Below are 56,655 nucleotides of genomic sequence, written 5' to 3' on the forward strand. Positions count from 1 at the left end.
CCCGTCCGGGTACGGCGACAACGTGGCGCTGCGGATCGGGCGGCCGGAGGGCCCGTTCTCCAACCTGCGGGCGGCGCTGGGTGCCGGCGGCTACGACACCGCGCCGGTGACGATCGAGCCGAACCGTTCCTTCGCCACGGCACTGGGCGGTGTGGCGCCGGGTAGCGGCGAGTGGTGGGTCGTGGTGGAGTGCTTCAGCGCGACGCTCGGCCAGCATCCCGACCGCTTCGTCACCTCCATCACGGTCACCGGGTCCACATGGGAGCTCCCGCCGGCGCCGGTGGTGCACCTGGGCACGGTGACGCTGTCGCAGTCGACCGGCCTGGTGTCCGACACGCCGGTGTTCGCCAGTGGCACCACGTCGGCGGCGTGCCCGTCCGGGTACGGCGACAACGTGGCGCTGCGGGTCGGGCGGCCGGAGGGCCCGTTCTCCAACCTGCGGGCGGCGCTGGGTGCCGGCGGCTACGACACCGCGCCGGTGACGATCGAGCCGAACCGTTCGTTCACCACGGCGCTGGGCGGTGTGGCGCCCGGTGAAGGCGAGTGGTGGGTCGTCGTCGAGTGCTTCAGCGCGACCCAGGGCCAGCACCCGGACCGGTTCGTCACCCCGATCATCGTTGCCGGTGACACCTGGACCGTGTCCGCCTGACGTCTTCCGCGAGAGTGTCCACACTCTCCAGTCATTCCCAAGAGAGGAAACGCAATGACCAAGCGACTGCTCGCACGCGCCGGTGCCCTGGCGGGTGCGGTCGCGGTAGCGGCGAGTGTGCTGGTCGGCATCGCCGCACCGGCTCAGGCCGCGTCGCTGGGCGAGGTCGTCCTGTCGCAAGTGGAGGGAAGCGTCACCGACAACCCCATCTTCGCCAGCGCGACAAGTGCGCCGTGCCCGGCCGGGTACGGCGAGAACGCCGCACTGCGCATCGGCCAGCCGGGCGGCCAATACGTCAAACTGGCGCCGTCGCTGGGTGGCGGCGGATACGACACCGTGCCGTGACCGTCGAGCCCAACCGGTCATTCGCCACCGCGGTCGGCGCCGCTCCGGCCGCCGGTGAATGGTGGATCGTCGTGCAGTGCTTCAGCCTCACCGAGGGCAAGCACGTCGACGAGTTCGTCACGTTCACACCGGACTACACGGCCGCGTTCGATGCCTCGACGTCGGCCGCCGTGCCGTACACGGTGACCCGCCGATAGGCGTTTGTGGATACGTCGGGCGTGGTCCGAGAAATCGGCCCATGCCCGACCGTCCGAACGGGTCACCGACGACGACTTTTGCCTGATGAACGGACACCGAGAATTCGCCTCCCGCACGTTCGGCGGAGAGATTGGCCTGCCTGCCGGGTCACAGCCCGTGTACAGCCTGATTGCCGGTCGGGTCAACAGGATCCGGCCGGGCATCATCCTCAATGAGAGGAAGTGATTCATGAGCAAGCGTTGGTTCGCTCGCGCGGCCGCGCTGCTGGGCGCAGCCACCGTGTCGGCGGGCGTACTCGTGGCTGTCGCGTCCCCGGCTCAGGCTGCCTCACTCGGCACCGTCAACCTGTCGCAGACCAGCGGCACGGTGAGCGACAACCCGATGTTCGCCAGCGGCACCACCTCAGCGGCCTGCCCGGCGGGCTTCGGAGAGAACGCCGCACTGCGCATCGGGCGTCCGGGCGGGCCGTACAACAACCTGTCGCCGTCGCTCGGCGGTGGCGGGTTCGACACGGCGCCGGTCGAGGTCGGGGCGACCCGCTCGTTCACCACGGCGCTGGGCGGCACCGCGCCGGCCAGCGGTGAGTGGTGGATCGTGGTGGAGTGCTTCAGCCTGACCGCGGGCCGGCACGCCGACGAGTTCCGCGCCTCGGTCTTCGTCACCGGCGCGAACTGGTCGACCACGGCAGTCAACCCGGCCGTGGACACCACGACCGCCCTCACCGTCGCGCCGGCGGGCCCGGTCGACCTGGGCACCGAGGTCACCCTCACCGCCAACGTCAACCCGAACAACGCCGCCGGCACCGTGGACTTCAAGCGGGGCAGCACTGTCATCGGCTCGGCGCCGGTGTCGGGCGCGGAGGCGATCGCCACGCTGACCACCACGTCGCTCCCGGTCGGGACCCACTCGATCACCGCGACGTTCGTGCCGGCCGACGCGGCCGCGTTCAAGACCTCCACCTCCGCCGCGACCTCCATCACGGTCGAGGGCGAGGGCCCGGGCGCGACCCAGGAGATCGTCACCGACGTGACCCCGGGTGCGTTCTCCCTCGCGGTGGCGGGCAACACGACGCTGCTCGCGGGTGGCACGGTCGGTGGCTCGGCCACCGGTGACCTCCAGGCGGCCACGGTGACCGACCTCCGCGGCAGCAACGCGGGTTGGTCGCTGACCGGCCAGATGGAGGACTTCAACACCACCCCGGCCACGACGCCGATCCCGGCCGGCAACCTCACCTGGGACCCGTCCGCCGCGAAGACCAGCGGTTCGGGCACGGTCACCGAGGGCGCCACCAGCAACCTCGGCGACACCAAGACGCTGTGCTCGGCCGCCTCGGCGAGCAGCGCCGGTGTGTTCACCTGCGGTGCCGATCTGACCCTGTCGGTGCCGGACACCGCGGCGCCGGGTTCGTACGCCGCCACCCTGACCCTGACGCTGGCCTGACCTGACCACAGGTCGAGCCCGCCACGGGTGACATAGGCGGAGGTGTCGTGGGCGAGAGCCCCGGCACCTCCGCCGCATGCCCGTTTCCGGACCCCGTCGAGGAGCCACCGAGATGCCTTTCGTATCGATGCGCCGCGCCATGCTGGCGCCACTCGCCCTGCTGGCGCTCGTCGCCGCGCTCCCGGCCAGCCCGGCCGCCGCCGCGGCCAGAGCACCGGGGGACGACTTCAAGTGGAGCGTCGTCCCATCGAGCCCCAAGGGGCCGACCGTGCGCAGCCGGTTCGAGTACGGGCTCAAGCCCGGCGAGGAGGTGGCCGACTGGGTCGCGGTGAGCAACCTCGGCAAGAAGGCCCTCAAGGTCGCGGTGTACGCGACCGACGCGTTCAACGCCGACGACGGTGGCTTCGCGCTGCTGCCCGCCAACCAGCCGCCCAAGGACGTCGGCGCCTGGGTCACGCTGCCCCGCAAGGAGTACACCGTGCCGGTGGGCAAGCGGGTGGACATCCCGTTCAAGGTGAAGATCCCGGCGAACGCCGAACCCGGCGACCACATCGGCGGCCTGATCGCCTCGGCCACCGAGAGCACCACCAACGCGGAGGGCCAGCAGGTCAACGTCGAGCGCCGGGTGGCCTCCCGTATCTACCTGCGGGTCGACGGTCCGGTGCGGCCGGTGGCACAGATCACCAAGATCGACGTGGCGTACGCCAACCCGGCGATCCCGTTCGGCGGCGGCGACATGACCGTGACCTACCACGTGGCGAACACCGGCAACGTGCGCTTCTCCGGCAAGGCGCGGATCCAGGTGCGCGGCCCCCTCGGTGTGCGCGTGGCCAACAGCGACGTGATCGACGTGCCGGAGCTGCTGCCCGACTCCGAAGTGCGGATCACCCGCAAGCTGGAGGGTGTGTTTCCGGCTGGCCGGCTTTCCGCCGAGGTCACCGTCAACCCCCAGCTGGAAGGGCAGAACATGGCCTCGCTGAGCGAATCCCGGTCGATGTGGGCGATGCCGTGGCTGATCGTCGTCCTCGTCCTGCTGATCGTGGCCGCGCTCGTCCTCTGGCTGTGGCGGCGGCGCCGCTCCCGCCGGCTCGCGGCCGAGGCCGAGCTGATCGGCGCGACCGAGGCCGTGGGTGCCGGGTCACGCGCCCGGGGTGTGGTGCTGGCCGCCGTCGCCCTCGGCGCGCTGGCCGCGCCCGGAGCGATCGAGCCGAGCCCGACGGCCGAGGTGGAGATCCAGGTGTCGATCGCGCCGGCCGCGACACCTACGCCGACCGCTTCGCCGACCCCGACCACCTCTCCACCTCCCGGCGGTGGCGGGGGCGGCGGTGACCTGCCTCGCACCGGCCTGGCGATCGGCGCGTTCGTGGTCGCCGGCGCCGCGCTCGTGGGCGGCGGCGCCGGCCTGCGCGTACTCGGCCGTCGACGCCGCCCGGCCTGATCCATGCGGCCGCCGGGCCCGCGAGGGAGGTGCGGCGGCGGCCGCGACGGGTGAGGCAGGATGTAGGTCATGGCTGGCCGCATCCGGGACGAGGACATCGCGCTGGTTCGCGAGCGCACCGCGATCGCCGACGTCATCTCCGAGCACGTCACGCTGAAGGCGGCCGGCGGCGGCAACCTCAAGGGGCTGTGCCCGTTCCACGACGAGAAGACGGCGTCGTTCACCGTCGCGCCGGGCCGAAACGTGTATTTCTGCCACGGGTGTGGGCAGGGCGGCGACGCGATCAAGTTCCTCATGGACATCGACCACCTCTCGTTCGTCGAGTCGGTCGAGCGGCTGGCCGGCCGGGCCGGCATCCAGCTGCGCTACATCGAGGCCGGCCCGGCGCCGGTGCGGCAGCAGCAGGGGCAGCGGCAGCGCCTCGTCGCCGCGCACGCCGCCGCGGCCGAGTTCTACGCCGAGCAGCTCGGCACCGGGCCCGCGCAGAAGGCCCGCGAGTTCCTCGCCGAGCGCGGCTTCGACCGGGCCACCGCCCAGCAGTACGGCTGCGGCTTCGCGCCGGACGCCTGGGACCACCTCGCCAAGCACCTGCGGCAGAAGGGCTACAACGCGCAGGAGCTGATCACCGCGGGCTTGGTCCGGGAGGCACGCTCGGGCTCGCTCATCGACCGCTTCCGGGGCCGGCTGCTGTGGCCGATCAAAGACCTCACCGGCGACGTGATCGGCTTCGGCGCGCGCAGGCTCTTCGAGAAGGACGACGGCCCGAAGTACCTGAACACCCCCGAGACGCCCATCTACAAGAAGTCGCACGTGCTCTACGGCGTCGACCTGGCCAAGCGTGAGATCGCCAAGCAGGGCCGGGTGGTGATCGTCGAGGGGTACACCGACGTGATGGCCTGCCACCTCGCCGACGTGCCCACGGCGGTGGCGACCTGTGGCACATCGTTCGGCAGCGACCATATCGGCGTGCTGCGGCGCCTGCTGATGGACACCGACGGCTTCACCGGCGAGATCATCTTCACCTTCGACGGCGACGCGGCCGGGCAGAAGGCGGCGCTGCGCGCGTTCGAAGAAGACCAGAAGTTCGTCGGCCGCACGTTCATCGCGATCTCCCCGGACAACATGGACCCCTGCGAGCTGCGGCTGGCCAAGGGCGACCTCGCGGTGCGCGACCTCGTCGCCCGCCGCGAGCCGTTGGTCGACTTCGCGCTGCGGCAGGTCCTCTCCCGCCATGACCTGGACACCGTCGAGGGCCGGGTAGACGCGATGCGCCGGGCCGCGCCGCTGGTCGCCAAAATCAAAGACCGGGAAAAGCGCCCCGAGTACATCCGGAAGCTCGCCGGCGACCTCGGCATGGAGATCGAGCCGGTGCAGCGCGCGGTGTCGGCCGCCTCCGGCCGTGCCGAGCCCGCGACCGGCCGCCCCGCTCCGGTGGAGTCCGTTGTAGACAGTCCGCAGGCGATGGTGGAGCGGGAGTGCCTCAAGCTGGCCCTCCAGATGCCGGCGCTGGCCGGCCCGATGTTCGACGCGCTGGCCGCCGACGTCTACCGCCACCCGGTACACGTGGTGGTCCGTGAAGCCATCACCGCCGCGGGCGGCGCGGCCTCCGCGGTGGCCGGCGCCGTCTGGATCGAGGGGGTACGCGACGCCTGCGGCGACCTGGCCGCCAAGGCCCTGGTCGGCGAGCTCGCGGTGGAGCCGCTACGCCTCGACACCGAGCCCGACCCCCGCTACGTCTCGGTGGCGTTGGCCCGCCTCCAGCTCGGCTCGGTGGCCGCCCGCATCCGCGAGCTGAAGTCGAAGGTGCAGCGCGTCAACCCGGTGACCAACAAGGACGAGTACCTGGCGCTCGCCGGGGAACTCTTCTCGCTGGAGCAGCACGCCCGCGCGCTCCGCGAGCAGGCGGTCGGGGGTCTGTAGGTGGCACTCTTCAGGCGCAAGCCGAAGCTGCCGGCCGGCCAGCGCCCGGCCCTGGAGCAGGACGAGCGCGTCCTCGCCTGGGCCCCGGCGAGCGGCGACGGCGTGGTGGTGGCGACAAACCGCGGCCTCTGGCTCCCCGGCCTCCACCGCCTCGGCTGGCACGAAATCCACAAGGCCGTCTGGTCCGGCCGCGAGCTGGTGGTCACTCCGGCCTCGGTCGTCGACGAACGCGAGGGCTACACCGTGGTCGCCGACCAGCCCATCCTCTCCACGCTCCTGCTGGAGCCCGGCGACCTGCCCGACCAGGTCCGCACCCGGGTGACCCGCTCGGTCGCGTACACCGAGCACCACCCACTGCCCGAGGGCGGCGGCGTCCGCGTGGTGGCCCGCCGGGTCAGCGGCGTAGACGGCCTGACCTGGACCGTCCGCTACGACCCCGGCACCGCCCCCGACGAGGCGACGGTAGACGACCTGGTAGCCGCCGCCAGCGCCGCCTCCACCCCGGCCTGACCCTTGGGGCCCAACCCGACTGAAAGATCATCAGCGGGCCGGGCCTCGGTAGCAGTCACTTGGCACCCACCCGAGCGCACCGCGCTACTTCCGGCGTTGGCGGCGCTTGCGGGCACGCTCTGTGATCCGAGTCTGGTAGTCAACAACGCCCGAATGCGTCAGCCAGTAGACGTCCGGGCGGCGCGCCACGGCCAGTGCGCCGATGTCGGCCAGGTTGAAGGTAAGTAGGTCGAGGATCTGCTGCCTGGTCGCCTCACCCGGTAGCAAGAACAGGTGCACCTTTGCGTCGAGGTAGGCCTTGAGCTCGCGCTCGCGGACGAGGATGTGCTGATCCCGCCCAAAGACGACCCAACCGGCCGCTCCGACGACGGGCAGCCAGTCTTCGTCCTCAAGCCCGTCGTCGAGGCGCGTGCGGCCGAAGACAGAAGATGGTGTGTGGACGACGTAGCCGAGATCGCTGACGAACCGCCGTACCGTGCGGCCAGCCATGTTCTCGTCGATGTAGAACTCAGGCGGCGCGGCCCAGGAGGATGCGGGCGGCGGTGCGGACGTCGTTGATGGAGATCCCGAACTCCTCCGCGACGGTCTCAGCTTCCTCACCCGCCTTCAACATGCCGGCGACGTCTGCCACGCGGGCGCCGGTGCCGGCGAAGATCGGCTGACCGAACGAGCGGCGTATGTCAACGGCAACCTTCGATGGCTGCCAGTGGCGAAGTACTAGGTTGATCGGGAATCCGTCGTTGTCCCAGGCCACGTACTGGAGATAGTCCTGAACTATCTCCTTGAAGACGTGTTGCCCGGTGTCCCCGGCGATCAGGCCTTGACCGGCCCTGCTCTTCGAGAAATCCCAGAGCACATCGATGCCGTCCGTGGCCAGCTCAGGCGCCACGAGGACATAATCCCGACCGAACTCTTGCCGGAGCTTCTCCAGGGCGGGGCGGATCTTCTGCGTCCGAACACCTGCGTCGCGCAGGCCTTCGAGAACGTGGCCCTCGGCGAGCGCGATGAAGGTCACCGGCAGGGGTGTCGCATCTTGGTTTAGGACATGCAGCAAGGGCTTGCCCCGCACGTAGCCGCGCGCCCACCTGTGGAAGGTCTGCTGTGGCACGCGGAGGTACCTGCCGGCCTGCGCGAGGTTCAGTAGACCGTCAGTGAAGCGGGCATCGGTCGTTGGCACGCAAATCGCCCCCTCCTGTACTGCGCCACACGCTACCCGCTGCGGCATTGCCCGCCCGGGATTCAATTCAATACATTTCACAACGGTTCAAGGTCAAGTTGGTGGCCGGGCTGCGCCTCGGCTGGCATCACAAAAGTGCTGAGCTGCCGACATGCTCGCCCTGCCCGTCGTACGCCATCGACCGCGATTGCCACCGCATCGGTGCTTCGACAAGTACTCCCGCCCGCATGAGCGGGCCGGCGTACACCATCTCTGCGCTCAGGCGGGGCGGAGGGCGGGGCTGCCTTGGTCGTGGCAGATGTGGTCGCTGATCATGCGAGCCGCGCCGACCAGGCCGGCCTCGTCGCCCATCTCGGATAGGGCGATCGGCATGTCGCCGGTGGCCAGGGGTAGCGACGAGCGGTAGACGACCGAGCGGATCTCGGCGAGCAGCGCGTGGCCGATGCCCGCGACGCCGCCGCCGATCACGATCAGGCCGGGGTTGAAGAAGCTGACCAGGCCGGCCAGGACCTGGCCCACGCGGCGTGCGCCGTCGCGGACCATGCCCATCGCGAACGGGTCGCCGTCGGCGGCGGCCACCGAGACGTCGATCGGGGTGACCGCGCCGGCTTCGCGGAGGCGGTCGGCCAGATGGGGTGAGCGGCCGGAGCGGGCGGCGGCGAGTGCGTCGCGGGTCAGGGCGGCGCCGCCGAAGAAAGCTTCGAGGCAGCCGGTGTTGCCGCACACGCAGACCGGGCCGTGCGGGTCGACGGACGTGTGGCCGATGTCGCCGGCGCTGCCGGTCGCGCCGCGGTAGACCTCGCCGGCCGCGACGATGCCGCAGCCGATGCCGGCGCCGATCTTCACGAACAGGAAGTCTTCGAACGAGCGGGCGATCCCGGCGTGCATCTCGCCGAGCGCCATGATGTTGACGTCGTTGTCGACGAGCACCGGGCAGCTCAGCTCGGCGGCCAGCGTCTCGCGCACGGGGAAGCGGTGCCACCCGGGCATGAAGGGCGGCGACACCGGCATGCCCTCGCGGAAGCTCACCGGGCCGGGGATGCCCACGCCGGCGCCGGTGAACCGCTTGGTGCCGGTCTCCACGCGCAGCTTGTTGACCATCTCCAGCGCCTGACTGATCACGGCGGTCGGGCCCTTGCGCAGGTCGGTGCGCTCGGTGACCCGGCCGAGGACGCGCATCTCGCCGTCGGTCACCGCGAGGTCGAGTGTGGTGGCGCCGATGTCGATGCCGAGGAAGCGGGTGGCCGCGGCGATCCGTACGACCGACGAACGGCGGCCGCCCCGAGAGGCGGCCGGCCCGGCGGTGTCGACGAGACCGCGGTCGATGAGGCGGTCGATCTCCACGGCCAGCTTGGACCGGGACAGTCCGACCGCGTCGACGAGCTCGGCGCGGGAGCGGGGCCCGCCGTCGCGCAGGAGGCGGAGTACCGCCGCCTGGTGCCGATTGTCGGGCCACACTCCAACCATTCGGCCAAGATAGCGCAAAGTTTGGTCGCTCCCGAGAGAACTTTCTCCCGAGGCGTCAAAAGTCCTCAAAAAGTGGTTGGGGACGTGTCGGAGGGCGGGGTTAGGGTGCCCGTCGTGACTGCACTCCAACCACTCATCCAAGCGCGGGGGCTGGTGAAGCGGTTCGGCGACTTCACGGCCGTCGATGGCATCGACGTCGACGTGCGGCCGGGCGAGGCGTTCGGTTTCCTGGGTCCCAACGGCGCGGGCAAGAGCTCGACGATGCGCATGATCGGCTGCGTCTCGCCGCCCACCGGCGGCACGCTGCGCATCCTCGGCAAGGATCCGACCCGCGACGGGCCGGCCATCCGCGCGCGGCTCGGCGTCTGTCCCCAGCTGGACAACCTCGACCCCGAGCTGACGGTCCAGGAAAACCTCACGACCTACGCCCGCTACTTCGGCATACCGCGCCGGGTCGCCCGCGAGCGGGCCGCCGAGCTGCTCGACTTCGTGCAGCTTGCCGAGCGGGCCGGCAGCAAGGTCGAGCCGCTGTCCGGCGGCATGAAGCGGCGGCTCACGATCGCCCGCGCGCTGGTCAACGAGCCCGACATCGTGCTGCTCGACGAGCCCACCACCGGCCTCGACCCGCAGGCCCGCCACCTTGTGTGGGAGCGCCTGTTCCGGCTCAAGCGGCAGGGCGTGACGCTGGTGCTGACCACCCATTACATGGACGAGGCCGAGCAGCTGTGCGACCGGCTCGTGGTGATGGACGGCGGCCGCATCGTCGCCGAGGGCTCACCCCGCGAGCTGATCGAGCGCCACTCCACGCGCGAGGTGGTCGAGCTCCGTTTCGTCGCCGACTCGCAGGACGACTTCGCCGGCAAGCTGACCGGGCTCGGCGAGCGGATCGAGGTGCTGCCCGACCGCATCCTGCTGTACGTGGGCGACGGCGACACCGCGGTCGCCGACGTGCACGGCCGCGGGCTGACCCCGGCGAGCGTGCTGGTGCGCCGCAGCTCCCTGGAGGACGTCTTCCTCCACCTGACCGGCCGTACGCTGGTGGACTGACATGCTCGCCGTGTTCGAGTACCACCTGACGACGTACAAGCGGGTGTGGCGGGGCAGCGCGCTCTCCACGTTCGTGCTGCCGCTGCTCACCGTGCTCGGCTTCGGCCTCGGCGTGGGGGAGTACATCGACGGTGGCGTGGACGGCGTGCGCTACCTCGACTGGATCGTGCCCGGCCTGATCGCCTCGACCGTCATGCAGGTGGCCATCTTCGAGTCGACCTGGCCGGTGCTGAGCAGCTTCAACTGGGTTCGTTCGTACGAGGGGCAGGCCGCCACGCCCGTGCGCCTCGACGGCATTCTCGGCGGAAACCTGCTCTACGTGCTCTTCCGCGCGCTGACCGGCGCGGTCGCGTTCCTGGTGGTGGCGGCGGTGTTCGGTGCGCTGCACTCGTGGTGGGCGCTGGCCGTGCTGCCGATCTCGCTGCTGCTGGCGCTGGCGTTCGCGGCCCCCGCGTTCGCCTACAGCTCCTCGGTACCCAGCGACAGTTACCTCGCGCTGCTGTTCCGGTTCGCGGTGATCCCGATGTCGCTGTTCGCCGGCGTGTTCTTCCCGGTCGAGTCGCTGCCGGTGGGGCTGCGCTGGCTGGCGTACGCGTCGCCGCTGTGGCACGGCGTCGACCTGTCCCGCGCCGCCACGCTCGGCGGGCCGGCCGAGTGGTCGGTTACCGGGCACGTGCTCTATCTGGCCCTCTGGGCGGGCGGCGGCTACGCGATCGCCCGCGTCCGGTTCAAGAAGCGGTTGGTGGTCTGACGATGGTCACGCTGGTGCTGCCCCGGCTGGTCAGCTTCGAGGGCGCCGGCCGCCGCTCGGCCTCGGTCGCCGAGCGCAATGTCGCCGCGCTCAAGTCGGCGTACTGGATCGTGATGATCTCCGGCTTCTTCGAGCCGCTGCTGTATCTGCTGTCGATCGGCGTCGGCGTGGGCGGCCTGGTCGGCGACCTCACGCTGCCGAGCGGCCAGGTGGTCGAGTACGCGGCGTTCGTCGCGCCCGCGATGCTCGCCTCCGCCGCCATGTCCGGTGCGCTGTCGGAGACCACGTTCAACTTCTTCGGAAAGATGAAGTACATGAAGCTGTACGACGGGGTGCTCGCCACTCCCGTGCAGCCCTTCGAGATCGCGCTCGGTGAGCTCGGCTGGGCCATGGTGCGTGGCTCGCTCTACTCGGCCGCGTTCCTCGTCGTCATGTTCGCGCTCGACCTCACCACGGGCCTGCGGGCGTTGGCCGCGTTTCCGGCGGCGGTGCTCGTCGGGTTCGCGTTCGGAGCGCTGGGCATGGTGCTTTCCACGTTCATGCGCGGTTGGCAGGATTTCGACATTGTCGGTTCGGCGCAGTTCGCCCTGTTCCTCTTCTCCGGCACTTTTGTCCCGGCCGAGTCGTATCCGTCCGTGCTGCGGTGGGTGATCGAGGTGACCCCGCTCTACCGCGCGGTCGACCTGCTGCGCGGCATCACGACCGGCACGCTCGGCGCGACCGGTTGGCTCGATGTGGCGTACCTGCTGGCGGTGATGGTCGCCGGCCTCGCCATCGCTTCGCGCAGGATGGCCGCCTTGTTGTGCAAGTGAGTGGGTTGAGAGCGCTTTCTCAAACGCTAGCGCTATCTTTCGTCCGTCCGATCAAAAGTTTGTTGCTTTGGGGACTATCTTTCGGCGACAACGCGGGCTAGCGTCTGCTCTCAGGCGTAACACGTGAGACACAAACGGTTCTGAGTCCCCCTATTCATGCAGGTCCGGCGCGTCGGCGGCGCTTGGGCTGGGTCGTCCGCACCCGCTCTCCGTTCACACGTCCTAAACACCTCTGCTCTCGTCGTCGACGGCGGTCCCGGCCGCCGAAGAAAGGTGGAGAAGGCATATGACCGAGCCACAGTCCAAGAAAGCGCTGACCCGCCGGCGCCTGCTCCAGGCCTCGGCCGGCACCGCCGCGGCGATCGGCGCCGTCGGCCTTCCGGTGCTACAGACCAACACGCCGGCACTCGGCGACAAGAAGCTCACGGTGGAGCCGCTGATCCCGAGCCAGAACCGCGGCATCATCCTGTACAGCGTCCGCGACCGCATCGGCGCCGCGCCCGACGACAGTGGGATTCCGTACGGCTTCGAGCGGGTCCTCGCCCGGCTCGCCGAGATCGGATACAAGGAGATCGAGTTCGCCGGGTACAACCAGCACACCTCGATCCTGGGCCGGCAGATCACGCCCGCCGAGATCCGCAAGATCCTCGACGACAACGGCCTGGTCGCCAACGGCACGCACACCCAGATCCGCGCCGACACGTTCCAGGCGCAGCTGGACATCGCCGAGACGCTCGGCATGAAGCACATCGGCACCGGCTCCGACCCGACCAACAGCGCCTACCAGTCCGACTGGGACGCGGCCGCCGACACGTGGAACGAGCTCGGCCGGCAGGCCAAGGAGCGGGGCATCAAGCTCTACACGCACAACCACGACGCGGCGTACAGCTTCCTGCTCGACGCCGGCCCGCTGGACGCCAACGGCCGGCCCACGCGCTCCTCCGGCGTGCGGCGCCTGGAGTACTTCTTCGCCAAGACCGACCCGAAGTACGTCTTCTTCGAGATGGACATCTTCTGGGCGCACGTGGCGAAGTTCAAGCACAAGACGTACACGAACTCGGCCGGCCAGGTGAAGACGGACATCTTCGACCCGATCCTGACCGTGGCGCGGCGGACCAAGCGTTTCCCGCTCTTCCACGCCAAGGACGGCGACAAGGCGCCCGAGGTCCCCAACGGCTACAACATGGTGCCGTTCGGCGAGGGTGACATCCAGTTCCAGCAGTTCTTCGAGGTGATCGGGGAGCAGGAGTACCACCACGCCAACTGGGAGCAGGACACCGCGCCCGGCGGCACGGCCAACCCCGGTCAGTCCATGGCGTTCGCGGACATCAGCTACAAGAACATGTCCGAGTTGACCATCTACAGGCAGTAATGGGCGTCGCCGGGACGTCCCACGGGGCGTCCCGGTAACAAAAAACTTCTGCTGATTTTGAAAAAAGTTGTGTCACAGAACGAGTAAAGGTCTGGACATTGGGAGCGGAAGGCTCCTAGTGTGTCGGACACAACACCCCGACGTTGCATCGATGTGAACCCCTTGCGAGGGAGGGCTCCGTGCGTACGGCCGAACCTCTGCACCTGCGGCTTCTTCGCCTGTTGCGCGACCACGGCACGATCTCCCGCGCCGAGCTCGCCGACCGGCTGGAGATCCCGCGCCCGCGGCTGCTGGGCGAGCTCGACCGGCTGGTCACGCTCGGCTACGTGGCCGAGGCCGGCATGGCGGCTTCCCGCGGCGGCCGGCGCTCCACGCTGGTAGAGCTCAACCCTCGGCTGCGCTTCGCCGCGGTCGACCTGGGCGCGAGCTCGGTCGACGTCGAGGTGACCAACGGCCGGCTGGAGCCGGTCGCGGCATACACCGAGAGCGCCGACATCCGCTCCGGCCCCAAGGTGATCCTCCAGCGGGTCAACGAGCTGCTCGCCAAGGCCAAAGTGGACGGTGCGTACGAGAAGCTGGACGCGGTCGGCATCGGCGTGCCCGGTCCGGTGAGCTTCCGCGACGGCGTGCCGGTATCCCCGCCGATCATGCCGGGGTGGGACCGCTTTCCGGTGCGCGAGCTGCTCACCCGCGAGCACGGCTGCCCCGCCGTGGTGGACAACGACGTCAACATCATGGCGGTCGGCGAGCGGCACGGCGGTGTGGCCCACTCGGTCGACGACTTCCTGTTCGTGAAGATCGGCACCGGCATCGGCTGCGGCATCTACCTCAGCGGCGACGTCTACCGGGGCACCGACGGCTGCGCCGGCGACATCGGACACATCCAGGTCGACTCGCACGGTCCGATGTGCAGCTGTGGCAACGTCGGCTGCCTCGAGGCGCTCTTCAGCGGCGCGGCGCTCGCCAAGGACGCCACGCTCGCCGCGCGCAACGGCACTTCGCCCGCACTCGCCGAGCGTTTCGCCGCCAACGGCGCGGTGACCGCGCGCGACGTCGCCGAGGCCGCCAGCGAGGGCGACGTCACCTGTATCCGCCTCATCCGCGACGGGGGGAGGCGGGTCGGGGGCGTACTGGCCGGGCTGGTGAGCTTCGCCAACCCGTCGATGATCGTGATCGGCGGCGGCCTCGCCCACCTCGGGCACATCCTCCTCGCCGAGATTCGCAGCGTCGTCTACCGCCGCTCGCTGCCGCTGGCGACCGGCAACCTTCCCGTGGTCCTCTCCGAACTGGGACCCAGGGCAGGCGTCACCGGCGCCGCCGTCCTCGGTTCCGACGTGGCCTTCGAGCAGGCGTCATGACCGAGCCCACGACCCCTGAGGAGGCCGAGGTCGTCCTCCGCCTCACCGACGTCGTCAAGACGTTCCCGGGCGTGCGCGCGCTCGACGGCGTGCAGCTTGAGGTGCGCGCCGGCGAGGTGCACTGCCTGCTCGGGCAGAACGGCGCCGGCAAGTCGACCCTCATCAAGGTGCTCGCCGGCGTCCACCGCCCGGACGAGGGCCAGATCGAGTGGCTCGGCCAGGACTTCGCGCCGGCCAACCCGCAGGCCGCGATGAAGGCCGGCATCGCCACCATCTACCAGGAGCTCGACCTCGTCGAAGACCTCTCGGTCGGTGAAAACACCTTCCTCGGCCACGAGCCGAAGGTCCTCGGGTTCGTGCGGCGCGGTTACATGGCCCGCCACACCCGCGAGATCCTCGGCAAGCTCGGGCACGCCGAGATCCCGCCGCGCCGCCTGGTCCGCTCGCTGCCCGCGGCCGGCAAGCAGGTGGTCAGCATGGCGCGGGCGCTGTCGCACGACGCCCGCCTGATCATCATGGACGAGCCGAGCGCGGTGCTCGCGCACGACGAGGTGGCCAACCTCTTCCGGATCATCCGCGGCCTGACCGCGCAGGGCATCGCGGTCATCTACATCTCGCACCGCCTGGAGGAGATCCGCGAGATCGGCGACCGCGTGACGGTGCTCAAGGACGGCCGCACCACCGCGGCCAACCTGCCGGCCCGCACCACGCCGACCCGCGACCTGGTCAGCCGGATGACCGGCCGCACCATCGAGTACGTCTTCCCGGAGCCCGCGCCCGAGGTCACCGGCGCCGAGGAGCTGCTCAGGGTCGAGGGCCTGACCCGCACCAACGAGTTCGCCGACATCTCGCTGAGTGTCCACAGTGGTGAGATCGTGGGCATCGCGGGCCTGGTCGGTTCCGGCCGCTCGGAGCTGCTGGAGACCATCTTCGGCGCCCGGCGCGCCGAGGCCGGCTCGGTGCGGATGGGCGGCAAGGTGCTGCGGCCCGGCAATGTCGGCGCGGCGGTCCGCGCGGGTCTCGGCATGGCTCCCGAAGAGCGCAAGAGCCAGGCGCTGCTGCTCGGCGAGCCGATCTATCGAAACGTCACGCTCTCCACCTTCAGCGAGTACGCCCGGGTCGGTTTCACCAACGTCGGGCGGGAAGTGGCCGAGGCCAACCGGATCGCGGAGCGGCTCGACCTGCGTCCGCGCGAGGTGCGCCGGGCCGTCCGCACGCTCTCCGGTGGCAACCAGCAGAAGGTGGTCGTGGGCCGCTGGCTGCTCGGCGACACGAAGCTGCTCCTGCTCGACGAGCCCACGCGGGGCGTCGACGTGGGCGCCCGGGCCGAGCTCTACAAGGTGATCCGCGACCTCGCCGCCCAGGGGGTGGGTGTCCTCCTGGTCTCCAGCGAGGTGCCCGAGGTGCTGGGCCTGTCGGACCGCGTGCTTGTCATGCGGGAAGGCCGCGTGATCCGCGAGGCACCGGCCGGCGAGCTCGACGAAGAGACCGTACTTGACCTCGTGATGGCGGGATCGTTGCAAGTTGAGGAGGTCACCATATGACAGCGCAGACCACGGCCGCGCCGGTGAAGGAGCCGGAGAAGCCCGCTGCCGAGGAGCGGCGCTGGTGGCGAGTCGACTCGACGGACGGGCTGTGGCGCAACCTGGCCCTCGTCGGCGTGCTCGCCATCCTGATCATCGCGGGCATCGTCACCAAGCCAGATCTTTACAGTGACGGCACCTGGGTGCGCAACAACATCTTCACGATCCTCGAGCTCGCCTCCGTCATCGGCGTCGTCACCGTCGGCATGACCTTCGTGATCATCGGCGGCGGCATCGACCTCTCGGTCGGCGCGATCATCGCGCTCGCCGGGGTGTGGAGCACCACGCTCGCCACTCAGGAGTACGGCGCCGGCGGCATGATCTTCTGTGCGCTCGCGGTCGGCATCGGGGTCGGCGTCGTCAACGGCATCCTCATCTCGTACGGGCGATTGGTCGCCTTCATCGCCACGCTCGCCATGCTCGTGGCGGCCCGCGGCCTGGCGGCGCAGATCTCCAACAAGCAGACCCAGGTATCGACCAGCACATTCATCAACGACATCGCCGCCAACGACTTCCTCGGCGTGCCGCTGCTGGTCTACATCCTCGCCGCCGTCGTCGCGGCCGGCTGGGTGTTGCTCAACCGCACAACCTTCGGACGGCGTACCGTCGCGGTCGGCGGCAACCCCGAGGCGGCCCGGCTGGCCGGCATCAACGTCAAGCGGCACACCCTGCTGCTGTACGCGCTGTCCGGCCTCTGCTGCGGCATCGCGGCCGTCATGCTCACCTCGCAGGCCAACTCCGCCCAGGCGGCTATGGCCAACCTGTACGAACTCGACGCGATCGCCGCGGCGATCATCGGTGGCACGCTGCTCAGCGGCGGCCGCGGCACGATCATCGGCTCGCTCCTGGGCGTGCTGGTGTTCTCCACCATCACCAACCTGTTCGCCATCAACAACCTCTCCACCGAGGTCCAGAACATGGTCAAGGGCGGCATCATCGTCCTCGCCGTTCTGATCCAGCAGATCCAGTTCAAGTCGCTCACGCAGTTCTTCGCCAAAAACAGCAAGATCACCACCAGTTAGTACCCCAATAAACCCTTGGTGACCGTCCGATACCGGGACGGCCGCCGGATCCCTTGCACACCAATACCGGAGGTCGTCATGAAACACGCGTCCGACCTGACTCGTCGCCGGATGCTGCTCGGTGGGGCCGCGCTCGGCGCGGGAGCCCTGCTCACCGCATGCACCAGCAACGAGCCGGACGAGCCGAGCGGCGGCCCGCAGACGGCCGCCGCCGGCAACAACCAGAACGCCGCGCCCGGCCAGAAGGTGACCATCGGCTTCTCCGCGCCGGCGGCCGACCACGGCTGGATCGCCGCGATCACCAGCAACGCCAAGGCGCAGGCCGGTGCGTACTCGGACGTCGAGTTCAAGACCGTCGAGGCCGGCGCCGACGCGGCGGCCCAGCGGGCGGCGTTGCAGACGCTCGTCGCGCAGAAGCCGAACATCATCGTGCTGCTGCCGCACGACGGCAAGGAGCTCAACGCGTTCGGCCTGGAGGCGATGAAGGCCGGGATCCCGGTGGTCAACCTCGACCGCGCGTTCCCCGACCCGCTCGCCTACCGCCTCCAGATCAAGGGCGACAACTACGGCATGGGCGTCTCCGCGGCGCACTACATCATCGACCAGATGAAGGCGAAGAGCGTCGCCAGCCCGATCATCGGCGAGATCGCCGGCATGGACGAGCTGGAGCTGACCCAGGAGCGGTCGAAGGGCTTCACCGACACGCTGGCCCAGGCCGGTTTCAAGGTGGCCAACCGGCGTGCCGCCCGGTTCACCGCGGACTCCGGCCAGCAGGAGGCCGCCAGCCTGCTCCAGGCGCTGCCCAAGATGGACGCGCTGTGGAACCACGACGACGACCAGGGCATCGGTGTCCTGGCCGCCATCACGCAGGCCAACCGCAAGGAATTCATCATGGTCGGCGGCGCCGGCTCCAAGGCCGCGATCGAGGCGATCCAGGCCGACAGCGGCGTCCTCAAGGCAACCGTCACGTACAGCCCCTCGATGGCATCGTCGGCGATCTCGCTCGCCCGGCTCATCGCCCAGAACAAGGGCATGTCCGACCTGGTCGAGCTACAGGTCCCGAAGGAGATCATCCTCGCCTCCGAGACCATCACCAAGGAGAACGCGAGCAACTACCTCAAGCTCGGGTTCTGACGTAACGGGGGGAGACCCACCTTGTCCACCATGGATAAAGAGCTGCGGGTCGGCATGGTCGGCTACGCGTTCATGGGCGCCGCGCACTCGCAGGCGTGGCGCACCGTGAACCGCGTCTACGACCTACCGGCACGCGCCCGCATGTCCGTCATCTGTGGCCGTGACGAGTCGAAGGTGGCCGAGGCCGCCGAGCGGCTCGGCTGGGAGGCGTATACGACCGACTGGCGTGAGCTCATCACCCGCGACGACGTCGACGTGATCGACGTGTGCACGCCGGGCGACAGCCACGCCGAGATCGCGATCGCAGCGCTCGAGGCGGGCAAGCACGTCCTGTGCGAGAAACCCCTCGCCAACACGGTCGAGGAGGCGCGGGCCATGGTCGCCGCGGCGATCCAGGCCCAGTCGGCCGGCGTCCGGTCCATGTGCGGGTTCAACTACCGCCGGGTGCCGGCCGTGGCCCTCATGCGCCACCTCGTCGAGAGTGGACGGTTGGGCGTGGTTCGGCACGTCCGCGCGGCGTACCTCCAGGACTGGATCGTGGATCCGCAGTTTCCGCTCGTCTGGCGGTTGCAGCGGGACAAGGCGGGCTCCGGCGCGCTGGGCGACATCGGCGCGCACATCATCGACCTGACCCAGTTCGTCACGGGACAGCGGATCACCGGCGTCAGCGGGCTCACCGAGACGTTCATCAAGGAGCGCCCGCTGCCGTCGGCGGCCGCCGGTCTGGCCGCCTCGGCGGACGGCTCGGCGACCGGACTGGTCACAGTGGACGACGCGGCCCTCTTCCTGGCCCGGCTCGACGGCGGGGCGGTGGCCACGTACGAGGCCACCCGCTTCGCCACTGGGCGCAAGAACGCCGTGCGCGTGGAGATCAACGGGTCGCTCGGCTCGGTCGCGTTCGACTTCGAGCGAATGAACGAGCTGGAGTTCTACGACGCCAGCACGTCCAGCACCGAACAAGGCTTCACCAAGATCCTGGTGACCGAGTCCGACCACCCGTACCTGTCGGCCTGGTGGCCGCCGGGGCACATCATCGGGTACGAGCACACGTTCACCCACGAGATGCGCGACTTCCTGGAGGCCGTCGGCAACGGGGCGGACCCCACGCCCTCGTTCGTCGACGCCCTTCAGGTGCAGCTCGTGATGGACGCCGTGACCCGCTCGGCGGAGCAGGGTTCGGCGTGGACAGAGGTGGCGCCGGCGCTCGCCGAAGTCGCCGCCTGACCACACCCACCGTGGGCGCGGTGGCGCGCGCCCACCTTCGACACCTCGGGCCCGCCCGCGAGGGTCCGGACGCGGTTGCGCCCCGCGTCCGGATGGTCGGGCACCGGGGCGGCCGTACGGCGCGGTTGAGCCCAGAATCAGCCGCGCCGTACGACCAGCAAGCTGCGCGCTCGCACGACCTTGGCGGGCATGGCACCGCGCCAGGGGTAGGGAACCCACACCCAGACCCCGGAGGGTTACATGGCTCCATCCGATAGAGCACCCCACGAAAACGTGAGGCTTCGCGGAACGTTTTCGCGGGGGCCCCGCTTTCAGTGGCTGTCCGTGGCCGCTGTTACCGCGCTGTCCATCCCGCTGGTGGCCGCCGTGCCAGCGACCGCCGCACCTCCGCCTTCACCTGAGGTCCTCACGGCGGAGGAAAACGGCCCCGAGGCGCTGCGCTCCGACGCTCGCGCGCCCGAGTCGTACAAGGTGCTCGTCTTCACCAAGACCGACGGCAACCGCCGCGCGTCCATCCAGGACGGTGTACGGGTGATCCGCGCGCTGGGCCAGGAAAACGGGTTCACCGTTAACGTCACCCAGGACGGCGGCGCGTTCACCGCGGACAACCTCGCCAACTACCGCGCGGTGGTCTTCCTCAACACCACCGGCAACGTGCTCAACCCCACGCAGGAGGCCGCGTTCGAGGCCTACTTCCGGGCCGGTGGCGGCTACGTCGGCGTGCACGCCGCGGCCGAGACCGAGCAGGACTGGACGTTCTACCGCAACGTGCTCGGCACCGGCGTCTCCGGCGCCTCGGCGGTGGACAGCGCGACCGTGAAGGTCGCCGACCGGGCGCACCCGTCGACCGAGACGGTGCCGCGCGAGCTGTCGCTGAACGAGGAGTGGTACAACTACACCACCAACGTCCGCGGCACCTCACACGTACTGGCCACTGTGGACGAAAAGAGCTACGCCGGTGGCTCGATGGGCTTCGACCACCCGGTGGCCTGGTGCAAGGACTACCAGGGCGGCCGCTCGTGGTACACCGGGCTTGGCCACTCCATCGAGAGCTACCGCAATGGCAGCTTCAAGAAGCACCTGCTGGGCGGCATCCAGTGGTCCGCCGGCGTGGTCGAGGGCGACTGCGGCGCGACAGTGCTCGCCAACTACGAGAAGGTCACGCTCAACGACGAGCCGGGCGAGCCGATGTCGCTGTCGGTGCTGCCGGACGGCCGCGTGCTGCACAACACCCGCGGCGGCGAGATCCGCCTGTACGACCCGAAGAGCGGCGCCAGCCCGGTCATCACGACCGTCCCGGTCTACACGCACGACGAGGACGGCCTCCAGACGCTGACGATCGACCCCGACTTCGCCAACAACAAGTGGGTCTACGTCTACTACTCGCCCAAGCTCGACACGCCCGTCGACAACCCGGCCACGCCCGGTGTCAACGAGGGCGACGCGCCGGCCACGAGCACCGACCCGACGGTCTGGGACAAGTTCAAGGGGTACAACCAGCTGTCCCGGTTCAAGTTCGTGGAGGAGCCGACGCCGCACCTCGACCTCGCCAGCGAGCAGCAGATCATCCGGGTGAACGTGGACCGCGGCATCTGCTGCCACGTCGCCGGCAAGGTCAAGTTCGACGGCAAGGGCAACCTGTTCCTGATCACCGGTGACGACACCAACGCCGGCGGCTCGGACGGGTACGTGCCGATCAACGAGTCGCCCACCCAGGGCCCCGGCTACGACGCGCAGCGTTCCTCGGCCAACACCAACGACCTGCGTGGCAAGGTGCTCCGGATCAAGGTGAGGGCGAACGGGACGTACACGATCCCGAGCGGCAACCTGTTCCCGGAGACCGAGGACTACGACAACAAGACCCGTCCGGAGATCTTCCTGATGGGCCTGCGCAACCCGTTCCGCTTCGACGTCGACGCGAGCGGCATGGTGTACGTCGGTGACTACTCGCCGGACTCGCGGGTGCCGAGCGCGACGCGTGGCCCGGAGGGCACCGGCCGGTGGTTCGCCACCAAGACGGCGGGCAACTACGGCTGGCCGTACTGCTACTCGCCGAGCCTGCCGTACATCGACTTCGACTTCGTGACCCGCACCTCGGGCCAGCCGTTCAATTGCGGCGCGCCGGTGAACAACTCGCCGCGCAACACCGGCCGCGGCGTGCTGCCGGCGGTGCAGCAGCCGCAGTTCTGGTACACCTACAACGCCCTGACCCCGTGCGCGGGCGCGTACCTGTCCACCCCGCCGACCACGTGTGACTTCAAGTGGCCGGTGATCGGCACCGGCGGCGTCGGCCCGCACGGCGGCCCGATCTACAAGTACGACGCCGAGCTCGACTCGCAGACCAAGCTGCCGGAGTACTACGACAACGCGGTCTTCTTCGGCGAGTTCACCCGGGACAAGATGTTCGTGATGCAGACCGACGGTAAGGGCAACCTGACCGGCGTCGAGCAGTTCCTGCCCGGCTTCGTCTTCGACAACCTGATGGAGATGGAGATCGGTCCGGAGGGCAACATCTACTTCCTGGAGTACGGCGACGGCTTCTTCCGGGCCAACCCGGACGCGCAGCTCGCCATGATTCGGTACGTGAAGGGCACGCGGGCGCCGGTCGCCAAGCTGACCGCCACCCCGACGTCCGGCCAGGCGCCGCTCACGGTGCAGTTCAGCAGCGCGGGCACGCACGACCCGGACCCGGGCGAGTCCATCTCCTACGCCTGGGACTTCACGAGTGACGGCACGGTCGACTCGGCCGACCCCAATCCGTCGTACACGTACACCGCCAACGGGGTCTACACCGCGAAGTTCACGGTGACCGACTCCACCGGCAAGACCGCGGTGCTGACCCGCGAGATCGTGGTGGGCAACACGGCGCCGTCGGTGACGGTGACGTCGCCGGTCTCCGGCACGTTCTTCAACTGGGGCGACACGATCCCGTTCACGGTGTCGGTCACCGACCCCGAAGACGGCACCGTCGACTGCTCCCGGGTCAAGGTCTCCTTCGTGCTCGGCCACGACACGCACGGCCACGAGATGACCTCCACCACCGGGTGCACGGGTACGCTGCCCACCCCGGCCGACGGCGCCGACCACGCGGGCGGCTACCTGTACGGCGGGATCAGCGCCTCGTACACCGACCTGGGCGGCAACGGGCAGCCGGCGCTGACCACGATCGGCCAGGCGGTCATCCAGGTGCACCGGCAGCAGGCCGAGTTCGCCCAGGTCCAGCAGGGCGTGACGCTGGCCAACACGGGCGACACGGGCGGCGGCCAGCACGTGACCGGCGTCGACGCGGGTGACCACATCGCGTTCGACCCGATCAACCTGGGTGGCGTCAGCACGGTCACCTTCCGTTACGCCAGCGGTGCCACCGCTACCGCCGGCACGCCTCGAGCCACGGTCGAGCTCCGGTCGGGTTCGCCTACCGGCCCGGTCGTGGCCACGGCCACGCTCAACGCGACCAGCGGCACCAACTCCTGGGCGAGCCAGAGCCTCCCGGTCAGCTACCCGGCCGGCACGCAGCGGCTCTACCTGGTATTCGGTGCGGTGTCGGGCGGCCCGACCACCGCGCTGGTCAACCTCAACTGGGTGGAGTTCGGCGCGGCAGCGCCGTAACCCAAGACGTGGAGGGCGGGAACGGACGCCGACCGGTCCCGCTCACCACAGCCCCGTCCGCCCTGCCCGCCGGGCCGGGACAGCGTCGTTGCCGCCGACTCCGACGCCGTCGCGGTGGTGCCATCTCGGCAGGCGGGTGGGCGGGGCCCAAAAGCATCGCTACACGTTTCCCCAGACGACCTCTAGCACGCCCGGGTAGGGAATGATCGTCTGGTATCTAATCAAGGTTGGGAGGTCACTATGGCGACAGGTGTATGGCTCGCTGGCGGGCGCGGTTCAGTCGCCGTGACCAGCATCGTTGGCGCGACGGCGATCAAGGCCGGGCTGGCCGACCCCACCGGCTGCGTCACCGAGCTGGAGCAGCTGCGCAGCCCGGCGCTGCCAGCCCTCACCGACCTGGTCTTCGGCGGTCACGACCCGGCGTCCACCCGGCTGTGCAAGAAGGCCGAGGCGCTGGCCGACGCCGGCGTGGTGCCCGCGCGCCTCGTCGCCGCGCTCACCGACGAGCTGGCGGCCGTCGAGCCGGAGATCCGCCCGGTGCCGGCGGCCGCCACCCAGCTCGAGACCGCCGCGCTCATCGCGGAAGACATCGCCGCGTTTCGCTTCCGCCACGGCCTGGAACGCGTAGTGGTGGTCAATGTCTCGTCCACCGAGCCGGCTGCGGCCGCCCACCCCGCGCACGCCGACGCCGACGCGCTGCGGCAGGCGCTCGGCGAGCCCGGCACGGTGCTGCCGGCCAGCTCGCTCTACGCCTACGCGGCCTTCACCTCCGGCTGCTCGTACGTCGACTTCACCCCGTCGACCGGTGCCCGGCTGCCGGCACTCGACAGCCTCGCCCACCGCCACGCCGTCCCGTACGCCGGGCACGACGGCAAGACCGGCGAGACGCTCGTCAAGTCGGTGCTCGCGCCGATGTTCGCCATGCGCCACCTGCGGGTGCGCACCTGGTCCGGCACCAACCTGCTGGGCGGCGGCGACGGCGCCAACCTCGCCGACCCGGGCGCCAACGCGGCCAAGGCCACCAGCAAGCAGCGCGTGCTCGGCGAGACGCTCGGCTACGAGCCGCAGGGCAACACCCGCATCGAGTACGTGGACGACATCGGCGACTTCAAGACGGCGTGGGACCTCATCACGTTCAGCGGCTTCCTCGGCACGTCGATGCGGATGGAGTTCACCTGGCACGGATGCGACTCCGCGCTCGCCGCGCCGCTCGTGCTCGACCTGGCCCGGCTCACCGCCGCCGCGCACAAGTCCGGCCGCACCGGCCCGCTGACCGAGCTGGCGTTCTTCTTCAAAGACCCGCTGGGTGCGGTCCTGGGGCCGGCGACATCCGATCCGAGGAGCGAAGCGGCGAGGACGGACGAAGCCGGATCTGCCCAGGACCCAGCGCGAGCGGAGCGAGCGCCGGCTGGCACGGTGCCGCACGCGCTGGCCGAGCAGTGGGCGCTGCTGGCGTCGTTCGTCCGCGGGCTCGCCGATGCCTAGCTTCCGTGCGTTCGCCGAGCTGGTCCGGGCGCCGGCCGCGCTCTCCGTGCCCGGCGACGTCGTCGCGGGCGCCGCGGCGGGAGGCGTGCTCGGGCCGCGCACGGCGGGGCTCGCCGCCGCGTCGGTGTGCCTCTACTGGTCCGGCATGGCCGCCAACGACTGGGCCGACCGCGAGCTCGACGCGGTGGAGCGCCCGGAGCGGCCGATCCCGTCCGGCCGGGTCACGCCGCCGCAGGCGCTGGGTGTCGCGGCCGGCCTGACCGCCGCCGGCGTCGCGCTCGCCGCTCTCGCCGGCGGCCGCCGCGCGCTGTCCGTCGCACTCCCGCTGGCCGGCGCGGTGTGGGCGTACGACCTGCGGGCCAAGAACACCCCCGCCGGCCCTGCCGTCATGGCCGCCTGCCGGGGGCTCGACGTGCTGCTCGGCGCGTCGCGGGGCAACGTGGTCCGGGCGCTGCCGGCGGCGCTGACGGTCGCCGCGCACACGTACACGGTGACGGCGCTCTCCCGCCGTGAGGTCTCCGGCGCCGACCGCACGCTGCCCGCCGCCACCCTGGCCGGCACGGCCGCGGTGGCGCTGTCGGCCGGCCTGCCCGCCGCGCGCAACGGGCGGGGTGCGGCCGCCGCGGTGCCGGGCGCGCTCGCCGCCTGGTACGCGGCCGGCTACGGCGCCGCACAGGCCCGGGTCGCCGCAGACCCGTCCGCCGCCCGGGTACGCGCGGCCGTCGGCGCCGGCATCACCGGCCTGCCACCGCTCCAGGGCGCGCTCGCCGCCGGTGCCGGCGCACCGGCCGCCGGCGTGGTGGTCGCCGCCATCGCGCCGCTCGCCCGCCGTCTCGCCCGGATGGTGTCACCGACATGACGCTTCGATTCGGGTACGGCACCAACGGCTTCGCCAACCATCGGCTCACCGACGCGCTGGCGGTCATCGCCGACCTGGGCTACGAGGGCGTGGCGCTGACGCTCGACACCGACCACCTCGACCCGTTCGGGCCCGACCTGGCGCGCCGCACCGACGACGTGGCGTCCACACTGGACCGGCTCGGCCTGTCGACGGTCATCGAGACCGGTGCCCGGTACCTGCTCGACCCGTGGCACAAGCACGCGCCGACGCTGCTGCACGACGAGCCGGGCAAGCGCCTGGAGTTCCTGCGCCGGGCCGTACGCGTCGGTGCCGACCTGGGCGCCGAGGCGGTCTCGTTCTGGTCCGGCGTCACACCGGCCGGCGTCGTCGACCCGTGGAGCCGCCTGGTGCGCGGCTGCGCCGAGATCGTGGAGTTCGCCGCGGCGGCCGGCGTGACGCTCGGCTTCGAACCCGAGCCCGGCATGCTGGTCGACGACATCGCCGCGTGGCGCCGGCTGCACGCCGACCTCGGCGCCCCGCCCGGCTTCGGCATCACGCTCGACATCGGACACTGCCGGTGTCTGGAGCCGGTGTCCGTGCCGGAGTGCGTGACCGCGGTGGCCGACCACCTCGTCAACGTGCAGATCGACGACATGCGCCGGGGTGTGCACGAGCACCTGGAGTTCGGCACCGGCGAGATCGACTTCCCACCGGTACTGCGGGCGCTGACCGAGGCCGGCTACCGCGGCCTGGTCGCCGTCGAGCTGCCCCGCCACTCGCACGCCGCGCCCACGGTCGCCGCTCACTCCATCGAGTTCCTCCGCAAGGCAGAGCGGGATGGGGAGGCTTCGTGACCACTGTGACCGAGCTTCGGGCGGCCGTACCCGCGCAGGGCTGGCTCGGCGAGGCGCTGGAGCGCGTAGCGGCGGATCCAGGCGCGATCGGGCGGCTCTTTCCCGCCGCCGGGCGCCGGGTCGGGCGCGAGCCGCTCGCGGATCCATCCGGCTGGACCACCGACGAGGCGGCGCGGGCGCTGCTGCTCGCCGCGCTACCGAAGGATCGGGTCGTGGCCGAGGCGGAAGGGCTGTACCGCTACGGCGACGCGGCCGAAAAGCGGGCCGTGCTCAAGGCGCTGCCGCTGCTGCCCATCGCGGACGAGGGCGTGCCACTGCTGCGCGACGCGATCCGCACCAACGACACGCGTCTGGTGGCCGCCGCACTCGGGCCGTACGCCCGGCACCTCGACGACGCGGCCTGGCGGCAGGCGGTGCTCAAATGCGTCTTCATGGGCGTGCCGCTCTCCAGTGTGGACAGTCTTGACGAGCGCGCGGACGCCGAGCTCGCCACGATGCTCGCCGGCCTCGTCGAGGAGCGCCGGGCGGCCGGCCGCGACATGGCCCCCGACGCGCTCGCCCTGCTCGACCGGTTGAAGGGACTCTGATGCGCATCTTCGACCCGCACATCCACATGACCTCGCGGACCACCGACGACTACGAGCGGATGGCGGCCGCCGGCATCACCGTGATCGTCGAACCGGCGTTCTGGCTCGGGCAGCCGCGGACGAGCGCCGGCTCGTTCACCGACTACTTCGACTCGCTGGTCGGGTGGGAGCCGTTTCGGGCCAGCCAGTTCGGCGTGCGTCACCACGCCACGATCGCGCTCAACCCCAAGGAGGCCAACGACCCGCGCTGCCGCGAGGTGCTTGACCTCCTCCCGCGCTACCTGGAGAAGGACGGCGTGGTCGCGGTCGGCGAGGTGGGCTACGACTCGATGACGCCCGAGGAGGACGAGGTCTTCGCCGCGCAGCTCGCCCTCGCGGTGGAGCACGAGCTGCCCGCGCTGGTCCACACGCCGCACCGCGACAAGGCGCGGGGCACCGAGCGGAGCCTGGCGGTCGTGGCCGAGTCGGGCATCGACCCGGGGCGGGTCGTCATCGACCACCTCAACGAGGTCACCGTCGGGCTGGTCCGCGACAGCGGGTGCTGGCTGGCCTTCTCCATCTACCCGGATACCAAGATGTCGCCGCCGCGCATGGTGAAGATCCTGGAGGAGTACGGGCTGGAGCGGATGCTTGTCAACTCCGCCGCCGACTGGGGCCGCTCCGACCCGCTGCTGACCCGCACCACCGCCGACGCGATGCTCGCCGCCGGCTTCAGCGAAGACGACGTCGACCTCGTGCTGTGGCGCAACCCCGTTGCGTTCTACGGCCAGTCCGGCCGGCTCGACTTGTCCGATGTGGAGGAGAAGGAAGCGACCTTCGCCGGCAACTCCATCCTCCGGGGAGGCAGCTGATGCACCTGAGCTACTGCACCAACGTGCACCCGGCGGAAGACTTCGACGGGATCGTGCGGCAGTTCGACACGTACGCCGCCGCCATCCGCCGCCACCTCGACGCCGACGTGCTCGGGCTGGGGCTGTGGCTGGCCGCTCCGCTCGCCGCCGAGCTGGCCACCGACGCCGCGCTGCGGCAGCGCCTGCGCCGCGAGCTGGACACGCGCGGGCTGGAAGTGGTGACCCTCAACGGCTTCCCGTACGAGGCGTTTCAGGCGCCGGTGGTCAAGCTCGGCGTCTACTACCCGGACTGGACCGACCGCCGCCGGCTCGACTACACGTTGAACCTCGCTCGTGTGCTCGTCGACCTGCTACCGGACCGGGCGGCGCGCGGCTCGATCTCCACGCTGCCGCTGGCCTGGCGGGAGCCGTGGGACTCCGGCCGCGCGGACGCCGCCAACCGCACGCTCGACGAGCTGGCCGCCGGCCTCGCCGGGATCGCCGAGCGGTCCGGCCGGCCGGTGCGGGTCGCCTTCGAGCCCGAGCCGGGCTGCGTCGTGGAAAACACCGCGCAGGCCGCCGCCGCGCTGTCCGGTGTGGACACCGATCGGCTCGGCGTCTGCCTCGACCTGGCCCACCTGGCCTGCGCCTGGGAGGAGCCGGTCGAGGCGCTGGCTCGGCTCCGGGCCGCTGGCCTGCCGATCGTGAAGGTGCAGGTCTCCGCCGCGCTGGAGGCCGCGGACCCGGTCGCCGCGGCGGACGTGCTGCGGGGGTACGTCGAGCCGCGCTTCCTGCACCAGACCCGTTCCGCGCACGGAGACGCGGCCGACGACCTCGACGAGGCGCTGGAGCGGGAGTTCAAGGGCCCCTGGCGGGTGCACTACCACGTGCCGCTGCACGCCGAGCCGGCCGCGCCGCTCACCTCCACCGTCCCGGTCCTGCGCACCGCGATGCGTGAGCTCCTGGCGGGTGAATACTGCGACCACTTCGACGTGGAGACGTACACCTGGGGTGTACTACCGGAAGAACAGCGGCCGCGCACGGACGCCGACGTGGCCGCGGGCATCGCGGCGGAGCTGGCTTTCGCCCGTTCCCTGATGAATGAGGAGGCACGATGACCACGCCACTGGTCGTCATCGACGTGGTGGGGTTGACGCCCCGGCTGCTGGCACACATGCCGAAGCTCAAGGCCGTCGCCGACGCCGGCTTCCACGCCTCGCTCGGCACCGTGCTGCCGGCGGTCACGTGCAGCGTGCAGTCCACGTTTCTGACCGGGGAGACACCCGCCGGGCACGGCATCGTGGGCAACGGCTGGTACTTCCGGGACCTCGGCGAGGTGCTGCTGTGGCGCCAGCACAACGCACTCGTCGGCGGCGAGAAGCTGTGGCACGCGGCCCGCAAGGCCCAGCCCGGCTACACCGTGGCCAACGTCTGCTGGTGGTACGCGATGGGCGCGGACGTCAACTGGACGGTCACGCCGCGCCCCATCTACTACGCCGACGGGCGCAAGGAGCCCGACTGCTACACGGATCCGCCCGAGCTGCACGACGACCTCGTCGGCGCGCTGGGCGGCTTTCCGCTCTTCACCTACTGGGGCCCGACGGCCGGCCTGCCGTCGTCGGAGTGGATCTGCAAGGCCGCCGAGAAGATCATGGCGGACCACAACCCCGACCTGACCCTCGTGTACGTGCCGCACCTCGACTACGACCTCCAGCGCTTCGGGCCGTCGGCGCCGAAGGCGGCCGCCGCCGCGTCGGCACTCGACCGAGTGCTCGCGCCGCTGCTCGACGCGGCCGCCGCACGGGGCGCGACGGTGGTGGCCCTCTCCGAGTACGGCATCACCGACGCCCGGCGCCCCGTGGACATCAACCGGACGCTGCGTAGCGAGGGCTTCCTGCGGGTGTACACACAGGACGGTATGGAGTACCTGGACCCGTGGACCTCGCGGGCGTTCGCCGTCGCGGACCACCAGATCGCCCACGTGTACGTCAAGGACCCGGCCGACATCCCCGCCGTCGCGAAGCTCTGCTCCAATCTGGAGGGTGTCGACGAGGTGCTCGACGAGGCGGGCAAGGCGGCGCACGGGCTCGACCACGAGCGCTCCGGCGAGCTGGTGCTGGTGGCCGAGCCGGACGCCTGGTTCACGTACTACTACTGGCTCGACGACGACCGCGCTCCCGACTTCGCCCGCCTTGTCGAGATCCACCGCAAGCCCGGCTACGACCCCGCGGAGCTCTTCTTCGACCCGGCCAATCCGGGCGCGGCCAAGCGGCGGGCGGGCGCCGCTCTGGCCCGCAAAAAGCTCGGCATGCGATACCTGATGAGTGCGGTCGGCCTCGACGCCGGCGCGAAGGCGGTGCGCGGCACGCACGGCCGCCTCCCGGCCCACCCGAACGACGCGCCGGTGCTCATCTGCTCGGACCGCTCGGCCGCCCGCCCACACCTCGCGGCGACGGAGGTCAAGCGCTTCCTGCTCAGCCTGGCCGGGCTGAAGCCATGACGGTCGAGGTCGCCCGGGAGTCCGAACTGGACGATCTGCGCAGGCGTTTCGACGCCGAGCTCGCGGCGTTCATCGGCCGGCAGGACCCGGACTGGCCGGACGGCGCGCCGCGCGGGGTGCTGGCGACGCTGCGGCGGTTCGTGCTCGCGGGTGGCAAGCGGCTGCGGCCGATGTTCTGCTACTGGGGCTGGCGCGGCGCCGGCGGCCTCGACCGTCCCGAGGTGGTGGTCGCGGCCGCGGCGCTGGAGCTGTTCCACGCGTTCGCGCTCATCCACGACGACATCATGGACGGCAGCGACCGGCGCCGGGGCGAGCCGTCCGTGCACAAGGTCTTCGCGGAGCTGCATACCAAGTCGATGTGGCGCGGGGACTCGGCCTCCTTCGGGCGCAACACCGCGCTGCTCTGCGGCGACCTCTGCGCGGCGTGGGCCGACCAGATGTTCCACGAGTGCGGCCTGCCGCCCGAGCAGATCCACCGCGGATACGGCGTCTTCGCGCACATGCGCACCGAGGTGATCGCCGGCCAGTACCTCGATCTGGTCTCCGGGGTCGGCGACGGCTCGGTGGCGAGCGCGCTCACCGTGATCAGGATGAAGGCCGCGCGATACACGGTGACCCGGCCGCTCCAGATCGGCGCCGGGCTGGCCGGGGGAGGCCAGGAGCTGCACGCCGCGTACACCGCGTTCGGCGACCCGCTCGGCGACGCGTTCCAGCTCCGCGACGACGTGCTCGGCGTCTTCGGCGATCCCGCGCTCACCGGCAAGTCCATCCTGGACGATCTACGTGAGGGCAAGCCGACCGTGATGATGGCGCTGGCGCGCAGCGGCGCCGACCGGGCGCAGGCCGCCCGGCTGCGCGACCTCTTCGGCAACCCCGATCTCGACGCCGGCGGCGCCGAGGAGCTGCGCGCCATCATCGTCGACACCGGCGCCCTGGAGCGCATCGAGCAGATGATCCGGGTACGCGCCGACGCGGCCGTCGCCGCCCTCGCCGACGCCCCGATCCCCGTCGAGGCGCGCGAGGCGCTCGTGGGGCTGGCCGGATCGGCGATCAACAGGCAGCGCTGACGCCGTTGTATGGCAGACTCTGAGCCGTCCGTTCCGGGACGGTTCGGGAGGTGACCATGGCGCTACGGATGGTAGCGGCGTGGGTGTCATGAGCCGCCGCCCCACCGTCGACACCGTGCGGCGGGCCGTGCGCAGCACGCGGGCCTGGGCGCGCGCGGTCGCCCCCGGCGCGCTGCCCGACTTCCTCGTCATCGGCGGCCAGCGGTGCGGCACCACATCGCTGCACCGGTACCTCGCCGAGCACCCGCAGGTCCGTGCCGCGACCGGCAAGGAGATCCAGTTCTTCAGCATCCACTATGGACGCGGAGAGCGCTGGTACCGCGGGCACTTCCCGGCGCCGATGGCCGGGCGGCTGAGCTTCGAGGCGAGCCCGTACTACCTCTTCCACCCGCGCGCGGCCGAGCGGGCGGCGGCCACACTGCCGTACGGGAGGTACATCGCGCTGCTGCGCGACCCGGTCGAACGGGCGTATTCGCACTACCTGCAAACCCGTTCGTACGGCGCGGAGTCGCTCACGTTCGCCGAGGCGATCGCGGCCGAGCACGACCGGCTGGCGTGGGCCTTGCGCGCCGGTCCGGACAGCCGGGCCGCCCACACGGTGCTCCGCCGGTACTCGTACGCGGCCCGCGGGCGGTACGCCGAGCAGCTGGAGCGGTGGTTTCGCCACGTGCCGCGCGACCGCATCATGGTCGTGCGCAGCGAGGACTTCTACGCCGATCCCGCGACGACGTACGCGGAGCTGCTGGAGTTTCTCGACCTGGAGCCGTTCCTGCCGCCGCGGTTCGCCCAGCACACCCGGCGCGTGGAGCGGGGCGGGCCGCCGGAGGAGGTGGCTCGGGCGCTGCGTGACTACTTCGTGCCGTACAACGCGCGGCTGGCCGAGCTGCTGGGCTGGTCCGATCCATGGCCTGCTTCCGATTTGCCCGACTGATCCACACTGCAACCGCACGCGGCGGCGACCGCATCTCCGGAGTGAGGAGATGGGGAGGGTTCCGTGCGAGGTGAGGAAGAGCGCGAGTACGTCGAGTTCGTGACCACACGCCGACCCGTACTGCACCGCGCCGCGTACCTGATGTGCGGCGACCAGCATCGGGCCGACGACATCGTGCAGGCCACGATGACGGCGCTTTACCGAAAGTGGCGGCGTGCCCGAGAGGCGGACAACCTCGACGCGTACGTGCACCGGATGCTCGTCCGGGCCTACCTGGCCGAAAAGCGGCTCGGCTGGGCGCGGGTGCGGCTGATGTCCGAGCCACCGGAACGCGTCGCCGCCTCGCCGCCGGCCGGTGTCGAGGAGCGGGACTCGCTGCGCACCGCGCTCGCCCGGCTGCCCCGGGCGCAGCGCACGGTGCTCGTGCTCCGCTTCGCCTGCGACATGTCGGTCGACGACGTGGCGGCGGCGCTGCGCACTTCGCCCGGCAACGTCAAGAGCCACACGAGCAGAGGCCTGGCCGCCCTGCGGGATCTCCTCGACGTTCAGATTCACACACCGGGGAGGAAAGATGCAGTGGGATGAAGAGCGGGCCGGCGAGGCCCTGCGTACGTTGATGCGGGACACCGACGTCCCGCCGATCGGCTCCGACGTGGAGCGCGCCCGGCGCACCGGCCGTCGCCAGACGATCAGCCGCCGCGCGGCGGTGGCCGCGGCCGTGACGGTGATCGTCACCGGGACCTCCGCGGTGGCCGCCGCGACGCTGCGCCGGGATGACCCGGTGGAACTGGTCGCGGACGACCGCCCCGTGTCCTGCCGGTTGGTGGAGACGCTGGCGCTCCCGCCCGGGGCCACGACCGGTGGGGTGGCCGGCGCGGACGGTTCCGGCCGCTATGCCGTCGGATATGCCCGGGCCAGCCAGGAGGAGGTGGCGGCACAGGCGGTGCTCTGGAAGGACAAGGTTCCCACGGTGCTCAGTGGCGTGCCGGTCGGAGACTCGGCCGCCGTCGCGGTCAACAGCCGGGGCGATGTCCTCGGGAGCCCGTGGCTGATGCGGACCGGGGACCCGAAGCGGCCGGCGCAGGTGTGGCTGTATCGGGACGGCCGGTTCGTGAATTTGGCGGCACCGAAGGGCTTCCAGGATCCCTCGGCGAGCGCGCTCAACGATCGTGGGGATGTCGTCGGCACGGCGCGATCGGGCGACCGGTGGCACGCCGTCGTGTGGCCGGCTGGCGCACTGGACAGGCCACGCGTCCTCGCCGCTCCGGAAAACGCGCTCGCGCACGGGATAGGCGCCGACGGCACCGTGGTGGGCGAGACCCGGCCGGTGGTCGGGAAACTCAAGGGCGAGCACCAGCCCGGCCGGCCGTACCTCTGGACCAAGGAGGGCCGTGCCCGCGAGCTGAAGGTGCCGACCGGTTGGGACGGCGGCGGCGCGCTCACCGTTCACGACGGTTGGGTCCTGGGGTTCGTCGTCCGCGCCAAGATGGACAAGGGTTTCCAGACCCAGGAGATGGCACCGGTGCGCTGGAGGCTCAAGGGCGGCCCCGCCCAGATCCTGGGGGAGCCGACCGACACCCTGAACGCCGTCGGTAACACCGGCTGGTTCAGCGCCCTCACGGTGCCCACCGGGTGGTCGCCGACGGTGCTGACCTACGTCGACGGCCGGATCCGGCGAGGGCCGGTGCCGACGGCCGACCCCGACCGGAAAGGTCCGAAGGGCGAGGCGATCCCGGTGCCCGTCATCGGCGAGGGTGCGGTGTGGGCACAAGAGGTGGGGCACGAGCTGACCGTGCTCGCCAACGGGTCACCGGAGGAGAAGGCGCCGAAGCCCGGCATCTGGAAGTGCCAGCTCTGACGCACGGCGCGCACGAGGGTCTCCGTGGGCCCGCCGACGCTCACGGAGACCTTGGCGCGCTCCTACCGGTTGAGCAGGTCGGCGCAGCCGGCCTCGTCGGGAAGGAGCGGGCGGAGGATGACCGTCCACTTGCGACCGTCCGATGTCCACGGTGTGGCGGCGTTGGCCTTGCCGGCCGCGGCGAGCACCTTGGCGGTGTCGGCGCCGGTGACCGTGACGCAGCCGGTCTCCAGGCCCTTGCCGACCGAGGTGCCGGGCAGTGCCGGCCCGGGCCACGCGACCGCCGTCTGCTCCTTGCCGACGGTGGCCGGGTCGGGCGCGACGTACGGCGAGGCGATGGCCGCCAGCGTGACCGGCTCGTACGCCTGCTCCGAACCGGCCTTGATGCCCAGGGTGGTGGGCAGGTCGCTGACCGCCGTGAGTAGGTCACGCAGCTTGGTGCGGGCGGCCACCTGGTCGGCGGTCAGGCCGCTGGCGTTGTCGGCCTCGCTCAGCGCGTACACCTCGGTGATGGCCGGACCACCCTCGGCGCCGACGGTGAAGCGCGTCGAGGGCGCGTCGGCGATGGGCGGCTGTCCCAGGTCTTTGGCGGTGCCGACACCGGCGCCAGTGGCGCGGGCGACGAGCTTGTCCACGTCCGCGCTCGAGATCTTGATCACCTGGAGGTTGGGCAGCGCCGGACCGGGGTAGATCGCGGGCTGCGGGCCCTGGACGATCGCGCGCCCGTCGCCGTAGATCGTCACGATGGGTAACCGTGCGACGTTGTCGCCCGGAGTCGTGAAGCCGCCGGTGTGGTCGATCCGCAGCGCGACGGTGTCCGGGTCGCGCGGCTCCGGCGCGCCGGCCGGTAGCGTGCTGTTACCGCCATCCTGGGCGCACGCGACCAGCAAAAACAGGGATGCGGCGGCAGCCGCGCGAAAGCCGGGTGCGATGGTCATCTCCTTTTGACGGCGTTGTGGCGTGTCCGGTTCCCGACTGCGATAACGTGTATGGATGTCCGACGCCGCGCCCACCCGCCGCGAGCGGGGTCGCCTGCGCGGACGTCTGGCCGTGGGTCTCGCCCTCCTGGGCGTGCTGGCCATTCCGGGGTCCGCCCACGCGGCCACCCCGCCCGACGTGTCGACGCCGGTGAGCGTCTGCGTCGAGGTTGGAGTGTCCACAGAGATCGATGCGGCGGCCGTGGCCGAGGCTCCCGCCGCTGTCGCGCCCGAGGCCGAGCCGCGGGTCGCGCAGGCGCCGGTGCCCGCCGGGCAGGTCACGGCCACCAGTGCCGACCGGTCGGCGACGGGCCAGCGTGCCCCGCCGCGGCCGGCTCGCTGACCCCCGGCACACGACCCTCCTCCCGTTACCCCTCTATCCCGTGGGTGAGGTGTATTCCGTGAATATCGACTTCCATGGTTTCCTGATCGACGTCCGTGGCGCCGCCCTCATCTGGCTGGCGCTCATCGTGATCGGCGCGGCCCCGTTCGTGGCGATGGCGGTGTCCGCCCAGCGCCGCTGGCGGCGGACCCGGCCGCGACCTGAGCGGCGGGTCAGGGCGCGGCGCGAGTCACCCGCCGCGCGCGAGGCCGAGCTGCGCCGGTACGCGGAGGAGGTCGCCGTCGCGGCGAGCCGGGCCGCGGTCACGGCGGAGCGGCGGCGCGCCGAGTGGGCCGCGGTGTCACGCACCCAGCAGGCCGCGTGGCGGGCCTACGACGACGCGACCGAGGCGGCGCGACGGTCAATTCAGGCGGAGGCCTTTGGTGTACCGGATACACCATCCACAGTGGATGAGCTCGTGGCGCGCCGTCGCTACCTGGAGCGGGCCGCCGCGACCGCCTACCGCCGCGGAGACCTTACGGCAGAAGAGTTTGGCGACGTGATCGCCGGTCGGGGCGGATGGGATCCGCGTCGCCACCCGTTCGAGCAGGAGACCCGCCTGCGCGTCGCCCGACGCGACCGGCTGCGCCGCGCGTGCGAAACACTGTCCGAAGTAGAACGTGCGGCGTGGCGTGCGGCGGAGGTCGCCGTGGCCGCCAAGCGGAGCCTCGACAGCGAGGCACTCTCGGCCGCGCTGCGCGTGCGGCAGGCGTCGAGCCCAGCCCGCAGCACCCGCCCGGCCCGCCGCCCGGTGCGCAGCGTGCGCCCGATGCCCGCGTGGAACGCCGACACCGCACCGATCCCGCGCGTCGTGCTCACCTGAGCGGCGGCTCAGCGGCCGGCGTTGCGCGGGTGGTGCTTGGCCGTGCGCTCGTTGCCGCGGCGATACTGCCCGGTCCACCGCGCCATGACCTGCTGCGGGTCGCCCTCCTCGACCTCGGCCAGAAACTCCGCCGCCCGGCCGCCGCGCACCGTGGTGGCGGGCCGACCCCGGTGCCGGATGAGCACGGTGCCATCCGCGCGGACCGAATATTCGAAACCATCGGGACCAGCCATAGCGGCATGGTCCCATCCCCGGCGGTCAGTCGTCGAGACTGACCATCGTGAGGTTGACGGTGGTGCCGGTCATCCCGCTCGCCCGGTCGGGGGCCAGGAAGACGGCCATGTGCGCCATCTCGTCGAGCGCTTCGGCTCGCACGGTTCGGCCTCCCACGCTCATCCCCAGCCGCCAGCCGCCGGAGGTGGCGTAGCCTCGCGCTGATGGGACAGGGCACGGATGCCGGGCGCGGCACGGCGGAGCTGCTGGAGGCGGCGCGAGCCGGTGACGGCGACGCGTTCGGGCGCCTGGTCGGGCCCTTGCGCGGGGAGTTGCGTGCGCACTGCTACCGGCTGCTGGGCTCGCTCCACGACGCCGACGACGCGGTCCAGGACACCCTCGATCGGGCGTGGCGGAGCCTGGCGCGGTTCGACGACCACGGCGGGCACATCAGACCGTGGCTGTACAAGATCGCGACGAACCGCGCGCTGACGCTCGTCGAGCGCCGGAAGCGGCGGGAGCTGCCCACCGACATGAGCCCGGAGGGCGCGCCGCTGGTCGAGGCGGCATGGGTCGAACCGTTCCCGGATCGGTTGATGGACTGGACCGCGGGGTTGAGCCCGGAGGCCCGGGTGATCGCGCGGGAGAGTGTGGAGCTGGCGTTCGTCGCCGCGCTTCAGCACCTGTCGCCCCGGCAGCGGGCCGTCCTCCTGCTGCGCGAGGTCCTCGGCTATCCGGCGAGCGAAACCGCCGGCCTGCTGGACACCTCGGTCGCCGCCGTCAACAGCGCCCTGCAACGCGCGCGCAAGGTCCTCGCCGACCTGCTGCCGGAGGCCAGCCAGGCACGCACCCTCGACGCGCTCGGCGACGCGGGGCAGCGGGAGGTCGCCCGGCGGTACGCGACGGCGTGGGAGGCCGGCGACATCGAGGGCATCGTGGCCATGCTCACCGAGGACGCGCGGTACTCGATGCCGCCGCTCACGGCCTGGTACACGGGCCACGACGGGATCCGCGGCTTCCTCCTCGACGGGGTCCTCCGGCGTCGCTGGCGCTTCCTGCCTGTCTGGGCCAACGGGCAGCTGGCGTTCGGCACGTACATGTGGGACGACGCCCGCTCCGCCTTCATGCCCTGTGGGCTGGACCTGGTCATGCTGCGCGGCCGGCGGGTGGCCGAGGTCGTCTCGTTTCTGGAAGCCGACCTGACCAGCTTCGGCCTGCCGGCTCAACTCGCCGAAAACGACCCGCCGGCGCGCGATGAGTTTGCCGGGTGGCCCGGGTTGTAGTCCTGACCGACATGGCAACCGGAAGGACAGAGCCCACATGGCCACCAACCAACAACAGATCCGCACCCTAATCGAACGCTGGGCCGAGGCCGTGCACCGCGGCGACCTCGACGCCGTGCTCGCCGACCACGCCGACGACATCGTGATGTTCGACGTGCCGCCGCCGCACGAAGGCGTGCGGGGGATCGACGCCTACCGTGAGACGTGGCCGCCCTTCTTCGAGTGGCAGGCGCAGGGGGCGTCGTTCGACATCGAGTCGCTGGACGTGACCGCCGGCGAGGAGGTCGCGTTCGCCTACGCGCTGCTGCGTTGCGGCACGGCGGACGAGTTCGCCGCCAACCCCGCCAACCGGCTGCGGTTGACGCTCGGCCTGCACAAGCGGGACGGCAGGTGGGTGGTCACCCATGAGCACCACTCGTTCCCGCTCGCCAGTTAGGCCACTGTGGACGATCTGGTACCTCGGGGAGCCGAGCCCGCCAGCGGGCTCTCGTCGAGATACCTGACCTCGTAGACCCGCTCGGCGAACTTCCAGCCCTCCGGGGTGCGCTGGTAGCGGTCGTGATAGATGGCGAAGTTGATCCCCTGGCGGCCGTCGAGCGTGCGCGCGATCTCCTGGATGTACGTGCGGCCGGTCGCTGTGTCGCCGTCGAGCTGGATCGTGCCGGGGTGCGTGTTCTGCACGAAGAAGTCCCACTGGGCCTGAAGGCGCTCGCCCCCGGCACGGATCTCCTCGCGGCCGATCAGCTCGGCCGGGATGTTGGGCATCCGCAGCGCGCCGTCCGGTATGAACAGCGACGCCAGGCGGACGCGGTCGCGCATCATCGCCGCGTCGCTGAACTCGCCGCGCAGCGCCTCGATCTCGACGCGGTCCGCGATGGTCTGGAAGTCAGTCATCTGTTTCCTCCTTTGTGCGTACGACGGCGCAGCCCATCGGAATGTGAGGCGGCGCGCCGCCACGGCGCCGCCGCGCGCTGACCGGCGGGTTACGCTGTGGTCGGCGTCGTCCGCGCCGCCGCACCGAGCTATTCCAGGAGGCTTCGATGCCTGAGACCGCCACGCCGCCAGACGGTGAGCCCGACGAGGCTTCGGGCGCTGGTGAGGAGACGCCGGACGTTCCCGTCTTCGCCAACCGGGCCGAGCGGCGTGCCAAGGGCAAGGGCAAGTCGGCACAGCCGCAGTCGCAACGTCAGGGCGGGTATCCGGGCGGTCGTGACTCGGTCCAGAGTCAGCGTCGATGGGGCAACCGCCGCACCGGCTGACACCACATCGCCGTCTCCGTGTGGCAGTCGCTCCCCGGCGCCGGCCTGACACAGCCGATCACTGGTGTGCGACAGCCTGCCGCCCGTGCAGCGAGGCCTGGTCAGCCGCCGCCCGGCCCGAGGCCCAGCCGGCCCGGCTGTTGACGGCTGTCGTCTGTCGTGTCCGGTCGGGAAACTGCTTTTCGAAGGCGGCACGCACCGCGTCGTCACGCGCGGCGAGCACCGGCAGCAGCTGGGCGGCGCCCGCCGACGCGGTCATTTCCCTTTCCACGACCTCCTCGGCGGCGGAGCTGAGCCGTTCGCCGATTCGCGACGCGTATGCCGTCAGGAATGACTGCCGGAACGAACGGGTCGTGTTGTGCCCACTCCTGTCGACGCTCGGCTTGGCCTGCGTCATCGCCCTCGTCGCCTGTACGAGCAGTGACGTGAACAGCAGCTCGGTCGACTCCAGATCGGCCGCGAAGCCCACAATGGTGGTGAAGCCGAACGCCTTCGTCCACACCGCGCGGCAGTTGTTAGCCTCCGCGACCACCTGTAGCAGCAATGTCTTGGGCGCCTCGTACGGATTGTCTATGATCACGCGGCGGGTCGATGGCTGATCACGGACGCCCGTCTTCGCGACGAGCAGGGTGTGATCGATGCGATGACGGGCCATCAACTCTTGTGCCTTCGCCGTGAAGGCGTCGGCTTCCTCAGGGAACTCGGTCGACTCCGCCTTGGCCAGCAACGCACGGACCCGAGAGATCAACCGCTGATCGAGGTCGGTGGTGGGTGTCACCGCGGCGGCGACGGCATCGCCCGGCATAGGGCCAACCGGTGCGATCGGCGGCAACGTCGCGAGCAGATGGAGCACCTCGATGACGGTGATGATCATCCCAGCGCGGTCGACGCCCTCCCGCTCGCCCCACGCGGTCACGTAGTGGTCGTCGTGCTCCCACCACACCCGCGCGTCAAGGGTGGACAACTGCGACTGCCACTGCTGGTGGACGGCCGCCCTGGAGTAACTCCGCATCTGCGCCGCGATGGCGTCGACCACGAGCCGGCCGTGCCGCGTGGTGTGCTGGCGGCGGGCCACCCGTGCCAGCTCGGCCGGCTGCCAGCCGCGCCGCCACGCGCGCTCGACCTCGCGTAGCAGGGAGGCCAGCAAGGCGCGGTTGACCACCTGGATGCCGGTAGCACCACCAGGACCGGCGGACAGCAGAGCGTGGCAGCGATCGAGCTCGTCGGTGTCTTCCCGGTCGTGGGCATGGACCGCCTCGTCGATGATCTGCTCGGCGATCCGACGCTGGGACGGCACATGTGGCACGCCGAACATGCCCAACGGATCGTCAGTGCCGGCCGTCCCGGCGGCCCTTCGACGCTGTGCCGACGCCGCGGCCTTCCGCTTGGCCTTGTGCCGTTCGCGGCTGTTCTTGCCCATCGACCACTGCCCCCACCCGACGACACGAACCCAAAAAAGCTACCAACCAGACCCGCCGGCCCAGGTGCCCCGAACGAGGGAACGCCGGTGGTTACCACGATCGCGTTGCTGACCGGGCCGGGATGCCTGCCGCCATGCGGCCCGCTGCGAAGCTGGAGCGCCCGCCGGTCGAGCGCTCGACCAGATGGTCAACGCCGCACGCTCCCTCGGGCCAGAGCGGCGGTCAGGACGTGTGGCGCAACAGGGCGTCCACCACGGCCGGCCACGTCACGCGCGGCAGGCCCTGACCGATGCCGGGCAGTGTGAGCAGCGTGGCGCCCGGGATCTCCGCGGCCAGCGCCACCCCGTTTCCGTGCGGGAAGAACGGATCCTCGTCCCCGTGCACCACCAGGGTCGGCGCCGTGATCCCGCCGAGCCGCTCGCGCCACCGCGGCTGGCAGTCGATGGCCGCGAACATGCTGCCGAGGTGGCTCGCACGCTGCGCCTTCGCCGTCCGTCCCGCGCGGTCGAAGACCGACCCGATGGCCGCGCGCACGTCCTGCTCGTCGAATCCTCGCGACCCGGCCATCAGCCGCGCGCCATCAGTCATGTAGTCGACCACGCTGTCCCGATCGGTCCAGTCCGGCTGGGGACGCCCGAACAGCTGCCCCATCACCTCCGGCGCATGGTCGGGCAGGTCGGGATCGACCGGACCGGGCGCGACCGGACGGGTGGAGACCAACGTCAGCGACGCGACCTGATCCGGATGGTCGAGCGCGAGCAGCTGCGCGACGAAACCGCCGACGCCCATCCCGACCACGTGCGCACGCCCCAGATCCAGCGCCACCAGCAGCTCGGACGCGTCGGTCACCAGGTCGCGCAGGTCGTAGGCGGGCGCGTCCGGGTCGACGAACGTCGACTGGCCGGCGTCGCGCAGGTCGTAGCGCACCACGTACCGCCCGGCCAGCGCCGCGCACAGCTCGTCCGGCCAGCTCAGCACGGTGACGCCGACCAGTAGCACCGGCGGATCCGCCGGGTCTCCGGAGGTCTCCACGCACAACTCGACACCGTTGACCTTGATCCGCATTCCCGCTCCCTTCGAGTCGTCAACTGAGACGAATCAGCACGCGGAAACTCATCGCACCGCTCTGACGACCACCGGAAGAACACCCGACCTTGTCCAGGGAGCGCGGCGGCCCCGAAACCTCAGTTCAAGAGCAGATTTGAGCTACCGCGACGTCCGTCGTGGTCCATGCCGTTGCTCCCGCGGCCTCACCCGTCCGCCGCTGGTCCCGCTCACCCCGGGTCGTACCGCGCGCGGTCGCCGTTTGTCCACAACGCCCCGCTCTGAGGCGGCGGCGACAGATCGAATCGAGGTGCCGTGACCGTGAGTGACCGCCGCGACGATACGCACGGCGCACGATGCGAGATCTTGGAGAGTGGGCGGTATATCAACCCTAACCGTCCTAGATCTCAAAGCCCGACCCCCCGCGGCTGGTGACGCTGCGTCAGGAGGGTCTACCCATAACCCCAGGTGGAGTCCAAGCGGCGGCACGCCGATCTCAGCGGCGAAGCCAAGGAAGTCACGGTACCCAGGCAGGGCGTCGTGGCATTCCATGGCTTGGCGGCACGACTCGATCCAATCGCCGGCTGAGCGTCGCACCGGGTAGCCTGCCGTCCGTGCAGCCCGCTTCGAAGATGGAGCGCCGGGTGGTGACCGCCGCCGAGCAGGCGCTGACCCGCCAGCGTTACGTGAGCCCGCTCGATGTGCTGACTGGGATGGGCTGGGTGCCGCTCGGGCGGGTGACGGACTGGCGGCAGGGCCGCGCGCCGCACCTCGAGGCCATCTCGGCGGTGTCGGCCGACCGGATCGCCGACGCGCTGGAGGTGTTCCGCCGCTGGGTGGCCGGCCGTGGCCTGCGGCCCAGCGAGGTCGAGTACCTGGCCGCCACGCGCGACCGGCGGCCGCTGCGCTTCACCGCCGCCGGTGATCCCGCGCTCGAGCTCACCTACCGCACTCATTGGATGCCGGCGGACCTGCCGGAGCGGCAGCGGGAGCGGCTGACCACCCGGCAGAGCAAGCCACCGGACCTGGTGGTGGTGCAGCCATTGAAGGTGTTCACCTGCGTCGGCTGCGGGCGCACCGACGCCGACATGCTGATGATGGAGGATGCCGGGCCAGCCTGCCTCACCTGTGCGGACCTCGATCACCTGGTGTTCCTGCCAGCCGGCGACGCGGCACTGACCCGTCGTGCGAAACAGGCCAGCCGGCTCTCGGCGGTGGTGGTGCGGTTCAGCCGCTCCCGCAAGCGCTACGAGCGGCAGGGACTGCTGGTCGAGGACGCCGCGGTCGAGCAGGCGGAGCAGCAGTGCCTGTCCGATGAGGAGGCCCGTGCCCGCCGCCGCGATCGGGACCGGGAGCGGCGAGAGGTCGCGGACGAGCGGTTCCAGCAGGATTTGGCCGAACAGATCGGCCGGCTGTTTCCCGGCTGCCCGCCGCGGCGGGCAGCGGCGATCAGCCGACATACCGGTACCCGCAGCAGCGGCCGGGTGGGGCGTAGCGCCGCTGGTCGGGCGCTCGACCCCGACGCCGTGACCCTGGCCGTGATCGCCTCGGTACGGCACGAGGACACCGAGTACGACGAACTGCTGATGGCCGGTGTGCCACGTGAGCAGGCCCGGGAGCGGATTCGCGACGACATCGACCGCGTCCTCGAACGGTGGCGACACCCGGCTTGACGGTCGGACTGCGTCCTGGGCCTTCCAATTCTGCGACAGCCCGGAGTCAAGGCGTCAGCGTTTGCCGAGCAAGGCCCGTGCGACCTGCGCCGGGTCGTTCAGTTGTGGTAAGGCGGCCATGCCGCCGCTGTCTGGCTGGTTGGGTGGTGGAGCGGCGTGGCGACGTCGCGGGATCTCGATCGCCGGACCGCCGTCGGTGCGGAATGCGGCGGGGGCGTGGCCCGCGGCGCGTAGTGCGGCCAGCGTTTCGGCCTGCGGTTTCGCGCTGGCGACCACGGTCGGGGCGAGCCGGACCAGGTGCAGGGTCTGAAGTGAGCGGGTGTTGAGTATTTCGGTGAGCAGGGTTTCGTCGTCGCTGCACAGGCAGCAGCCGGTTGGGTGCACTTGAACCCGGCCGTACCGGCGGGCTACGTCGTCGATCAGGTAGGCGAGTGTTTGGGGTACGCGGCCGCCTTCGGCTACCTCGGTGATCTGGGTGAGCAGGTCCGCTGCGTTGTTACCGGCGTCGAGCGCGGCGCGGATGCTGGCCGGCGAGAAACGCCAGGTCCACGCGCCGCTGCGGGACTCTGGCGCGGCTGCGGTGTCCAGCAGGGCCAGGAGATTGGCGGACGGGATGCCGGTCACTACCGCGGTGAGGTCGTTCTGCAATATCGCCGAGCTTCGGGTGCCGGGCAGCATGGCCTGGGCGTGCCGATAGGCCGCGTCGAAGTCACCGATCACTAGGCTGCGGCAGAGTCTGGTCGTTGTTCCCTGGGCGAGTAGGCCGAGCCGATGCGCCTCCCGCCAGATGCCCGTGACGTATCGCTGCAAGTCCTCGTCGATCGGGTCGGTCAGGACTGGGCTCTGCCAAGACAGCCGGTCGGCGAGTGTGCCGGGGTCGGCAGCCTGCCCGTCGGGAACGGTGTCGACGAGAGTGCGCAAGATCAGGGCACGCAGGCCGGCCAAGGCGATCTCCTCCGCCTCGTCCCAGTAGAGGACACGGGTTGTTGTCGCGGTCGGGTCGGCCGGCGCGAGCGGGCACGCGGGCATCGTCAGCCAGGTCTGAACGATGTCGAGCAGTTGGTCGGCGGGATCGGCCGCGGCGAACTCCTCGTAGCTCATGGAGGGTGCGAGACCGGTGGCAGAGGCATCAGTGAGGCCACCGGCGGCGAGCAGTTCAATAGTCAAGCGGGTGCGGTCCTCGTCGTAGCCGGACGACTTGGTGATCCGGCGAAGTTCGCGTACGCCGAGGCCGCCGGTCTTGAGCAAGGGCACCGGGCCGCTGCTTATGGTCTCGACGGTTGCGGTGATCGCGGCGAGGGTCTCGACAGCGGCGGCTGCGGCCTCCTGTTCGGCAGCCTCTGGCTCGACCGGGGTGACACATACGGCGGGTGGCCGCGGGTCGAACGGAGCGACGTAGTCGCTCCGCAGCGCGAAAGCGACCTCGCGGGGCATATCACAGCTGCCCCACCCGGAACTGACGACGAGACCACGCTCGGCGGCCCACGGTACCGGCATCCCGGGTGCGCCGAACATGATTCCTCGCATACCAAAGGGCGAGGCCGGGCGGCGGGCGAGCATGTCGAGCAGGACACGGACTTCGGCGGGGGCCTGCGCCGCGAGGCGGCGCACGTTATCCGGCTGTGCCAGCCAGCCGGCCAGCGCGGCGATCAACTCGTTCTTGCCGTGGCCGGCGGCCGGGATGCCGTACAGCTTCGCCAGCCTGCGCAGCTCAGTCATGTTGTGTGTGGTGAGCAGCTCGGCGGCGCCGGGCCCGAGATTCAGCGGGTGCGGCCAGACCACGCTCAGTTGTGCCGCGGCGAAGCCGTCGGCGTGCGGCCAGATGAGGGCGAGCTGGGTGAGCCGGCGCAGCGCCGCGGCCAGGTCCGGGTCGTCCGCCGGTACGCCCAGCAGCGTCGCCAGCCGCACGGCGGTACACCCGTCGCCCAGCGCGGCGGCGGCCTCGCCCACCTGTAGCTGCGGCAGGGTGAGCAACGCGCAGCCGGCCGCCATCGACGAGGGGTGCAGGAGCCGTGCGGCGAGTTGGTCGGCGGTCTTCGGCGCGGGTTCGAGGGTCGCGTCGCGACGGGTCGCGACAAGACTGGTGAGCTGGTCCAGGCTCAGGGTGTGAAGGTGAGCGGCGAGGGACGGCACCCGGACAACTTACGGCGTACCCGTCTGGCGGCAAGCGGCGGTACGCCGTACGAGGGAAACGTGCTGCCGGATGCGAATCACTAACGCATTTCCGGCCTACAGCCGGTCAAGGGCGCGCCCGCCCCGACGGCAATGGTGTAGCAGACGAGATGGGCCTGACACGGCGGAATGCGAAACAGCCTCTGACCGTGGCCGGCGTCCCGTTGCCGGTGCGGATGGCGTCACGGCGGCCGCGGGTAGCCGCGGTGGTTGATGCTGACGCCGACGGAGGCTTTGTCGGCGCCGGGTCCGCCGGCCGCGGCCGGCGGACCCGGGCGTCATGCCATCCGGTCACATCGGCTTGCTCACGATTGTCGAGAGGCACAGCTTGGCGCTCCAGGCCGGCACGCTGCACGCCTCGACGCTGATGCCATTGGTGAACCCGTCCTGGTTGAAGGCTTGCACGCCATTGTTCGCGCACGTCTGGCCGCTCTTGGTGGCACCGGGGCCGGACACCTTGCCCGATGCGCAGATGAAGATGTCGGTCGACGTTTTCTGCACCGCGCTCCAGGCCGAGCGGCTGTTGCCCTGGTGGTGGCCGTTGCCGGTGAGGAAAACGTTCGGCCGTCGCACCTGGTACGTGAACGAGGAACCCGATGTGTACTTCCACGACGCGCCGGTGTCGACCGTCCGCAGCCCAGGGTCGTCCTTCGACGGCGGGATGACCAAGGTGGTGATCTTGTCCCAGTCCCCGCCGAAGACGTACATGCGGTAGATGGTGACGTAGATGTACCCCTCGGCTTTGGCGTTGAAGTCGCCAACGGTCGCCGAGTCGCCCGTGGTACAGACGGTGTCCGCGCCGAGCGTGCCCCAACCGGGAACCGACATGACCACCCGGGCGCACCGGTTGTCGTTGGCGGTGTCGGTGAGGGTGACCATCGCGCCGCGCTCGCCGTTGACGTCGACCCCGAAGCCGGAGGCCTTAACCCCGGGAAGCGTGGCTTCGAATTCGAAGCTGTTGGTGCTGTAGTAGCGCCAGGACGTCGACCAGCCGGATCCGGACGGGATCGCGGCCTGGGCCGGCGCCCCGATGAGAAGGACGGCCGGAGCCGCCGCCAGTACAACGGCCGCCGCACGGCGGCCGAGGGAGGAGATGACAGACATGCGCCCACCCTCGTGCCAAGCGCAGATCGCCGCCCGCCTCTGTCATCGAGGCGACAGGCAGGCGAAACTGGATGGCCCGAACTGGTGAGATCTCCTCCTCGCCCAGCGATGGGCGAGTCTGGGGGCAGGTCAGCGACGACATACGGTTCGCGCCACATGCCTTGGGGCGGCGGCGACGCTCTCCAGCCTTCGCCTGCCTTTGCGTCCCGGACCTCGTTGGGGACGCGCTTGCTGTGGGCCGGACGCGGCAGAATGCGAACCGGTCCTGATCGTCGCTGGTGATCCGTTGGCGGTAGGGATGGCCAGATCACGCAGCCTTCGGAGGGTCTGATGAGGGTCTGGCCGGGACAGCTCAGGCGATCTGGCGAAGGTCGTTTCCGTAGTCGAAGATGATCCGCATCCGGGCGCCCAACGCCCGCGCGTACCGGCTCAACGTCGCGACCTCGTTAACGTCCAGGTCGCCGTTTTCGATCTGGCTGACTCGGCCCGGTGTTACCCCCATCAGGTCGGCGACCTGACGCTGGGTGAGCCCCAGCCGCTTGCGTTCCTCGGCGAGGTGAACGGCGCTGATCCATGCCTCGGTACGCGCGCGCTCCTCAGCCAGCGCGGTGTCGTCCCCGTCATGCAGTTCGGTACGGATGTCGTCCCAGTCGTGAAACTCGGTCATGGCGCCTCCCGCCGTTTTCTTTCGAGGGCCAGCCAGCCCTCGTAGGCGACCTCCGCTGCCGGGATCGCCACCTTGTACCACCCCGATCACTCACCGGCCTTGTTACCCGCGACCAGCAGTACCGCCTGCGACCAGGGATCGAAGACGAACAGAACCCGGATCGCGACATCACGGCCGGACCTGGGGTCGCAACTCCTTGAGATTGCTGACGCTCGAACCCTGCAATGTGTCGACCAACGGGCACCCCAGCCCTGGGCCCACCTTGGCGAGCATGTCGATGGCGACGTTCACCGAGCGGTATGTGTCCGGGTCGGCCTGGCGAAGCGCACGCAGCCAGTCACGCACGTCGGTTGTCGTCCTGATCGCCCAGCGGCGGGCCGGTTCGGGAGGCACCGAGCAACTATAGCCCGAACTAAACAACAACGCGATCCGCGTCAGTTACCGTCCCCAACATGAGCAGCGCAAGTCCGACGAGCCTGACCGGTCGGTGGCGGATCGTGAGCATGGACCTCTGGGACAGCGACACCATCGATCTGGTGGAGCCCGCCTACATCGAGTTCGACGGAGACCAAACCGGACGCTTCGGATTCATCGCCGTCGAGGGGTGGATGGACTGCCGCCAAGCCACCCGCGACGGGAAAGGCTGCGTCGAGTTCACCTGGGAGGGCAACGACGAAGGCGACCCCGTCAACGGCCGCGGTTGGGCCATGCTGACCGACAACCGCACCCTCAACGGGCATATCTACTTCCACCTCGGTGACGACTCCGGCTTCCAGGCAGTCCGCACCTAACCGCGATGCGGCCCTATCTCCAGAGCCTGCGCCCCACTCGCACCTCAGGCGCGTCTGCTCCGCGTTCTGTGGGGCGGGCGGGACTCGAACCCGCGACCGAGGGATTATGAGACCAATCAAGATCATCAATCTTGAGTCGGCTTGATCCCGGACAGGGGCCGTGACGTGCGGCTTCATTGATCGCCGTCCGGCCCCGTCCGGGATCGTCCGGACGGCAACGGCGCCGTTCCCTAGCAAGATCCCTAGCATTCGCTCGGGACCTCCAGAACGACGGAGGTCCATGTCATGAAGGCACACGAGTACGTCGCGATCGACCCCACTCTGCGTACGGTCGTCAGTCTCATCGAGTGGGCTCGGCTCGCGGAGGTGTCGTGGTGACCGCCGAGCGCCCGCGACCTGCGTACGGTGAGCGCCTCGAAGGTGTGGTGCAGGTCGCCATCATGCTCGTCATCGGCACCGCGGCGGGAGCGGCGAGCTTCACCCACGTTCACGACGTCGCGGCAGGGCATGGCCAGCCGGGATGGCTTGCGTGGGCCGATGCAGTCACCTTGGAGTTGATGTCGATCGCGTCGGGCCTGGAGATCCGCCGCCGGCACCGGGCGGGGCGGCCCGTGCTGTTCGCCTCGACCGTGTTGGTCTGCGCGGTTGCCCTCTCGCTGGCCGCTCAGGTCGTCGAGGCCGAGCCGTCGGTAATCGGCTGGATCGCGGCGGCGTTGCCGGCGCTCGGGTTCCTGGCGATGGTGAAGCTGGCGCTCGCCCGGACCGTGGCGGTGGCCGGGTCCGCTGAATCCACGGCCGTCCAGGACGAACCGGAGACCAAGGTCGAGGCTATGCGGCGGGCGTTTGCCGCGGCCATCGAACAAGGCCGGACTCCCGATCATCGCGAGTTGGCGCTGGCCGCCGGCGCCGACATCTCGCACGCCCGGCGCGTGCACCGGCGGTTGGCGGCCGCGCAGTCCGGCTGAGTCCGGACCGGTCCAGCTCCCCGGGACCAGGTCTTGGGGAGCTGGACCGGCTCCTGGACCCGCTGGGCCGCGCTGGGGGTAGCCCTTCAAGCGCGAGCTGGTGCAGTACGCGCAACAGCTTCGCTACCACGCCCGGCAACGACGCACCCGGCCTGGACCGGCTGGCCGACCTGCCCGAGCCAACCCCACCACCGACGCGGAAATCCGCGCCTGGGCCCGCGGCGAGGGCCTGGCCATCAGCTCAGGTGGGCGCATCCCCGTCGAGATCCGTGCGGCGTACCGCCACGCACACACCTGACGGCCTCCGGGGGCTTCGCGAGCTGCCTACTGGTCAGGAGGCTGCGACGAGGTCAGGTCCTCACGCCAGGCATCCACCCGGGCACGCAGCAATGCCACCTCCGCTGGCGTGAGGCCGTACTCGGCGAATTCCTCATCGTCGAAGCGTTCGATGTGGCGCAGCATGCCGGCGAACATCGCGCGGTCGAAGCCGGCATCGACGGTCTCCGCGAGCACGCACAACCGATCGAGGGTGTAGCGGCCGGCCGTGATCGCCGCGTCGATGTCCAGGAAGTCACGCGCGGCGGCGCGGTTGTACAGAGCGTCCATCTTGCCCGCCAGGACATCGTCGGCGTGCAACACCGGGCCGATATCCATCTGTACCGGCGGCTGCATCCGCCAGTTCGCCACCAACTCCACCCGGTACTGCGTGCTCGGCTCGGCCGGGTCGGCGAGGTACAGCCGGACGAACGTTTCCGTCCGGTGGTCGACCTCCACCTGGTAGCCCGCGCCACGGTACGCGGCCATCACCTCGTCGACGGCGGCCGGGAAGTCCGCTCGCCGTTGCCAGTCGGCGAACAGGTCAACATCCTCGCTCGGGCGTTGCAGGATGCCATGCGCGGCGACGGCGTGGCCACCCGCCAATGCGAACCCGTGCGGCCCGCCCGCGCTGAGCCCGATCTCCGCCAGTCGCCGGTGGACGGCCGCGTCTTCCGCTCTCACTACGCAGCTGGCCGGCGCCCAGCGGCCAACTCAGGAAACCGGGCCTCCCACAGCCGCCGCACCTCGGGCGGGACTACCAGGCTCGGCCACAGGCGCACCAGCGTCGGCCCGTCGAGCCACTCGGCCAACTCTTCCGGGTGGGTGGCCTCGCGGAGGACGGTCTCGTACATGCTTGCCAGCCGGCGCGGGTTGGCCAGGTCGTAGCTGGCCTGCCCGGACCAGTTCAGCCGCCGCTCCAGCCGCACCACTCCGCTCGTGGGCCCATGCAGGTCAGCCAGGCGTGAAGCCACGGCGTAGGGCCGCTGGTCGGCGTAGCGCGAGCCGAGCGGGGCACGAGCTGCTTCCGCGCTCATTGCCAAACCCCCTTCGCCTCGGCGTCGCCGTCTCGTCCAAAGGTAAACGACAACCTGCAACTGGTGTCCACCACACGCGGCGTACACGCCTGGGGAAGCCCGAACCCTGCGCTGGACCGTCCACCGTGCCGGTGCCCGCTGGGCGGCCGGCCGATGATCGGTCAAGCGGCCGATCGCGGCCGGCCCGGGTGGAGATCGGGATCGGACTTCAGGGCTCCACCGGGTGAGAAGACGGTCATCCTTGGGTGACACGGCAGTCCGCTTCGCGACAGAACGCATACGCTCGATACCGCGAGGTCGGGATGATGGTTTGCCGGTCACCGCGGCCGCTGGGTAAGCGGCCCCGGGCGACGCCAAACGCATCGAAGACACCAGCCAACAAGTCACTGGACAACGCCGTCCGCGCAGCGCAAGTGGATGCCGCGACATGAATGGGTCATGCGGCTGCTTCAATTTCGGAGGGGGCCGTACTGTCCGCAATCCTGCCCCCGAATATTGGACGTGCGCGGGACCTGTTGTCCGACCGGGGCCCGCTGCTGATAGAAGACCTCGCCACCGCACTGCGCCAAGCGGGGGTCATTCTCAGCACGCAACGCCTGGCCAACCTTCCCCAGCGGTACCCGGAGGTTTTCGCCTTCGACGGCGCCGGTCGGCTTGTCGCTGGCTACCAACTCGCACAGGCGCGCCGCGCGGGCGAGGATGCACCCGAAGCGGAAGATCCAGTGCCCGAGCACGCTACGCAGGTCGACAGCGACGAACCGACCGGCCACGCCTGGCATGAGGTGCCCGCCCCCGCGCCGCTGCAGCTGGACGACATCGTCGTGCTGCACGTTGCCGACGCCGCCGAAGGCTTGGTCGACATCGGCGCGGTGCGGATGCGCGACGGCGCGACCGCTGCCCTATCCACGGGCCCGGGACAGTCTGAAGCCTTGCGGCAGTTCGTGGACGGATCAGCCGCGGTCGTTGGCTACGGCCTGGATCGTGTCGTCACGAATGCCGACGATCTCGCGGCAGCCCTGCCCGCTGTCCGAATCGACCTGCGCATGCTGGCGCTTCTGCATAGTCCGGGCCATTCCAGCGCGGGGTTGAGCGAACTGTGCGCCACACTCGCCATCGGGCTTGAGGGTGGAGGCATCGTGGCCCAGGCACGGGCCGCTGCGGACTGCGTACGGATCTTGACCGAGAAGGTCGACCACAGCGACCCTTCGTGGCAGCTCGCCCGTGCTTGTCTGGTCGCTGGCGGGTCCGACCTCGCCCGGCTCGTGCCAGCTGGGTCGCTGCCAGCCGACGCGTCGGAGGGCTTGCGCTGCGCCGACGATCCGTTGCTGAGCCCGCCGGCCCAAGCGCCGGAGCATCGATCGGCGCGCGAAGGCGTGCGGCACGTCCTGTCCCGCCTCGACGAGTTGGCGTTCACCCCCCGACGGTCCCAGCAGGAGATGGCCGCCGCTGTGGCTGAGGTGCTGGACGAGGGTCGCCGGATTGCTGTGGAGGCGCCCACCGGCACCGGCAAGTCGCTCGCTTACCTGGCGGCTGCCGCTGGGCGCGCAAGTCGGGGCCGCCAGCCAGTAGTCATCGCTACCGCCACCAAGGTGCTGCAACAGCAGCTGCGACGCGACGTCGAGAAGCTACAGCGCAGCGGGCTGTTCGGCGCGCCGTTCCGCCAGTTGTTCGGGGTGGGAAACTACATCTGCGCCCGCGAGGTGGGCACCGCGGTCAACACCTCGGAACCGGATCTGGATGAGAACCACTGGCTCGCCTTGGCCGTCGCGGTGCGGGCCCTCGCGCTCATCCCGACCGGTGTGTGGGACGACGTTCGCGACCACGACGTGGCCGCCACCCGGCCGGCATACCGGGCAGCGCGGGACACGCTGCGCACCGACGCCGGCTCGTGTGAACGGCACGACTGTGACTGGGTCACACGGTGTCCCCTGTACACCCGCCTGGCCAGCATGCGCGAACGACCCGGCGTCGTCGTCGCGAACCACGCTCTCGTGGCGACGTGGGCGAAACTGGCGTTTGAGGGCCGCCGTAGCCCCGGCGACGCGTCGGCGGCCGGCGCCAGCGACCTGGTATTCGACGAGGCCCACGAGCTGGAAGACAGCCTGACCGGCGCCTGGACCGAGGCGGTTGGACGACGCGAACTGTTGAAGCTGGCCGCCCGGCTAGACGGAAAGGCCGGCTTGGACCGGCAGCTACGCCGGATCGCGCGCATCGGGCCGGACCTTCGTCGCGGCCGGAACCTGCCGGCACTGGCGCGGCAGTTGCGCCAGGCGTGCGAGGACCTGTCCAGCGCCGCCCATACCTATCTCCACGAGTACGGCGGCGCCGACGACACGGCGGTAATGCGCTACGGGATCGTCCAGATCCGGCCGGAGTTCCGCTACCTGGTCGAGCGGGTGCGCGATGTAATCGACTGCCTTCGGCCGTTGACCGATGCGCTGACTGCCGTGGAGTCCGCCGCGCGTCAGGCCACGGCCGGGGCGCCGCCGCAAACGTCGGCTCTGCTCAGGAGCCTGGCTGCGCGTGCCGGTGGGACCGCGGCCGCCGCCGAGGAGGCCACACGAGTTCTGGATCGTCTCCGCGAGCTGCCCGACGAGCAGCTCTGGGTCTACCTGCTCTCCATCCCAGCCACCGACGAGAACGGACGCGGGGACGAACCGGCAGCTGCGGACTGGACCTTCGAGTGCATTCCGATCGACGTGGGTGAGGCGTTCGGGCAGGCCATCGTGCGGCCGGCACGCAGCGTGACGCTGACCAGTGCCACCCTCACCACCGGTGGCACCTTCGACTTCCTCGCGTCCCGGCTGGGTATCCGCATCGAGCCGGGCAGTGTCGAGCCAGAGATCTTCGAGGGCCGACAACTTGCCAGCCCGTTCGACCACGCCACCCAGTCGGCCGTCGTGCTCACCAGCCACCTGCCGGTCCCAGTGCCCAGCCAGGAACGGGAGTTCGTCGAGGACCTCGCCCGCGACCAGGTCGGCCTGCTGTCACTGACCGGCGGTCGGGCGATGACCCTGTTCGCCGCCCGACGCCGGATGCAGGCGGTCGCGGAACGGGTACGCGCGCGCGCCGACGAGCTGGCCGGGCGAGGCGTGCAGCTCCTCATACAAGGGGAGGCCGGGGCCGCCGAGATCGCCCAGCGCTTCCGTTCCGAGCCCGGAACAGTCGTCTATGGGCTGCGCTCCTACTGGCAGGGCTTCGACGCGCCGGGCGACACGTTGAGCTACCTGGTGATAGAGAAGCCGCCCTATCCGCACGTCGACGACCCGGTCGTCGGCGCACGAGCGCGAGCCATCGCCGACCGCGGTGGCGACCCGTTCCTGGAGTACGTGGTGCCCAAGACGGCCATCCTGCTGGCCCAGGGCTTCGGTCGGCTGATCCGCACCGAAACCGACCGAGGTGTGGCCCTGATCTGCGACCGGCGCGTGCAGTCGCCCAGCGCAGCCAACCAGATCCTGCTCTCCACACTGGCCGGACCTAGGCACGACGGTGGGCCTCAGATCCACCATGCGCGGGACCGCGAGGACGCCTGGCGGTACGCCATCAGGTTCGTAACCGGCGACGAACCGGACCTGACCGCGGCGCTGGAGCTGGCCGGCGACGACGTACAGGCGACTGTGGCCCGGCTGCGCCTGGTCGACGGCGAGGATCCACAGGCCAACCTGCGCGAGGCCGCCCAGTTGCTGTTCGGGATCGAGCAGCTGCGGGACGCTCAGCTGCAGCTCATGGTCGCGCACCTACGCGGCGACGACGCGCTCGGGATCCTGCCCACCGGAGCCGGCAAGTCGCTGTGCTTCCAGCTTCCCGCCTTGCTACGGCCGGAGGACCGCGCGACGGTGGTTGTCAGCCCGCTCGTTGCGCTGATCAAGGACCAGCTCGACGACTTGCGTGGGCGCCGCAGGTTGCGCGGGGTGCAGGGCATCACGGCCAACACACCGTCGAGTGTGCGGACGGAGATCCTGCGCGACCTCGCCGAGGGCAAGGTGCGCCTGCTGTACGTGTCCCCGGAACGGTTGGTCCGTGACCCAGTGCTGCGGGTGGCGCTGGAAAGCCAGGACCTCGCCGGGCTGGTCGTGGATGAGGCACACTGCGTCAGCGCCTGGGGGCATGATTTTCGGCCCGAGTTCCGCCGGGTGGCCACCGCGGTGGCGCACCTGGGCCGGGCACCGCGGCTGGCCCTGACCGCCACAGCCGCACCGCAGGTCAGCCAGGACATCGAACAGACGCTCGAGCTCGCCGACCCCGTCCGGGTGGTGCGGCCAGCGGACCGCCCAAACCTCAGATTCCACGTGACCCGGGTGGCCGGCGAACGGGAACGCGCCCGGGAGCTGCTGCGCATCGTCACCGCGATGGGTAAGGAGCCCGGGATCGTGTACGCCTCGCGGCGCGCGGTGACCGAGGAGGTGGCCGCCCTGCTGCGGCGCACCGGCGTGGGCGCCCGCCATTACCACGCCGGCATGGTCCCTGAACAGCGAGAGGCCGTACAGGACGACTTCCTGGCCGGCACCACACAGGTCATCGTGGCGACCAAAGCGTTCGGCATGGGGGTGAACAAGCCGGACATCGGATGGGTGGTGCACTACGACCTGCCGGAGTCGCTCGACGCCTACGTCCAGGAGTCCGGCCGCGCCGCCCGCGATCCCGCGCTGCGCGGCGAGTGCGTGCTGCTGTTCAGCGGCGGCGACGTGATGCGGCGGCGGTCGCAGGCCACCGATTCCGAGCGGCAGACCCGGCTGTCCCAGGCGACCCGGCTGTTGGCACTGCTCGCGAGCGCGCGAAAGCGCAACGGTGACATCGTCTTCGATGCGGACGAGGCAGCCGAGGCCGTCGGCGTAGAGCCCGAGGAGCTGAACGTGCTGCTGGCGTGGCTGGAGCGCACCGACGCGCTCGTACAGCGGCCGGACTGCTCGGCCCGGGGCACGGTGAACGTAGGCACCCGCGAGCCGACTGACCCCGACGAGCGCCGCAGGTTCCGTGAGCTGTCGGTCATCCTGAACCTGCGCCCGAAGGTCGCCAGCCGGATCGACTTCGACCGGCTGCAGGACGAGCGTGGCCTGGACCCCGACGACCTGGAGCGGGATCTCATCGCGTGGTCGCTGGACCGGCTGATCACATTCTCGTCGTCGCGCCGCTATCGGCGGATCAGGCTACTGGCCGACCGAGTGGACGCCGCCGCGCTGGACCAGGAGGTCGGGCGCTGGAACGCCTGGCAGCGACGGCAGCTCGACGCGATCATCTCGTACGCGCAGGACGGCGGGTGCCGCCGCTCGGCGATGGTGGCGTACTTCGGCTTCCCCGCGTACGCCTGCGGCCCTGAACATGAACCCTGCGACACGTGCGGCGGCCTGCCGGCGTGGCTGGACCTTCCCGCTTCAGCTGTTCCCGACCCTGAGCATCTGGTCAATGTGGACCTAGTAGCACTTCAGGCGATCGCCTGGGCCACTGCGGTGCCGGTCGGCCGCTACGGCGAGACGGGCCTGAAGGCAGCCGTTCTGGGTGTAGAGACCACTCCTGGCGGCCATCCACTCGGCGCGGGGCTGCGGAGATGCCCCCAGTTCGGGGCCCTGCGATACGTACGCGCGGCCGACCGGCGGTGGACGGAAGCGGTGGACCGGCTCGTCGGCGACGGGCTGGTGACGCGCGAGGCCGCGCGGCGGGAGCAGACGGCCTACACCAGCCTGACGATCACCGACGCGGGCCGCACGAGACTGGGAGTCCGGCATGTCTGAGCGGGTCACCGTCGAACGCACGCTCACCGAGGAGATGCTCAACCTCGGTGAGATACCGCTCGGCCCGGCCGAGCAGCGCCGCCTCCGGCTCGGCGATCACTCAACCGCCCTGGTGCTCATCGCGGACCGCGACGAGGTGCCGGCGGTGTGGACTGCCGGCCGGCGCCGGCTGACCGGCGAGGCGCTGCTTGAGCACCTGCAGGACACCGGCCGAGTCGGTGACCTGGTCCGGCTGGAGCGGCAGGGCGACGGCCCGATCGATCTGGTGGTGCGCACCCCCGCCCGCGGACTGTCGGCAGGCGGCCGTGACTGGTCGCGGTCGCTGCCGCAACGCGAGGAGCCCGCCCGGCGGGAGAGCGCCAGTCAACTTCGGGCGCGGCGGCGGGCGAGCAGCGGAGCGCGGTACCGGCTGCGTCAACGCGAGGAGTACGCGTGGCACGGCGACGTCGGTTTCCTTCGGGAGGCCCGTTCCAGCCTGCTGGAGGCGCTTCGCAGCCGTGGCTGGGATCCGGCCGACGCCGTACAGATGCGGCTGGAAGGCGAGCGGCTCGCCACACTGGACCAGTTCGAGGAGTTGCTCGCCGTGGACGCGGCGCACATCGAGCACATGCCGCACCAGGAGGCAGCGGCGCGCACGGTGCTGGCCCGCATGAACGGACGCGGCATACTGGCCGACGAGGTTGGCTTGGGCAAGACCGTCGAGGGTGGACTGGTCCTCAAGGAGCTGTTGCTGCGCGGCCTTGCGGAGCGCGTCCTGATCGTCTGCCCGGCACCGCTGCGCGAACAATGGC

50 protein-coding genes and 3 pseudogenes (2 of these 53 only partly in view) are annotated in these 56,655 nt (G+C 70.6%); 39 read left to right on the forward strand and 14 right to left on the reverse strand.

The annotated features are described in order from the left end of the window. The 7 genes from ACTMTJ_RS26205 to ACTMTJ_RS26235 all read left to right on the forward strand — a co-directional run. Positions 1–649, forward strand: partial view of a hypothetical protein gene (locus ACTMTJ_RS26205; RefSeq protein WP_441220404.1) — the 3' portion only. 185 nt of this gene lie to the left of the window's left edge; the window shows 649 of its 834 coding nt (coding positions 186–834); the start codon falls outside the window, past its left edge; the stop codon is at positions 647–649. A 54-nt stretch (positions 650–703) separates the two neighbouring features. Continuing rightward, the gene (locus tag ACTMTJ_RS26210; protein ID WP_441220406.1) at positions 704–994 is read left to right on the forward strand and encodes a hypothetical protein; all 291 of its coding nucleotides are present in this window, start codon (positions 704–706) and stop codon (positions 992–994) included. Further along, positions 991–1,191 (forward strand): hypothetical protein, encoded by a 201-nt coding sequence (locus ACTMTJ_RS26215; protein WP_441220408.1) that lies wholly within the window; start codon positions 991–993, stop codon positions 1,189–1,191. The genes ACTMTJ_RS26210 and ACTMTJ_RS26215 overlap by 4 nt, the downstream gene beginning before the upstream one ends. A gap of 229 nt (positions 1,192–1,420) precedes the next feature. Continuing rightward, positions 1,421–2,632 (forward strand): Ig-like domain repeat protein, encoded by a 1,212-nt coding sequence (locus ACTMTJ_RS26220; protein ID WP_441220410.1) that lies wholly within the window; start codon positions 1,421–1,423, stop codon positions 2,630–2,632. A gap of 112 nt (positions 2,633–2,744) precedes the next feature. Continuing rightward, complete coding sequence (locus ACTMTJ_RS26225) at positions 2,745–4,070, forward strand: WxL protein peptidoglycan domain-containing protein (protein WP_441220412.1); 1,326 nt, start codon at positions 2,745–2,747, stop codon at positions 4,068–4,070. 69 nt (positions 4,071–4,139) lie between these two features. Further along, the gene (dnaG, locus tag ACTMTJ_RS26230) at positions 4,140–5,990 is read left to right on the forward strand and encodes a DNA primase (RefSeq protein ID WP_441220414.1); all 1,851 of its coding nucleotides are present in this window, start codon (positions 4,140–4,142) and stop codon (positions 5,988–5,990) included. After that, entirely contained in the window at positions 5,991–6,500 is a 510-nt protein-coding gene (locus ACTMTJ_RS26235; RefSeq protein ID WP_441220416.1) for a hypothetical protein, read from the forward strand. An 84-nt stretch (positions 6,501–6,584) separates the two neighbouring features. Here ACTMTJ_RS26235 and ACTMTJ_RS26240 read toward each other — a convergent pair whose 3' ends face one another. From ACTMTJ_RS26240 to ACTMTJ_RS26250, 3 genes are all read right to left on the reverse strand, one after another. After that, on the reverse strand, positions 6,585–6,989 hold the full coding sequence (locus ACTMTJ_RS26240) for a hypothetical protein (RefSeq protein WP_441220418.1): 405 nt from the start codon (positions 6,987–6,989) through the stop codon (positions 6,585–6,587). Positions 6,990–7,008: 19 nt separating this feature from the next. Further along, a complete protein-coding gene (locus ACTMTJ_RS26245) occupies positions 7,009–7,677 on the reverse strand; it encodes a DUF433 domain-containing protein (protein WP_441220420.1) in 669 nt (222 codons plus the stop codon). A 258-nt stretch (positions 7,678–7,935) separates the two neighbouring features. Then, positions 7,936–9,144, reverse strand: coding sequence for an ROK family protein (locus ACTMTJ_RS26250; protein ID WP_441220421.1), 1,209 nt, complete (start codon positions 9,142–9,144; stop codon positions 7,936–7,938). Positions 9,145–9,258: 114 nt separating this feature from the next. On the opposite strand from ACTMTJ_RS26250, the gene ACTMTJ_RS26255 reads away from it, so the two are divergent. The 21 genes from ACTMTJ_RS26255 to ACTMTJ_RS26355 all read left to right on the forward strand — a co-directional run bounded on the left by ACTMTJ_RS26255 (position 9,259) and on the right by ACTMTJ_RS26355 (position 34,009). Continuing rightward, positions 9,259–10,191: an ABC transporter ATP-binding protein gene (locus tag ACTMTJ_RS26255; RefSeq protein WP_441220423.1), complete on the forward strand. Its 933-nt coding sequence runs from the start codon at positions 9,259–9,261 to the stop codon at positions 10,189–10,191. 1 nt (position 10,192) lies between these two features. Next, on the forward strand, positions 10,193–10,942 hold the full coding sequence (locus ACTMTJ_RS26260) for an ABC transporter permease (RefSeq protein WP_441220425.1): 750 nt from the start codon (positions 10,193–10,195) through the stop codon (positions 10,940–10,942). Positions 10,943–10,944: 2 nt separating this feature from the next. Further along, complete coding sequence (locus ACTMTJ_RS26265) at positions 10,945–11,754, forward strand: ABC transporter permease (protein WP_441220427.1); 810 nt, start codon at positions 10,945–10,947, stop codon at positions 11,752–11,754. Between the two features lie 286 nt (positions 11,755–12,040). Beyond that, positions 12,041–13,126, forward strand: a complete 1,086-nt coding sequence (locus ACTMTJ_RS26270; protein ID WP_441220429.1) for a sugar phosphate isomerase/epimerase family protein — start codon at positions 12,041–12,043, stop codon at positions 13,124–13,126. Between the two features lie 179 nt (positions 13,127–13,305). Further along, positions 13,306–14,484, forward strand: a complete 1,179-nt coding sequence (locus ACTMTJ_RS26275) for an ROK family protein (RefSeq protein WP_441220431.1) — start codon at positions 13,306–13,308, stop codon at positions 14,482–14,484. Further along, entirely contained in the window at positions 14,481–16,028 is a 1,548-nt protein-coding gene (locus ACTMTJ_RS26280; protein WP_441220433.1) for a sugar ABC transporter ATP-binding protein, read from the forward strand. Before ACTMTJ_RS26275 ends, ACTMTJ_RS26280 begins: the two co-directional genes overlap by 4 nt. Continuing rightward, positions 16,025–17,089 (forward strand): ABC transporter permease, encoded by a 1,065-nt coding sequence (locus ACTMTJ_RS26285; protein WP_441220435.1) that lies wholly within the window; start codon positions 16,025–16,027, stop codon positions 17,087–17,089. Before ACTMTJ_RS26280 ends, ACTMTJ_RS26285 begins: the two co-directional genes overlap by 4 nt. Positions 17,090–17,167: 78 nt before the next feature. Then, positions 17,168–18,223 carry a substrate-binding domain-containing protein gene (locus tag ACTMTJ_RS26290; protein ID WP_441220437.1) on the forward strand — a complete coding sequence of 352 codons (1,056 nt, stop codon included), beginning with the start codon at positions 17,168–17,170 and terminating at the stop codon, positions 18,221–18,223. A gap of 30 nt (positions 18,224–18,253) precedes the next feature. Then, positions 18,254–19,447, forward strand: a complete 1,194-nt coding sequence (locus ACTMTJ_RS26295) for a Gfo/Idh/MocA family protein (RefSeq protein ID WP_441220439.1) — start codon at positions 18,254–18,256, stop codon at positions 19,445–19,447. 324 nt (positions 19,448–19,771) lie between these two features. Next, positions 19,772–23,056 (forward strand): ThuA domain-containing protein, encoded by a 3,285-nt coding sequence (locus ACTMTJ_RS26300; RefSeq protein ID WP_441220441.1) that lies wholly within the window; start codon positions 19,772–19,774, stop codon positions 23,054–23,056. A 240-nt stretch (positions 23,057–23,296) separates the two neighbouring features. Further along, positions 23,297–24,541 (forward strand): inositol-3-phosphate synthase, encoded by a 1,245-nt coding sequence (locus tag ACTMTJ_RS26305; protein WP_441220443.1) that lies wholly within the window; start codon positions 23,297–23,299, stop codon positions 24,539–24,541. Further along, positions 24,534–25,400 (forward strand): SCO3242 family prenyltransferase, encoded by an 867-nt coding sequence (locus ACTMTJ_RS26310; RefSeq protein ID WP_441220445.1) that lies wholly within the window; start codon positions 24,534–24,536, stop codon positions 25,398–25,400. Before ACTMTJ_RS26305 ends, ACTMTJ_RS26310 begins: the two co-directional genes overlap by 8 nt. Next, positions 25,397–26,236, forward strand: a complete 840-nt coding sequence (locus ACTMTJ_RS26315) for a sugar phosphate isomerase/epimerase family protein (protein ID WP_441220447.1) — start codon at positions 25,397–25,399, stop codon at positions 26,234–26,236. Before ACTMTJ_RS26310 ends, ACTMTJ_RS26315 begins: the two co-directional genes overlap by 4 nt. Continuing rightward, on the forward strand, positions 26,233–26,823 hold the full coding sequence (locus tag ACTMTJ_RS26320) for an EboA domain-containing protein (protein ID WP_441220449.1): 591 nt from the start codon (positions 26,233–26,235) through the stop codon (positions 26,821–26,823). The genes ACTMTJ_RS26315 and ACTMTJ_RS26320 overlap by 4 nt, the downstream gene beginning before the upstream one ends. After that, entirely contained in the window at positions 26,823–27,674 is an 852-nt protein-coding gene (locus ACTMTJ_RS26325; protein WP_441220451.1) for a TatD family hydrolase, read from the forward strand. Before ACTMTJ_RS26320 ends, ACTMTJ_RS26325 begins: the two co-directional genes overlap by 1 nt. Next, positions 27,674–28,771 carry a metabolite traffic protein EboE gene (gene eboE, locus ACTMTJ_RS26330; protein WP_441220453.1) on the forward strand — a complete coding sequence of 366 codons (1,098 nt, stop codon included), beginning with the start codon at positions 27,674–27,676 and terminating at the stop codon, positions 28,769–28,771. Before ACTMTJ_RS26325 ends, eboE begins: the two co-directional genes overlap by 1 nt. Next, positions 28,768–30,153, forward strand: coding sequence for an alkaline phosphatase family protein (locus ACTMTJ_RS26335; RefSeq protein ID WP_441220455.1), 1,386 nt, complete (start codon positions 28,768–28,770; stop codon positions 30,151–30,153). Before eboE ends, ACTMTJ_RS26335 begins: the two co-directional genes overlap by 4 nt. Beyond that, on the forward strand, positions 30,150–31,220 hold the full coding sequence (locus ACTMTJ_RS26340; RefSeq protein ID WP_441220457.1) for a polyprenyl synthetase family protein: 1,071 nt from the start codon (positions 30,150–30,152) through the stop codon (positions 31,218–31,220). The genes ACTMTJ_RS26335 and ACTMTJ_RS26340 overlap by 4 nt, the downstream gene beginning before the upstream one ends. A gap of 88 nt (positions 31,221–31,308) precedes the next feature. Further along, entirely contained in the window at positions 31,309–32,151 is an 843-nt protein-coding gene (locus tag ACTMTJ_RS26345) for a sulfotransferase family protein (RefSeq protein ID WP_441220459.1), read from the forward strand. A 63-nt stretch (positions 32,152–32,214) separates the two neighbouring features. Continuing rightward, positions 32,215–32,736, forward strand: coding sequence for a SigE family RNA polymerase sigma factor (locus tag ACTMTJ_RS26350; RefSeq protein WP_441220460.1), 522 nt, complete (start codon positions 32,215–32,217; stop codon positions 32,734–32,736). Beyond that, a complete protein-coding gene (locus ACTMTJ_RS26355; RefSeq protein ID WP_441220462.1) occupies positions 32,723–34,009 on the forward strand; it encodes a hypothetical protein in 1,287 nt (428 codons plus the stop codon). The genes ACTMTJ_RS26350 and ACTMTJ_RS26355 overlap by 14 nt, the downstream gene beginning before the upstream one ends. A gap of 62 nt (positions 34,010–34,071) precedes the next feature. Here the strand turns inward: ACTMTJ_RS26355 and ACTMTJ_RS26360 are convergent, their stop codons facing one another. Continuing rightward, positions 34,072–34,947, reverse strand: coding sequence for a hypothetical protein (locus ACTMTJ_RS26360; protein WP_441220464.1), 876 nt, complete (start codon positions 34,945–34,947; stop codon positions 34,072–34,074). A 55-nt stretch (positions 34,948–35,002) separates the two neighbouring features. On the opposite strand from ACTMTJ_RS26360, the gene ACTMTJ_RS26365 reads away from it, so the two are divergent. Together ACTMTJ_RS26365 and ACTMTJ_RS26370 are read left to right on the forward strand one after the other, a co-directional pair. Next, complete coding sequence (locus ACTMTJ_RS26365) at positions 35,003–35,329, forward strand: hypothetical protein (protein ID WP_441220465.1); 327 nt, start codon at positions 35,003–35,005, stop codon at positions 35,327–35,329. 58 nt (positions 35,330–35,387) lie between these two features. After that, on the forward strand, positions 35,388–36,191 hold the full coding sequence (locus ACTMTJ_RS26370) for a hypothetical protein (protein WP_441220467.1): 804 nt from the start codon (positions 35,388–35,390) through the stop codon (positions 36,189–36,191). An 8-nt stretch (positions 36,192–36,199) separates the two neighbouring features. Here ACTMTJ_RS26370 and ACTMTJ_RS26375 read toward each other — a convergent pair whose 3' ends face one another. Beyond that, complete coding sequence (locus ACTMTJ_RS26375) at positions 36,200–36,424, reverse strand: hypothetical protein (RefSeq protein ID WP_441220469.1); 225 nt, start codon at positions 36,422–36,424, stop codon at positions 36,200–36,202. Positions 36,425–36,628: 204 nt separating this feature from the next. Here ACTMTJ_RS26375 and ACTMTJ_RS26380 point away from each other — a divergent pair, with 204 nt between their 5' ends. After that, positions 36,629–37,687 carry a sigma-70 family RNA polymerase sigma factor gene (locus ACTMTJ_RS26380; RefSeq protein WP_441220471.1) on the forward strand — a complete coding sequence of 353 codons (1,059 nt, stop codon included), beginning with the start codon at positions 36,629–36,631 and terminating at the stop codon, positions 37,685–37,687. A 37-nt stretch (positions 37,688–37,724) separates the two neighbouring features. Continuing rightward, positions 37,725–38,114: pseudogene (locus tag ACTMTJ_RS26385) on the forward strand (nuclear transport factor 2 family protein); the annotation flags it as partial. A gap of 5 nt (positions 38,115–38,119) precedes the next feature. On the opposite strand, the gene ACTMTJ_RS26390 reads toward ACTMTJ_RS26385, so the two are convergent. Then, positions 38,120–38,581 (reverse strand): nuclear transport factor 2 family protein, encoded by a 462-nt coding sequence (locus tag ACTMTJ_RS26390; protein ID WP_441220473.1) that lies wholly within the window; start codon positions 38,579–38,581, stop codon positions 38,120–38,122. 146 nt (positions 38,582–38,727) lie between these two features. Between ACTMTJ_RS26390 and ACTMTJ_RS26395 the strand changes: the two genes are divergently transcribed. Continuing rightward, positions 38,728–38,946, forward strand: a complete 219-nt coding sequence (locus ACTMTJ_RS26395; RefSeq protein ID WP_441220475.1) for a hypothetical protein — start codon at positions 38,728–38,730, stop codon at positions 38,944–38,946. 58 nt (positions 38,947–39,004) lie between these two features. Here the strand turns inward: ACTMTJ_RS26395 and ACTMTJ_RS26400 are convergent, their stop codons facing one another. Next, positions 39,005–40,366: a DUF2786 domain-containing protein gene (locus ACTMTJ_RS26400; protein WP_441220477.1), complete on the reverse strand. Its 1,362-nt coding sequence runs from the start codon at positions 40,364–40,366 to the stop codon at positions 39,005–39,007. A gap of 223 nt (positions 40,367–40,589) precedes the next feature. Beyond that, the gene (locus tag ACTMTJ_RS26405; protein WP_441220479.1) at positions 40,590–41,432 is read right to left on the reverse strand and encodes an alpha/beta fold hydrolase; all 843 of its coding nucleotides are present in this window, start codon (positions 41,430–41,432) and stop codon (positions 40,590–40,592) included. Positions 41,433–42,025: 593 nt separating this feature from the next. Here ACTMTJ_RS26405 and ACTMTJ_RS26410 point away from each other — a divergent pair. Then, positions 42,026–43,084 carry a DUF2293 domain-containing protein gene (locus ACTMTJ_RS26410; RefSeq protein WP_441220481.1) on the forward strand — a complete coding sequence of 353 codons (1,059 nt, stop codon included), beginning with the start codon at positions 42,026–42,028 and terminating at the stop codon, positions 43,082–43,084. Between the two features lie 54 nt (positions 43,085–43,138). Here ACTMTJ_RS26410 and ACTMTJ_RS26415 read toward each other — a convergent pair whose 3' ends face one another. The 4 genes and pseudogenes from ACTMTJ_RS26415 to ACTMTJ_RS26430 form a co-directional block, all read right to left on the reverse strand. Continuing rightward, on the reverse strand, positions 43,139–45,076 hold the full coding sequence (locus tag ACTMTJ_RS26415) for a helicase-associated domain-containing protein (protein WP_441220482.1): 1,938 nt from the start codon (positions 45,074–45,076) through the stop codon (positions 43,139–43,141). A 471-nt stretch (positions 45,077–45,547) separates the two neighbouring features. Next, entirely contained in the window at positions 45,548–46,360 is an 813-nt protein-coding gene (locus ACTMTJ_RS26420; protein WP_441220484.1) for a hypothetical protein, read from the reverse strand. Between the two features lie 352 nt (positions 46,361–46,712). Then, positions 46,713–47,027 carry a helix-turn-helix domain-containing protein gene (locus tag ACTMTJ_RS26425; protein WP_441220486.1) on the reverse strand — a complete coding sequence of 105 codons (315 nt, stop codon included), beginning with the start codon at positions 47,025–47,027 and terminating at the stop codon, positions 46,713–46,715. Then, positions 47,024–47,420, reverse strand: a pseudogene (locus tag ACTMTJ_RS26430) (type II toxin-antitoxin system RelE/ParE family toxin). Before ACTMTJ_RS26430 ends, ACTMTJ_RS26425 begins: the two are co-directional and overlap by 4 nt. 59 nt (positions 47,421–47,479) lie before the next feature. On the opposite strand from ACTMTJ_RS26430, the gene ACTMTJ_RS26435 reads away from it, so the two are divergent. The 3 genes and pseudogenes from ACTMTJ_RS26435 to ACTMTJ_RS26445 all read left to right on the forward strand — a co-directional run bounded on the left by ACTMTJ_RS26435 (position 47,480) and on the right by ACTMTJ_RS26445 (position 49,081). Continuing rightward, positions 47,480–47,818, forward strand: a complete 339-nt coding sequence (locus tag ACTMTJ_RS26435) for a hypothetical protein (protein ID WP_441220488.1) — start codon at positions 47,480–47,482, stop codon at positions 47,816–47,818. 440 nt (positions 47,819–48,258) lie between these two features. After that, positions 48,259–48,758 (forward strand): annotated as a pseudogene (locus ACTMTJ_RS26440) (DUF2637 domain-containing protein); the annotation flags it as partial. A 125-nt stretch (positions 48,759–48,883) separates the two neighbouring features. Next, positions 48,884–49,081: an Lsr2 family DNA-binding protein gene (locus ACTMTJ_RS26445; RefSeq protein ID WP_441220490.1), complete on the forward strand. Its 198-nt coding sequence runs from the start codon at positions 48,884–48,886 to the stop codon at positions 49,079–49,081. Positions 49,082–49,107: 26 nt separating this feature from the next. Here the strand turns inward: ACTMTJ_RS26445 and ACTMTJ_RS26450 are convergent, their stop codons facing one another. Further along, positions 49,108–49,782 carry a nucleotidyl transferase AbiEii/AbiGii toxin family protein gene (locus tag ACTMTJ_RS26450; RefSeq protein ID WP_441220492.1) on the reverse strand — a complete coding sequence of 225 codons (675 nt, stop codon included), beginning with the start codon at positions 49,780–49,782 and terminating at the stop codon, positions 49,108–49,110. Beyond that, positions 49,782–50,135, reverse strand: a complete 354-nt coding sequence (locus ACTMTJ_RS26455) for a hypothetical protein (RefSeq protein ID WP_441220494.1) — start codon at positions 50,133–50,135, stop codon at positions 49,782–49,784. The genes ACTMTJ_RS26450 and ACTMTJ_RS26455 overlap by 1 nt, the downstream gene beginning before the upstream one ends. Positions 50,136–50,650: 515 nt before the next feature. Between ACTMTJ_RS26455 and ACTMTJ_RS26460 the strand changes: the two genes are divergently transcribed. Both ACTMTJ_RS26460 and ACTMTJ_RS26465 read left to right on the forward strand, forming a co-directional pair. After that, positions 50,651–55,864 carry a RecQ family ATP-dependent DNA helicase gene (locus ACTMTJ_RS26460; RefSeq protein WP_441220496.1) on the forward strand — a complete coding sequence of 1,738 codons (5,214 nt, stop codon included), beginning with the start codon at positions 50,651–50,653 and terminating at the stop codon, positions 55,862–55,864. After that, positions 55,857–56,655 carry the 5' portion of an SNF2-related protein gene (locus ACTMTJ_RS26465; RefSeq protein WP_441220498.1) on the forward strand. It continues 5,807 nt past the right edge of the window, so 799 of the gene's 6,606 nt are visible here — the first part of the coding sequence; it begins with the start codon at positions 55,857–55,859; its stop codon lies off the right edge, out of view. Before ACTMTJ_RS26460 ends, ACTMTJ_RS26465 begins: the two co-directional genes overlap by 8 nt.

The organism is Phytohabitans sp. LJ34, assembly GCF_052068095.1.
Lineage (GTDB): Bacteria > Actinomycetota > Actinomycetes > Mycobacteriales > Micromonosporaceae > Phytohabitans.

Bases quoted from the DNA above. Each gene is read 5' to 3' on its own strand.
- ACTMTJ_RS26210 (WP_441220406.1), top strand. From the start codon at position 704: ATGACCAAGCGACTGCTCGCACGCGCCGGTGCCCTGGCGGGTGCGGTC.
- ACTMTJ_RS26220 (WP_441220410.1), top strand. From the start codon at position 1,421: ATGAGCAAGCGTTGGTTCGCTCGCGCGGCCGCGCTGCTGGGCGCAGCC.
- ACTMTJ_RS26225 (WP_441220412.1), top strand. From the start codon at position 2,745: ATGCCTTTCGTATCGATGCGCCGCGCCATGCTGGCGCCACTCGCCCTG.
- dnaG (WP_441220414.1), top strand. From the start codon at position 4,140: ATGGCTGGCCGCATCCGGGACGAGGACATCGCGCTGGTTCGCGAGCGC.
- ACTMTJ_RS26240 (WP_441220418.1), bottom strand. From the start codon at position 6,989: ATGGCTGGCCGCACGGTACGGCGGTTCGTCAGCGATCTCGGCTACGTC.
- ACTMTJ_RS26250 (WP_441220421.1), bottom strand. From the start codon at position 9,144: ATGGTTGGAGTGTGGCCCGACAATCGGCACCAGGCGGCGGTACTCCGC.
- ACTMTJ_RS26260 (WP_441220425.1), top strand. From the start codon at position 10,193: ATGCTCGCCGTGTTCGAGTACCACCTGACGACGTACAAGCGGGTGTGG.
- ACTMTJ_RS26265 (WP_441220427.1), top strand. From the start codon at position 10,945: ATGGTCACGCTGGTGCTGCCCCGGCTGGTCAGCTTCGAGGGCGCCGGC.
- ACTMTJ_RS26270 (WP_441220429.1), top strand. From the start codon at position 12,041: ATGACCGAGCCACAGTCCAAGAAAGCGCTGACCCGCCGGCGCCTGCTC.
- ACTMTJ_RS26280 (WP_441220433.1), top strand. From the start codon at position 14,481: ATGACCGAGCCCACGACCCCTGAGGAGGCCGAGGTCGTCCTCCGCCTC.
- ACTMTJ_RS26285 (WP_441220435.1), top strand. From the start codon at position 16,025: ATGACAGCGCAGACCACGGCCGCGCCGGTGAAGGAGCCGGAGAAGCCC.
- ACTMTJ_RS26290 (WP_441220437.1), top strand. From the start codon at position 17,168: ATGAAACACGCGTCCGACCTGACTCGTCGCCGGATGCTGCTCGGTGGG.
- ACTMTJ_RS26295 (WP_441220439.1), top strand. From the start codon at position 18,254: ATGGATAAAGAGCTGCGGGTCGGCATGGTCGGCTACGCGTTCATGGGC.
- ACTMTJ_RS26305 (WP_441220443.1), top strand. From the start codon at position 23,297: ATGGCGACAGGTGTATGGCTCGCTGGCGGGCGCGGTTCAGTCGCCGTG.
- ACTMTJ_RS26310 (WP_441220445.1), top strand. From the start codon at position 24,534: ATGCCTAGCTTCCGTGCGTTCGCCGAGCTGGTCCGGGCGCCGGCCGCG.
- ACTMTJ_RS26315 (WP_441220447.1), top strand. From the start codon at position 25,397: ATGACGCTTCGATTCGGGTACGGCACCAACGGCTTCGCCAACCATCGG.
- ACTMTJ_RS26325 (WP_441220451.1), top strand. From the start codon at position 26,823: ATGCGCATCTTCGACCCGCACATCCACATGACCTCGCGGACCACCGAC.
- eboE (WP_441220453.1), top strand. From the start codon at position 27,674: ATGCACCTGAGCTACTGCACCAACGTGCACCCGGCGGAAGACTTCGAC.
- ACTMTJ_RS26335 (WP_441220455.1), top strand. From the start codon at position 28,768: ATGACCACGCCACTGGTCGTCATCGACGTGGTGGGGTTGACGCCCCGG.
- ACTMTJ_RS26340 (WP_441220457.1), top strand. From the start codon at position 30,150: ATGACGGTCGAGGTCGCCCGGGAGTCCGAACTGGACGATCTGCGCAGG.
- ACTMTJ_RS26345 (WP_441220459.1), top strand. From the start codon at position 31,309: ATGAGCCGCCGCCCCACCGTCGACACCGTGCGGCGGGCCGTGCGCAGC.
- ACTMTJ_RS26355 (WP_441220462.1), top strand. From the start codon at position 32,723: ATGCAGTGGGATGAAGAGCGGGCCGGCGAGGCCCTGCGTACGTTGATG.
- ACTMTJ_RS26360 (WP_441220464.1), bottom strand. From the start codon at position 34,947: ATGACCATCGCACCCGGCTTTCGCGCGGCTGCCGCCGCATCCCTGTTT.
- ACTMTJ_RS26365 (WP_441220465.1), top strand. From the start codon at position 35,003: ATGTCCGACGCCGCGCCCACCCGCCGCGAGCGGGGTCGCCTGCGCGGA.
- ACTMTJ_RS26375 (WP_441220469.1), bottom strand. From the start codon at position 36,424: ATGGCTGGTCCCGATGGTTTCGAATATTCGGTCCGCGCGGATGGCACC.
- ACTMTJ_RS26380 (WP_441220471.1), top strand. From the start codon at position 36,629: ATGGGACAGGGCACGGATGCCGGGCGCGGCACGGCGGAGCTGCTGGAG.
- ACTMTJ_RS26390 (WP_441220473.1), bottom strand. From the start codon at position 38,581: ATGACTGACTTCCAGACCATCGCGGACCGCGTCGAGATCGAGGCGCTG.
- ACTMTJ_RS26395 (WP_441220475.1), top strand. From the start codon at position 38,728: ATGCCTGAGACCGCCACGCCGCCAGACGGTGAGCCCGACGAGGCTTCG.
- ACTMTJ_RS26400 (WP_441220477.1), bottom strand. From the start codon at position 40,366: ATGGGCAAGAACAGCCGCGAACGGCACAAGGCCAAGCGGAAGGCCGCG.
- ACTMTJ_RS26405 (WP_441220479.1), bottom strand. From the start codon at position 41,432: ATGCGGATCAAGGTCAACGGTGTCGAGTTGTGCGTGGAGACCTCCGGA.
- ACTMTJ_RS26415 (WP_441220482.1), bottom strand. From the start codon at position 45,076: ATGGCGGCCGGCTGCGCGTTGCTCACCCTGCCGCAGCTACAGGTGGGC.
- ACTMTJ_RS26420 (WP_441220484.1), bottom strand. From the start codon at position 46,360: ATGTCTGTCATCTCCTCCCTCGGCCGCCGTGCGGCGGCCGTTGTACTG.
- ACTMTJ_RS26425 (WP_441220486.1), bottom strand. From the start codon at position 47,027: ATGACCGAGTTTCACGACTGGGACGACATCCGTACCGAACTGCATGAC.
- ACTMTJ_RS26435 (WP_441220488.1), top strand. From the start codon at position 47,480: ATGAGCAGCGCAAGTCCGACGAGCCTGACCGGTCGGTGGCGGATCGTG.
- ACTMTJ_RS26455 (WP_441220494.1), bottom strand. From the start codon at position 50,135: ATGAGCGCGGAAGCAGCTCGTGCCCCGCTCGGCTCGCGCTACGCCGAC.